The sequence below is a fragment of the Pyxidicoccus caerfyrddinensis genome, assembly GCF_010894405.1.
In the GTDB taxonomy this organism is placed as follows: domain Bacteria; phylum Myxococcota; class Myxococcia; order Myxococcales; family Myxococcaceae; genus Myxococcus; species Myxococcus caerfyrddinensis.
In genome coordinates, this window is the sequence record NZ_JAAIYA010000036.1 from 1 (window position 1) to 57,671 (window position 57,671).

Annotated in this window: 39 protein-coding genes (1 of these 39 running past the window's edge); 10 read left to right on the plus strand and 29 right to left on the minus strand. The window is 68.6% G+C overall.

Features of this window, described 5'->3' with window-relative positions; all coding sequences use genetic code 11:
- Positions 1 to 49: 49 nt before the first annotated feature.
- A complete protein-coding gene (locus G4D86_RS47270; protein WP_164002137.1) occupies positions 50 to 415 on the minus strand; it encodes a hypothetical protein in 366 nt (121 codons plus the stop codon).
- Between the two features lie 263 nt (positions 416 to 678).
- Between G4D86_RS47270 and G4D86_RS47275 the strand changes: the two genes are divergently transcribed.
- The gene (locus tag G4D86_RS47275; RefSeq protein WP_164002138.1) at positions 679 to 999 is read left to right on the plus strand and encodes a DDE-type integrase/transposase/recombinase; all 321 of its coding nucleotides are present in this window, start codon (positions 679 to 681) and stop codon (positions 997 to 999) included.
- A 51-nt stretch (positions 1,000 to 1,050) separates the two neighbouring features.
- Here the strand turns inward: G4D86_RS47275 and G4D86_RS47280 are convergent, their stop codons facing one another.
- From G4D86_RS47280 to G4D86_RS47295, 4 genes are read right to left on the minus strand one after another with little or no spacing between them, the layout of a single operon-like run.
- Entirely contained in the window at positions 1,051 to 4,461 is a 3,411-nt protein-coding gene (locus G4D86_RS47280) for a DEAD/DEAH box helicase (RefSeq protein ID WP_164002139.1), read from the minus strand.
- A 3-nt stretch (positions 4,462 to 4,464) separates the two neighbouring features.
- Positions 4,465 to 7,917 (minus strand): DUF1156 domain-containing protein, encoded by a 3,453-nt coding sequence (locus tag G4D86_RS47285; protein WP_164002140.1) that lies wholly within the window; start codon positions 7,915 to 7,917, stop codon positions 4,465 to 4,467.
- Between the two features lie 7 nt (positions 7,918 to 7,924).
- Positions 7,925 to 8,527, minus strand: coding sequence for a DUF7680 family protein (locus G4D86_RS47290; RefSeq protein WP_164002141.1), 603 nt, complete (start codon positions 8,525 to 8,527; stop codon positions 7,925 to 7,927).
- On the minus strand, positions 8,527 to 12,345 hold the full coding sequence (locus G4D86_RS47295) for a DUF499 domain-containing protein (RefSeq protein WP_164002142.1): 3,819 nt from the start codon (positions 12,343 to 12,345) through the stop codon (positions 8,527 to 8,529). The genes G4D86_RS47290 and G4D86_RS47295 overlap by 1 nt, the downstream gene beginning before the upstream one ends.
- 448 nt (positions 12,346 to 12,793) lie before the next feature.
- On the opposite strand from G4D86_RS47295, the gene G4D86_RS54430 reads away from it, so the two are divergent.
- On the plus strand, positions 12,794 to 13,300 hold the full coding sequence (locus tag G4D86_RS54430; protein WP_420821893.1) for a helix-turn-helix domain-containing protein: 507 nt from the start codon (positions 12,794 to 12,796) through the stop codon (positions 13,298 to 13,300).
- Here the strand turns inward: G4D86_RS54430 and G4D86_RS47300 are convergent.
- From G4D86_RS47300 to G4D86_RS47310, 3 genes are all read right to left on the minus strand, one after another.
- On the minus strand, positions 13,225 to 13,857 hold the full coding sequence (locus tag G4D86_RS47300) for a hypothetical protein (RefSeq protein WP_164002143.1): 633 nt from the start codon (positions 13,855 to 13,857) through the stop codon (positions 13,225 to 13,227). The genes G4D86_RS54430 and G4D86_RS47300 overlap by 76 nt on opposite strands.
- A gap of 186 nt (positions 13,858 to 14,043) precedes the next feature.
- Positions 14,044 to 15,351, minus strand: a complete 1,308-nt coding sequence (locus G4D86_RS47305; RefSeq protein WP_164002144.1) for a hypothetical protein — start codon at positions 15,349 to 15,351, stop codon at positions 14,044 to 14,046.
- A 2-nt stretch (positions 15,352 to 15,353) separates the two neighbouring features.
- A complete protein-coding gene (locus tag G4D86_RS47310) occupies positions 15,354 to 16,535 on the minus strand; it encodes a hypothetical protein (RefSeq protein ID WP_164002145.1) in 1,182 nt (393 codons plus the stop codon).
- A gap of 20 nt (positions 16,536 to 16,555) precedes the next feature.
- Between G4D86_RS47310 and G4D86_RS47315 the strand changes: the two genes are divergently transcribed.
- Entirely contained in the window at positions 16,556 to 17,032 is a 477-nt protein-coding gene (locus G4D86_RS47315) for a transposase (protein WP_240360876.1), read from the plus strand.
- A gap of 316 nt (positions 17,033 to 17,348) precedes the next feature.
- On the opposite strand, the gene G4D86_RS47320 is transcribed toward G4D86_RS47315, so the two are convergent.
- Together G4D86_RS47320 and G4D86_RS47325 are read right to left on the minus strand one after the other, a co-directional pair.
- A complete protein-coding gene (locus G4D86_RS47320; RefSeq protein ID WP_164002146.1) occupies positions 17,349 to 19,547 on the minus strand; it encodes a phospholipase D-like domain-containing protein in 2,199 nt (732 codons plus the stop codon).
- A complete protein-coding gene (locus G4D86_RS47325; RefSeq protein ID WP_164002147.1) occupies positions 19,547 to 23,077 on the minus strand; it encodes an AAA domain-containing protein in 3,531 nt (1,176 codons plus the stop codon). The genes G4D86_RS47320 and G4D86_RS47325 overlap by 1 nt, the downstream gene beginning before the upstream one ends.
- Positions 23,078 to 23,505: 428 nt before the next feature.
- On the opposite strand from G4D86_RS47325, the gene G4D86_RS47330 reads away from it, so the two are divergent.
- The gene (locus G4D86_RS47330) at positions 23,506 to 23,712 is read left to right on the plus strand and encodes a hypothetical protein (RefSeq protein WP_164002148.1); all 207 of its coding nucleotides are present in this window, start codon (positions 23,506 to 23,508) and stop codon (positions 23,710 to 23,712) included.
- A 233-nt stretch (positions 23,713 to 23,945) separates the two neighbouring features.
- On the opposite strand, the gene G4D86_RS47335 is transcribed toward G4D86_RS47330, so the two are convergent.
- Positions 23,946 to 24,548 (minus strand): helix-turn-helix domain-containing protein, encoded by a 603-nt coding sequence (locus G4D86_RS47335; protein ID WP_338050653.1) that lies wholly within the window; start codon positions 24,546 to 24,548, stop codon positions 23,946 to 23,948.
- Here G4D86_RS47335 and G4D86_RS47340 point away from each other — a divergent pair.
- Both G4D86_RS47340 and G4D86_RS47345 read left to right on the plus strand, forming a co-directional pair.
- Positions 24,512 to 26,530: a serine/threonine protein kinase gene (locus G4D86_RS47340; RefSeq protein ID WP_164002150.1), complete on the plus strand. Its 2,019-nt coding sequence runs from the start codon at positions 24,512 to 24,514 to the stop codon at positions 26,528 to 26,530. The two genes, G4D86_RS47335 and G4D86_RS47340, sit on opposite strands and share 37 nt — an antisense overlap.
- 79 nt (positions 26,531 to 26,609) lie before the next feature.
- Positions 26,610 to 27,539: a DUF2381 family protein gene (locus G4D86_RS47345; RefSeq protein WP_164002151.1), complete on the plus strand. Its 930-nt coding sequence runs from the start codon at positions 26,610 to 26,612 to the stop codon at positions 27,537 to 27,539.
- A gap of 113 nt (positions 27,540 to 27,652) precedes the next feature.
- Here the strand turns inward: G4D86_RS47345 and G4D86_RS47350 are convergent, their stop codons facing one another.
- Positions 27,653 to 28,540 carry a sulfotransferase domain-containing protein gene (locus G4D86_RS47350; protein ID WP_164002152.1) on the minus strand — a complete coding sequence of 296 codons (888 nt, stop codon included), beginning with the start codon at positions 28,538 to 28,540 and terminating at the stop codon, positions 27,653 to 27,655.
- Between the two features lie 389 nt (positions 28,541 to 28,929).
- Here G4D86_RS47350 and G4D86_RS47355 point away from each other — a divergent pair, with 389 nt between their 5' ends.
- Positions 28,930 to 29,736 carry a siderophore-interacting protein gene (locus G4D86_RS47355; RefSeq protein ID WP_240360877.1) on the plus strand — a complete coding sequence of 269 codons (807 nt, stop codon included), beginning with the start codon at positions 28,930 to 28,932 and terminating at the stop codon, positions 29,734 to 29,736.
- Between the two features lie 46 nt (positions 29,737 to 29,782).
- On the opposite strand, the gene mxcL is transcribed toward G4D86_RS47355, so the two are convergent.
- The 15 genes from mxcL to G4D86_RS47430 all read right to left on the minus strand — a co-directional run bounded on the left by mxcL (position 29,783) and on the right by G4D86_RS47430 (position 51,467).
- Complete coding sequence (gene mxcL, locus G4D86_RS47360; protein WP_164002154.1) at positions 29,783 to 31,069, minus strand: myxochelin B biosynthesis transaminase MxcL; 1,287 nt, start codon at positions 31,067 to 31,069, stop codon at positions 29,783 to 29,785.
- A 103-nt stretch (positions 31,070 to 31,172) separates the two neighbouring features.
- Positions 31,173 to 32,396 (minus strand): myxochelin export MFS transporter MxcK, encoded by a 1,224-nt coding sequence (gene mxcK / locus G4D86_RS47365; RefSeq protein ID WP_164002155.1) that lies wholly within the window; start codon positions 32,394 to 32,396, stop codon positions 31,173 to 31,175.
- Between the two features lie 25 nt (positions 32,397 to 32,421).
- Positions 32,422 to 33,258, minus strand: coding sequence for a TonB family protein (locus G4D86_RS47370; protein WP_164002156.1), 837 nt, complete (start codon positions 33,256 to 33,258; stop codon positions 32,422 to 32,424).
- Entirely contained in the window at positions 33,245 to 33,691 is a 447-nt protein-coding gene (locus G4D86_RS47375; RefSeq protein ID WP_164002157.1) for an ExbD/TolR family protein, read from the minus strand. The genes G4D86_RS47370 and G4D86_RS47375 overlap by 14 nt, the downstream gene beginning before the upstream one ends.
- Positions 33,692 to 33,693: 2 nt before the next feature.
- Complete coding sequence (locus tag G4D86_RS47380; RefSeq protein ID WP_164002158.1) at positions 33,694 to 34,383, minus strand: MotA/TolQ/ExbB proton channel family protein; 690 nt, start codon at positions 34,381 to 34,383, stop codon at positions 33,694 to 33,696.
- Positions 34,384 to 34,477: 94 nt separating this feature from the next.
- Positions 34,478 to 35,707, minus strand: coding sequence for a hypothetical protein (locus tag G4D86_RS47385; protein WP_164002159.1), 1,230 nt, complete (start codon positions 35,705 to 35,707; stop codon positions 34,478 to 34,480).
- 50 nt (positions 35,708 to 35,757) lie between these two features.
- Entirely contained in the window at positions 35,758 to 38,280 is a 2,523-nt protein-coding gene (gene mxcH, locus G4D86_RS47390) for a TonB-dependent siderophore myxochelin receptor MxcH (protein WP_240360878.1), read from the minus strand.
- A 128-nt stretch (positions 38,281 to 38,408) separates the two neighbouring features.
- A complete protein-coding gene (locus G4D86_RS47395; RefSeq protein ID WP_164002171.1) occupies positions 38,409 to 39,773 on the minus strand; it encodes a class II 3-deoxy-7-phosphoheptulonate synthase in 1,365 nt (454 codons plus the stop codon).
- The gene (gene mxcG / locus G4D86_RS47400; RefSeq protein WP_164002161.1) at positions 39,773 to 44,125 is read right to left on the minus strand and encodes a myxochelin non-ribosomal peptide synthetase MxcG; all 4,353 of its coding nucleotides are present in this window, start codon (positions 44,123 to 44,125) and stop codon (positions 39,773 to 39,775) included. Before mxcG ends, G4D86_RS47395 begins: the two co-directional genes overlap by 1 nt.
- 23 nt (positions 44,126 to 44,148) lie before the next feature.
- Complete coding sequence (locus tag G4D86_RS47405) at positions 44,149 to 45,045, minus strand: isochorismatase family protein (protein ID WP_164002162.1); 897 nt, start codon at positions 45,043 to 45,045, stop codon at positions 44,149 to 44,151.
- A gap of 13 nt (positions 45,046 to 45,058) precedes the next feature.
- Positions 45,059 to 46,708 carry a (2,3-dihydroxybenzoyl)adenylate synthase gene (locus tag G4D86_RS47410; protein ID WP_164002163.1) on the minus strand — a complete coding sequence of 550 codons (1,650 nt, stop codon included), beginning with the start codon at positions 46,706 to 46,708 and terminating at the stop codon, positions 45,059 to 45,061.
- The gene (dhbC, locus tag G4D86_RS47415) at positions 46,705 to 47,934 is read right to left on the minus strand and encodes an isochorismate synthase DhbC (protein ID WP_164002164.1); all 1,230 of its coding nucleotides are present in this window, start codon (positions 47,932 to 47,934) and stop codon (positions 46,705 to 46,707) included. Before dhbC ends, G4D86_RS47410 begins: the two co-directional genes overlap by 4 nt.
- 54 nt (positions 47,935 to 47,988) lie before the next feature.
- Positions 47,989 to 48,762 (minus strand): 2,3-dihydro-2,3-dihydroxybenzoate dehydrogenase, encoded by a 774-nt coding sequence (locus G4D86_RS47420; RefSeq protein ID WP_164002165.1) that lies wholly within the window; start codon positions 48,760 to 48,762, stop codon positions 47,989 to 47,991.
- 132 nt (positions 48,763 to 48,894) lie between these two features.
- Positions 48,895 to 50,493: an adenylate/guanylate cyclase domain-containing protein gene (locus G4D86_RS47425; protein WP_164002172.1), complete on the minus strand. Its 1,599-nt coding sequence runs from the start codon at positions 50,491 to 50,493 to the stop codon at positions 48,895 to 48,897.
- 83 nt (positions 50,494 to 50,576) lie between these two features.
- On the minus strand, positions 50,577 to 51,467 hold the full coding sequence (locus G4D86_RS47430) for a cyclic nucleotide-binding domain-containing protein (protein ID WP_164002166.1): 891 nt from the start codon (positions 51,465 to 51,467) through the stop codon (positions 50,577 to 50,579).
- Positions 51,468 to 51,663: 196 nt separating this feature from the next.
- On the opposite strand from G4D86_RS47430, the gene G4D86_RS47435 reads away from it, so the two are divergent.
- Together G4D86_RS47435 and G4D86_RS47440 are read left to right on the plus strand one after the other, a co-directional pair.
- Entirely contained in the window at positions 51,664 to 52,344 is a 681-nt protein-coding gene (locus tag G4D86_RS47435) for a Crp/Fnr family transcriptional regulator (RefSeq protein ID WP_164002167.1), read from the plus strand.
- 94 nt (positions 52,345 to 52,438) lie between these two features.
- Complete coding sequence (locus G4D86_RS47440) at positions 52,439 to 53,335, plus strand: cyclic nucleotide-binding domain-containing protein (RefSeq protein ID WP_240360879.1); 897 nt, start codon at positions 52,439 to 52,441, stop codon at positions 53,333 to 53,335.
- A 51-nt stretch (positions 53,336 to 53,386) separates the two neighbouring features.
- Here G4D86_RS47440 and G4D86_RS47445 read toward each other — a convergent pair whose 3' ends face one another.
- A complete protein-coding gene (locus G4D86_RS47445) occupies positions 53,387 to 54,580 on the minus strand; it encodes an OmpP1/FadL family transporter (RefSeq protein WP_164002168.1) in 1,194 nt (397 codons plus the stop codon).
- Between the two features lie 165 nt (positions 54,581 to 54,745).
- On the minus strand, positions 54,746 to 56,398 hold the full coding sequence (locus G4D86_RS47450; protein WP_164002169.1) for a cyclic peptide export ABC transporter: 1,653 nt from the start codon (positions 56,396 to 56,398) through the stop codon (positions 54,746 to 54,748).
- A 108-nt stretch (positions 56,399 to 56,506) separates the two neighbouring features.
- Between G4D86_RS47450 and G4D86_RS47455 the strand changes: the two genes are divergently transcribed.
- Positions 56,507 to 57,671, plus strand: partial view of a non-ribosomal peptide synthase/polyketide synthase gene (locus tag G4D86_RS47455; protein WP_164002170.1) — the 5' end (the start) only. 16,025 nt of this gene lie beyond the right edge of the window; 1,165 of the gene's 17,190 nt are visible here — the first part of the coding sequence; the start codon lies at positions 56,507 to 56,509; its stop codon lies off the right edge, out of view.

A 57,671-nucleotide genomic window follows, 5' to 3' on the forward strand; every position in this document is an offset into this window, starting at 1 on the left:
AGCCGGCTTCCAGCGTTCCATGCGCCACCTCCGTGAGGTGGCGACCTGATCACGCGGCGACAGCCCGCGTCGATCGCTCTCGCAAGTGTTCGACTTTCCTCGGGCCGAAACCTGATCGGTGCTCTAGAAGCAGCTCCGGGCTGATGGCGTTGTACGGCGCCCACAGGTGCCGTGTATCTGCTTCACCTCGGATGACCCGGCGGAGCTGCTGGAGTCGTGAATCCGCCAGGGCCAGGATCGCGACGATGGAACGGGGCGCCTGACGGTCGGCATCCTCTGTCGGCATGTCGTTGTTGGCGAGAAGTTCGGCCAGGAGGTGGGCCCCGCGCAGGGCATGCTCCAGGTTGGCCAGCTCCAGGTTGAGGCTCACCACCTTCTCGTAAAGGTGGGCCGGGGTGTCGTCCTCGTCCTTCATGGTGTCCTCCAGGACGCACGCGCACGGCAGGTCCGGAGGGGCCTCGTGGCGCGCATCGTGAGCGCGCCCACAGGGCGCAGGTTGATGGGTGAAGTACTGCAACGGTGTGGTCCGTCACTGCTCTTATGCCGCTTATCGGGACGGACTTACTGTCTGCGCACCGCGGTATCACGTCCGAGAGAGCGGCCTCTGCGTCCCCCGTATTTCATCCTGCCGGATGGGAATGTGTGACTCGTCACCGGTGAGCTGCAGCTGTCGACGTTGTGGACGAGAAGACGGGCGAGCACCGCAAGGAAAAGCTCTTCCTGGCGGTGCTGGGCGCCAGCAACTACACCTACGCGGAGCCGATGCTGAACGCGGACCTGCCCACCTGGGTGGCGTGTCATGTCAACGCGCTGGAGTACATGGGCGGAGTGACGCAGGTATGGGTGCCGGACAATCTGAAGAGCGCGGTCACGCGTCCGCACAGCGACGAACCGGACCTCAACCCCACTTACGCAGAGCTGGCGCGGCAATACGGGGTGGCGGTGATTCCGGCTCGGGTACGCAAGAAGCGTGGCTGCCCGTGTGGGTTGTTCCAGTGAATCCGGTCAAACGCTTTAGGAGGGAAAGTTTGAGCACTTCCGCTGGCTTGATTATCGGGAGAAATTCACCTCTGCACTCAAACCCGCCGCTTGGTAGTCCGCCTCGCTCAACGGCTCGCCGCGCACCGCTTCCAGCCACGCCGTCAAGTAGGGGTCGCCCCAGGTCAAAAGCCGCACGCCCTCCTTGCCGGGGTGCTCGACGCCCGCCGCGTCAGTGATCGGGCCGGTAGGCGGGTGCCGGTCGGCCACCTCGCCGCTGAACGTCGCGAGCACCTCCTCCGTGCTGCCGATTCCCAGGTGCGGCGGCGCGTAGGGCCAAATGATGGCCAGACAGCCGTTAGTGCCGTCCGTCGCCAAGCGGTCGGTGCCGGGCTCGGGGCCGGTGCGGATCTGCATACCGGGGGCGGGGTGCTGGAGGCACCAGTATGCCAGTTCGGCCTGCGTGGCGGGCGGGTTGGTCGCCTGGGGCGTCCCGGCCCCGTCCAGGTCCGGCGTCAGACCCTCGATGGCCGTGGCGACCGCCGGGGCCTGGCGCTGCCGCGCTGCCTCTAGCTGCCGCAACGCCTCGGCACGCTCGATCTCACCTTGAGCCAGCTTGCGGAAGATGCGGGGCATCTCGGCAAGGATCGGCTGGAGCGGGCCGACGACGTTCTCGAACACGCCGATGCGGTCCTTGAGCGTCCAGTAGGTGTCCTCCTCGATGGTGCCGGTCAGGTACAGGTTCGACACCAGCACCACCCTGGCCTGCTGGCCGATGCGGTCGATGCGGCCGATCCGTTGCTCGACCCGCATCGGGTTCCACGGCAGGTCATAGTTCACCAGCGCCGAGAACTCTTGCAGGTTCAGTCCCTCTGAGGCGGCGTCAGTGCCGAGCAGAATGTCGATGGAACGGGCGTGACTTCGCTTGCAGCGGGCCTTCACCTCTGCCTTATCCACGACGCGCCAGGTGTTCGCGCCGGCGTCCCAGACTTCGCCCCCTCGCCCCGAGTAGCAGGCGATGCGGGAGCCGTAGCGAGCGATGAGCTGGTCGCGGATGAAGTCGAGCGTGTCCAGGTACTGCGTGAATACGATCACCCGGTGGCCCCGGTCGAGCAGGTCGCACAGCCGCGCGGCGAACTCGCGGAACTTGCTGTCCTGGTCGATCTGGCCCAGTTCGGTGATGTAGTCCTGCAAGTAGAGTCGCTCCTCCTCCAGCTTCTGGCGGCGCTGCGGGTCGGCCCGCAGCCGCAGGAGCCGCTGGCGCTCGCGGTCGAGGGCAGACGCGGCATCGACCTCGTCGTCGTCCTCTTCGCCCTCGCTCATCGTCTGCTGGAACTGCGCCGCCTCGTCCATGACGGCCAGATCGCGTTGCACAGCGGCGATCAGGTCGCGGCGGCGTTCCAGACTCTTGCGGAAGGCGGCGAACGAGCTGGCCAGCCGCTTGCGGAAGACCGCCATCAGGAAGCCGACGCCGCTCCGCTCGTCGGGTTCCACCTCGGCCAGCCGGTAGAACCGGCTGCACAGCTCGTCGATGCGACGGTACAGGGCTTCCTCGGCGGCGGACTGGAAGGAGACCGGCACGTCCTCGGGGTGCCGATCTGCCAGCCCCGCATTGAGCAGGCCGCGCTCGCGGTAGGCCCGCAGGGTCTGCCGCGTGTGCCGAAACATGTGGACCGCCAGCGGCGTCTGCCGGGCCAGGTATGGCGTCATCCCCTCGGCCTGCTGCGGCAGCAACCCCTGCAAACTGAGCGACAGCCCCGCGCCGTTGCCGACGATCCGCTGCACCAGGGTGCGCCATTGCAGCTCGGTCCAGTGCGTCGGGACTTCGGTCGGTGACAGGTCCGGCGCGCCGATCTCGACCGCCCGGCGCGTCATCGCGACGACCTCGGCCCGATCGTTCTTCATCGTGGCGAAGGCCCGTAGCCGCTCGAAGAACCGCTCGAACTCCCGCAGGGTGCTCCACGGCCCCCAGCGGGGGTCGTCCACATCGGCGAGCAGCAGCAGGTCATGCACCTCATGGGCCGCTAGCTGCATCGGGGTCGCGGTCAAGAGCCACAGGCAGCGGAACAGCCGGCGCTGCTTCATCTCTTGCAACAGCCGTAGCAGCAGGTTGGGCTCCTCGGCCCCGAACACCCGGCGGCGGGCCGCGTGCGCCTCATCGACCACCATGGCATCCCACGGCCTGGCGGCCAGTACCCCGCCCATTCGTTCCTGGCGGGCGATCAGGTGCCGGCTGACGATGACGATGCCTTCCTCGGCCCATGGGTCGTCCGACCGCCGCACGCGACCGCCCACGTCGTGGAGCATGTGGCCGTCGTAGAACCAGGCCGTCAGGGCGAACTTCTCGCGCAGTTCCTCCATCCACTGCCGGACCAAGTTGCGCGGCGCGACGATCAGCACACGGCGCAGCTCACCTTTCAAGATCAGCGCGCGCAGCACCAGACCAGCCTCGATCGTTTTGCCCAGGCCGACCTCGTCGCAGAGCAGGTACGAACGCGGGAATGTGTCCACCGCCTGCCGGGCGATCCGCGCCTGGTGCGGGAACGGCTCGAACGGCTTGCCATCGACCCAAATCGGGGCCAGCACCAGCGACTCGCCCCCCGGCTTCGTCGGCGCGTCCAGCAGACACTGCGCGGCGATGCGGTCGCGCAGGTCTCCGGCCTGTTCCCACTCAACGCGCTGCATCGGGTCGCGGCGGGGCGGGCCGTCCGGCGGGGTGAACGCCTGGAGGTGGTCGCGCACCGCCTGCGGCAGCGGCAGCACCAGCAGGCCAGGGTCGCGGCCCTGCCAGATCATCTCGAACCGCGCCGCCGCCATCTGGATGTCCTCGGCGTCTAGCGGGTTGAACCAGCTCCGCTTGACGTCGAACTCCTCGCGGTTGCGCGTCCATGCGGCGCTGGTCTCGTTGACCGACCCGTTGAAGACGATGACGTTACCAGCGCCGTTGTAGAGGATGCCGACCTTGGGGTGGAACAGCGCGCCGCCCTGGCCGGGGTAGAGCGGCTGGCCGGAGTGGTCCAGCGGCAGGGCGATCTTCACCTCCAGCAGTCCGGCCGCCACCATCCAGGCCAGCGCCCCCAGACGGTCGCGGGCGATCTGGTCGGCCTCCGGCTTCCAGCCCGCCGGCAGCCCCAGGCGGTGGCACTCGGCCTCGGTCGGCTCCAGGCGGCGCAGGGCCGTCCGCTCCAGGCTGCCGCGCAGCAGTTCGACGCCCCGGCGGTACGCCTCGATGTCCTCGGAGCTCCAGGTCGTGCCGGTGATGAGCCGCATCGGCGGTCGCTCGAAGGGCGCGTGCTTCTGCGCGTTGGCGACGAACGCCGACAGCCCGGCGGCCACCTGCACCAGCACCGACGAGTCGAAGTAGCCCGCCTGCCGGTCGTAGCGGGTCGCTTGGCTCAGGACCGGGACGTAAAAGTCGTTGACGAGCTGCCCGGCCTGGCCCGCGTAGTGGCGCTTCAACTGAGTGAGGTCGCGGAAGCCCATGCGTCACCCCCGCCAGTCGCGCAGGACCAAGTCCCAGCCTCGCCGGGCCTCGGTCGTCGCCCTTTTCCAGGGGTCGTCGTCCTTCCGCCGACCAAACGCCTGCTCCAGCAAGTAGAGCGTGACGGCGTAAGCACCCCGGAAGTCGGGCGTGTCGCCGTAGCTGCTGGCCCGCAGCCACTGCTTGAACGACTCGACGCCCCGGTGCAACTCGTCGCCACCAGCTAGGAGCGAGATGGCGTTCCACACCGCCGCGCCCAAGAAGTTGGGGAACTTTCGCTCCTCCCAGATGTCCCCTTCGCGGGCCTCCCGGCCCCGCGCCACCTTCTCGCCAGCCTGTTGCCGGGCCAGCAGCGCGAGGTCCACGTCCTGCGGCGGCTTGAGGTAGAACAGGTCTGACTCTGACTCGATCAGCTTGAGCTTCTTGAAGGTGTCCGGCTCGATGTCGAGCGACTTGGCCAGCTTGCGGACGTCGTCGCTGTCTGACACGTCACCCTGAAAAGTGTCGAGCCACAGCCACAGCGCCTGGGTGTTGCGGTCGGCGGTGTTGGCGGCGAAGCCCTCGACCATCTTGCCGACCTTTTCGGGCAGCTCTTGGGTGAGGATCTGTTCCAACCGGAACTGGCCGACCGCCTGATATGCCCGGTCGAGAGCGTCGGTGAGATCGACCGCCCGGCCCGCCATGTCGGTGATGGGCCAGTGCCGCCCGACCTCGCCGAGCGCCGGGCCGAGCGCGGACAGGTACAGGTCCGTGCCCGCGATGCCCTGTTTCTGGAAGTGCCCGGCGGCGCTGCGGGCGACCGTGGCGATGCGCTCCTGAACCCGGCCCCAATTCCCGGTCACCTGTCCGGTTTCCTGGCGCGGCAGGCAGAGCAGCAGCACGGTGCTGCGCGCTGCATCGAGGCCGCGAATGTTCAGGCTGCTCTCGGCCTCGGTGTGGATGGGGATTGACGTGCGGATCTCGAAGCCGGCTTCGATGAGCGCCTTACCCAGCGCCCGCCAGGCTTTGGTCATCTTGTGGTTGAACATGACGACCATGCGGCCCGCCGGGTGGAGCAGTTGCCGGGCGCGGCGGAAGACGGCGGCCATCTTTGCCTCGTAGAACTGCTCGGCCCGTTCGGCGGCGGTCAGTGGAACCGGCCCGGCGCTCTCGGCGGCCCGGCGGCGGCGTTCGGCAACGGCGAGTTTGCGCCCGGTGTCCCCGCGCGTCTCAGCCAGGGACTCGAAGGCCCGGTCGAACTTCTCCTGCCAGACGGCCTGCTCCTTCTCGGTCTCGGCCTTCCAGCGGGCCGCGTTGGCGACCGCCTCCCGATTGGTTTCAGCAAGCTCTTCGCGGAAGAGGTGCTCCAGACCCGGCCAGTCGCCCAGTGTCCGCTTGAGCCAGACGTAGAAGAAGTTCGACAACTCGGCGTACTGGACGTTGTTGTAATATGGCGGATCGACGCAGATGAGGTGGACCGTGCCGGGGACAGGGGTCTCCAGCGCGGCGGCGTCGTTGTTGGTCACAGTAGGGACGATCACCTCGGGGCGGAGATGCACCTCCCCGTTCGTGGGGAGAACGCTGTCCAATGGCGCACCGTCGTCCGTGTCGTCGTTCACAGCGGCTTCGTTGTCTACGTCTTCGTCGCCGCCCTCCTCGTCCCCACCCTCCAGGGAGACGGCTTCGCCGTGGATCAGACCGGCCAGCTGGGTGTAGGCGTTGATGACCTGGGATGCGCCCCACATCACCGTCTCACGGGCACCCTCGAACTCGCAGAACGCCGGACGGAAGGCGAAGTCATGCCTGGAGAAGGTTTGCGTGACAGTTCTGCGGCCATAATGCCAGAAGGTGTTGACGCTGTTGTAGTTCACCACCTTGCTGGCGATAAAGGCGAGGTAGACCGCCACGGCCTCGGCCTCTTCCTTCGGCAGTTCAGTCCGTGCCTTCGCCGATGCTTGCCGTACCTCATCAAGCACCGTCAGTACTGTGAGCAACTGCCGGGGCATGAAGAGATCGCGCCATCGAGTCAGCCCCATGTTGATTGGCTCGCGTGTCTTCGCCCCTTCCTCGATCCGCTCGGTCGGAATCAGGTGTGCCCAGCGGCTCTCGTTCGCCCGCAGTTCAGCCTCCGCAGAAGCAACGGCGGCGCGGTCGGCGTCGGTCGGGGCGCGGAATCGCCACAGGTAGCGGACCTTGGTCGAGCCGTCGCGGTAGGACAGCTTCACTGGCACCTGCGAGCAGACAGCATACATCTGGCTCGGCAGCCCGCCGGGGCGAGATTGAGCTGCTTTCTTTGCGTCCGCTTCGTCGATGACATTCCCGCAGCGCGGACAGACTGCGTGCCCATCCTTGAACGTCGGCGTGTCGCGCGGATGCCAAGGAGCGGAGCCGAGCCGGGGCCAGCGGCAGTTCTTCCACTGGGCCGCGCCAACGATGCGGAAGGTACAGTCGTTGCCGTGTGCCGGCACCTCGGGGAACGCCGCCTTATGAGTGTCCGGCTTTCCCTTCGTGTCGAGGGTAAAGTTCGTTGAAAGCGGGATGCTCAGCTCGCACTTCGGGCAACGGATCGTGCGACACCAGAGGTAGCTGTTCTTGATCTGCTTTGCTGAGTCCCCCGGCTCTCGACTCACAATGTCTTTCGCGGAGAACCTCGCACGGGCCGCTGGTTCGATGTCCGGCCACCACTCGGAAGCAGGCGGAAACGGAAAGAACCGCTCCAGTCGAGCACGCACCTTCGCAGCGACATCCAGGGCCAAACGGCGGATCATAGGAGCCAGTCGGGCTCCGAACCGTGCCGAGTATTCGAGCGTGGCTTTCAGCACCAGCGCCGCCACTGGGTTCAAGTCGTTGGCGTAGACCTTTAGCCCGTACCGCACTCCTTCCAGGGGAATCGCGCCACCGCCCGCCATGAAGTCCAACAGAACCGGAGCTTTTCCATCGGACAGGCCGAAGGTCTTGGCCCAGACCTTGCGAAGGTCAACGAGCATCTCTTCGGGAATGCGCGTGTCCCGGTTGCTGGAGAGGTACTTGCTGAACGCTCGGGGCAGCGGGATGCCCAACGCTTGGGCAGCCACCCGGTGTTCTGCGAAGCGGGCAGGGTCACCGAAAGCCCTCAAAAGCAGCATGAGTTGCTTGTGTTTGTCGGTCAGGGCATTGGGCGGGATGTCTTCCAGCAACTTGCGGTAGACCTCCAGGTGCTCCCGCTCTTTCGAGGAAAGCGCTTCAAGATCCGTTTCCGCCACTGGCGGATCGAACTCTCGCGTTCCGTCAGTCGTTAGGTCGGCGTCGTGTGGTAACAGGGCAGTCAGAATCGCTACGCGACAGATGGTCGGGGGCCGACGTGCCCACCAGATGTGCAAGCGATTCTGTGGCGGCCTCTGGCGGGCGTCGTTGTCTGACTGACACTCGGCGGACAGTGACGCGCACGGCAGCCCGGCTTCCAGCAACGAGGGCTTGGTCTTGATGAACGTCTGGGTCATGGCGTTCTCACCGGCTCGATGTGGTTCGCTTCTTCGCCCGCGGCTTGATCTTGCCTTCTGTCGGCTCCGAATCCGCCCAGTTGGTGTCGAACAGGGTCGGTCCGGCAGACTCCTTACTGCTCTTGCGGCCCCGAACTGATTTGGCCTTTGGCTTGTCCTCGGCCTGCTCGTAGGTCAAGAGGGTCCGCAGCGCCGCGCGCCCAGCCTGCTGCCGGTAGCCGTAGAAGCAGAGCGTGAACCAGTACAGCACTACCTCGGCGGGCAGTTCGAGCAGCCCGGAGCGGAACATGATGCGCTGGGCTGGCTTGGTCAGGTAGCGGGCTGAGGCGAAGGCCAGCGCCAGCCGCATGCCGTCCGCGCGCCGCAGCCACCGCGGTGATGTGCTGGGGCGGAAGTCGCTGGCCTTGATGAGGCCGGGCTCCTCGGCCTGTTGCAGGAACGGGTCAGACAGCTCCCGCAGCCACTGGATCGTCTCCGGGGACGCTGACGAGCCCATGATCTTGGCGTCTGCCTCCTTGGGCAGGCGTCCGGCCACATTCGGGAACAGGTGCAGCTCCCAGATCTGTCCGCGCTTCGCTTCCTGCCGCACGCGCAGCCGGAATCGCTCCATCACGCACTCCCTGTCTTGCGCGGACGCACCGGCACGAGCCGGACCTCGACGCGCCCCTGCCCGGCGTTCATCAGCGCGGTGCGGAACGTACCCAGCGCCGCGTCATCGACCGCCGGTGGCTCGGCGAATTTGAGCGCCACGGTGATCGTTACCTGCAACTCCCCCTGGCCGCTGCGGAACGGCCACAGCGGTGCGAGCAGGTCCTTCAACGTCTCGAAACGGCCCTCATAGGTCACGTTGACTGCCTCGGTCTTCCCCTCGAACACCCGCTGCCCGTTGGCGACCAAGGTCGCGTGGACCTGCGCCACCTTTGGGCGGTCGGCCCAGGCCACACGTAGGGTGTTGTCGAAGCTCTCACGGTCCTCGACGCTCAGGCCCAGCTCGGCGATGCGCACGTTTCGTGCGGTCGCTAGGGCATCCCAGGCGGCGGTGAGCGCCTCGCGCGGCGTGCCGACCTGCACCACCGGCTGCGGCCCCCGACCAGGGCGCAGTTCGTCCAGTTCGCGGGCCAGCGCCGAGGACAAATCAACCAGCGCCCACGCCGGGCCGACGAGCACTTGAGGGGCGGGGCTGTCGTCGCGCGTAAAGAAGGTCTCCTCGTCCCCCTGGCGGTATGCCGCCCAGGTGCCGTCGCGGACGCCGTCGCGCAGCACCGTCTCCAGCCCGGGCCGGCTCAAGTCGGCCCAGACGTTGCGGGCGTAGCGCTCCAGGTCTTCCGTCGCAAGCTGGGCGGTGTTCGCCGGCCAGCAGCGGGCCTTCACGTTCGCGGGCGTTAGCGGCAGCTCCTTGGCCCCGGTCCCGCCCCCCTCTGTCTTCTTCTTGCGCGGGTAGATGCCCTGGTCGAGCGCGGCCTGGTAGGTCCAGAACTCGACGGAATCCTCGAACCGCGGTGTGCTCGGCCACTCGTTCATCTCCTGCGCGCCGATGGCCAAGTTCGGGCCGCGCTGGTACAGCACCCAGCGGTTCTCGCGGGTGCCCTCCTGCAGCGCCTGCCACAGGACCGTCCGGTCGGGCAGGACAGGGTAGTGGGCGCTGGCCTTCGCCGCCTCAAGGAAGCGCGGGGTCGGTACAGTTGCCGCCGGGGCGGTGCCGTCCTTCGGCCAGAGGTGGTCCCACAGCTCCTGCGGGCGGACCTCCTTGACCGGCAGGATGCGGTCCGCCGCCGCAGCAGCGATGTCGTATAGCAGGTGCTGGGGGCTGAAGACCGGCGAGAGGTCCGCGGCGTTGGCGCGGGTGTAGACCTTCTTGGCCACCCGGTCGTAGTAGACCCACAGCGCGTCGGGTGAGACCGTCAACCCGGCCCGCAGCGAGGGCAGCAGGTCAGTCTGCTTGAGGACCATCGGCAGCTCGGGCTCCCGCCGCAGCCGTTCCCAGGCCTCCTCGGTGGACAGGCAGCGCTCGCCCTCCTGCCACAGGGGCGGTTGGCGGATCAGGCTGGGGGCGAGCACCACTGGGTCGCTGGCCGTCGCCTCCGGCACCAGCTTGTGGTTCTGCCGCAGGCACTGGAGGATCGGCCCTTCGGCGACGGCCCGCCGTTCGCTCTTACGCCCACCCTTCTCCGGAGTCTCGCCGAAATCGACCCGGAAGCACTCCAGCATGGACGCCGAGGTGTTGGCGGCGAAGAGGTCGCCGGAGTCGGCCTCGCCGCCACGGGGGAAGGCGAGGACGCGGTAGGCTTCGAGCAACTTCGTGCGGACGTTCAGCTCCTGCGGGCCGAGCTGCTCGCGGACGCGGCCCAAGTCGTCCTCCAGCGCCATGAACTCCGCCGGGACGCCGGTCGCGCCGGCGCTGGCCCGCCGCTTCATCTCCGAGTAAGTCGAGCCCCCGGCCTGGGCGAGGTTGGTCTGCTCCTGCTCAATGTCCTTCTGGACCCGCTCCCAGGCCATGAGTGACTTGACCGCGTCCTTGAGACCCTGCACCCGTGTGCCCTCGGCCAGCAGGAAGACGAGGTTGTTGCGGTAGGTGCGCGGGCCGGCGTTGACGCCGGTCTTGGAGAACAGCATCTTAACGAAGTTGAGCCGCTCGCCCGCATCGGGGCCGACGTAGCCAACCTCCTTGTCGTAATGGATCAGGGCCAGCCGGATGCGGTCGGGGTTGTCGTTGATGGCCGTGTGGTCGGTGGGGAACGGGATCAGCTGGAAGGCGCTGAACCCGGAGTAGACCTCCTTGCTCCAGTCGTCGAGCACTCGCTTCACCTCGCCCGGCTGCTGCTGCAACTCGGCCAGCCGTTCCTGGTAGCGCTTGTTGATCGAGGCGCGGGTGCGGAACAGATAGTGATCCCCCTCACGCCGCATGTACCAGGCCCGCCGCTCCGTCTCCTCCAGGGCCTTCGGGACGTAGGCCAGATCGACGCCGGGGCGTCCCAATGCCAGCGCCACCTCGGGCGCGGTGCCGCCCTTGGAGCCGTCCGGCAGGCTGTGCAGGAAGGTGACCAGCGCCGCCTCGGTGGCGGCCTTCCAGGGCCAGCCGACCTCGACCTGACTGGCGTGCGTACTGCCCTCAAGGCGGACGACGTCGGCCTCCAACCCACGGGCAAAGGCGGTGCGGCCCAGCCGGCCCAGGATCTCGTCCTGCATCTCGCCACGGGCCAAGTCGATGTGGAACGGCTGGAGCAGCAGCGTGTCGCCCAGCTCAGCCTTGCGGTCCCACACCGCGCGGATGGTGCGGGCGACTAGGCGGAGCGCGCCGCGGGTCGCCTGGAAGTCGGGGATGTCGGCCAGCCGCTCCGCGAACAGGCGGATCAGCTCGGGGTGGAACGGGTAGCCGGCGCGAATCTGCTCGGCGTAGTCCGGCTCGAACGCCCGCCCGTCGAGTGCCATGCCGGCCTTGCGCTGGGCCTCGTAGTGAGCGACGAAGGCGGCGGCGATGTCACCGGCCTTGTCGGTCTTGACCCGCTCGAACAGCCGGCGGCCCAGCACGGCGGCCCGCTCATTGGACTGGGTCGGCGTCAGGTTCTTCGCCTGGCGGCCGGCGGTGTCGCTGACCTCGTCCACTGTCTCCAGCACCGTCGGGATGTGCTGCTTCAACTCGCCAGTGAGCTTGCGGTTGGCGTCCTGCTCGGACGGCAGCGTGAGAATGACAACCGTGCGCGGTCGCTGGGATGCCAGCTTGAAGAGCGTTTGCAGGAAGGTCGGCCACTGGCTGTTGACGCGCGACCGAGGCTGGTCCTCCTTGAGCGCGAACGCACGGGCCATGTAGAGGACCAGCTCGTCGATGACGATCAGCACCGGATGGTCGCCGAAGGCCCGCTCCAGCGCCTCGCGGGCCGGGGCCACGCCCTGCTCGTCGTTGGCCTGCACCTCCTTGTAGCCGGCGGGGCCGCCAACCAGTGCGGCGATCTGGCCCCACGGCGTGTAGGTGCGGATCTTCTTGCTGTCCACGACCTGCTCGTTGCCGCTGAGCGGGTCAGACTCCTCGCCGACGAAGGCCGCAACCTTGACGGTGTCGGGGGCCGGGAACTTGCTGATGCGGAAGTCGTGCAACCGGTCGGCGAGGCGCTCGCCCTCGCGGGCGGCGTGGACGGTGGCGATGAGACTGTGAGTCTTGCCGCCGCCGAAGCCGGTTTCCAGGCGATAAACGGGCGTGCCGCCGGGAACGCCGGCGAGGCGCTCGGTGACGTCCTTGACGAGAAGCTTGAGGTTCTCGGTCGGGTGAGTGCTGGCGAAGAAGCGGTTCGGGTCGAGGTAGTCAGGGTGTGTGCCGGGCTTGCGGCAGACGACGTCCCAGAGATCGGCGGCGAAGAGCGAGTCGGGCAGCTCACCGGCCAGCACCTCGGGGCGCGGGGAGCACTGCAGGAAGACGTTTGGCAAGCTGGGCATGGTTAACCTCGCTCAGGATCGGCTCCGCGTTTTCTTCTTCGCCGCGGCGGCGTTGCCCTCGCGCACCCAGGCGTCAATCTCCCGGCCTGGAACTTCTAGAGGCGGCCCACAAAGTGGGCAGGCATACGCCCGCAATTTGGACCGCTTGTACACCGTTTCGCGCATGATTCCCAGGTAAGCAGCGGCCTCATCGACCGACAACCAGCGGCGTTCTATGGTGCAATCCCTGGTTTGGGCCGGACGAGCCTCTTCTCAGCGTGCGCACACCTTTGCTGTCGGTGAATCGCCCATGCTGGTACTCGTTAGTCTCTATTGGTAAAGAACGACCCGCTCTGCGGGCAGGTCGAGGATACGAGTTCCCCCAGGCGGTGGGGCCCCAGCCCTCTACCGCTGCACGTCCTGGCGCCTCTGGGGGCTGCTCACCGCGGACGCCACGCGCAGCTATTCTGTGCCGACGCTGGAGAGGTGGTACTACGCCTTCCGCAAGCGAGGTTTGGCCGGGCTGACGCCTGCGCCCCGGCGCGACCAGGGCCGGGAGCAGGATGTCTCGCCCCAGCTGCGAGAGCTGCTGTGCGACATCCGCTTGGAGCCCCCCTCCGCTTCCGCCGCTCTCATCCTGCGCACGCTGGTTGCCGGCCGAGTCGCGCAGCGCCACCTGGTCCAGATCCTCCTGCCGGAAAAGGCGGCGCACGGTGGAGGCGGAAACGGCGCACTGCTGCATGCGCCCATAGGCAGCCGCCCCCGGCTCAGGTGGCAGGCGGCGCGGCCCATGGCGCTGTGGCAGGGACGTCTGCCACGGCCCGGCGCTGCCGCGCGCCTCCGGCGATGGCCATCAACCAGCCGGATCACCCGACCATCAACAAAGGTGCGCGGCAACAGTTACCAGCCACCGACTCCATGCCAGGTTTCCTCTGCCGCATCGTCGAGCCAATCGTGGTGGTGCTCGTCGAGATAATCTAGGACGGTGGAACCAATCTGCTCCTGCGCGTCGATGACCTCCTTGGCGATCCGTAATGCGTCAGGGCCACACTGCGTTGCGCCGCTGACTTCCGAACTCCACTGGTGCAGTTCCGTCAGGGCGTCCTGCAGCGGCCGGCAGGCCCAATAGACGCGTTCGCGGACGACATCGCATTCCGCAGGCGTCAGGCACTCCGCCGCGCCTCTTGCCACGGCCTCATAGAGCAAGGGCAGCGGCAACCGGAACGGCTCGATGATCATGATGCCCCACTGGACCGCGAAATAGCGGCACTCGTCACGTACGCTTGCTCCTGACAGAAGAAATCGCAGCATCGGTGTGCGCGCTGTCAGTGGCCGGCTCCCCTGGAGAAAGTCCAGCCCCTTGCCGTTGAAGATCAGCAGTTCGTTCTTCGGCACCTGGGCACTGAGATGCTTCAGCTCCCAATGAGTGATGTACGCCGCCGCGCGCGTTACACCATCCACCTCGTGCCGGAAACCCGATGCGGCTCGGTTCTCAGCGATCGTTCGGGCACCCGCGCGCTCGCACAGTCGCACGCCGCGTTGGTCGCAGAGATCGTAGAACAGCTGCTCGAAGTTTCGTCCGCGTTGAGCGCCGCATCCAGTCAGTCCCCCGACCTCGACAACTGCGTACGCCCTTGCGACGAGGTCTAGTAGGCTCGCGGGGAGGAGCGGAGGGAAACCTCGTTGCAGCGGTCGGTGCCACCACATGAAGGCACCCAATCAAGCGAGGCGATCATCTTCGCCCATGCCGGCATCGGTATCGGCCTGCGCTTCGGAGACCAGTCTCTCAAGCTTCGGCTCAACGAACCCATCATCGAGAACATCCTGGCGCTCATCCTTGCCGAGCTGGAGGATGTCGTGAAGGACGCGGAGGAAGTACCGCGGCCGGGGCTTCGTGGCCTCCCAGACCCGCTTAAGCGCGGACTCCGTAAATGGGGCAATGCCGCCCATCCTGGAGGGGAGCGCAACGGATGGGTCGTTCATGCAACGCTCGGCCAGAAGTCGAGCCGAGTCGAAGGTCTCCAGCCCTGTCAGAACAATCACGACCGAGGCGTTCAACGGGTCATCGGGATCGAGGGAGCGGAGGTCTTCGTGCTTCCAGGCATCTCGAAGGCGGCCCCAAGCAGCCGGGTGCAGTTGGAAGACGAAGGAAGCGCGAGACGCGAACGGCTCCGTTTCAAGGAGCGCGTCGCGAATGATCTTGACATTCTTATGGATTTTGGCTGTTCCTGACTGCGACGTGAAGTCCTCGACCTGATCGATGAAGAACGTCACGTGCTCGATACCAGCCAACTCGGCGAATACGACGAAGATCTGCAGGTACTTCAGCCCGTTCCGGTCGTGGTGCCAAGTTCCGACTTCATCAGCGAGGAAGCGTTCCAGCGCCCCCGTGTCAGGCGATGCCAGATGAAAGAGGTAGTCTGCCAGGAGGTTCCGGATGTCGATGGACACGGCCAAATTCCTGAACCTCTCGCGCACTGCATCGACAATCGCGTCGCTCTCGTGTCCCGTGGTTGCCTTGCCCGCATCGACGAGCCTCGCAGCGGCGAGTTCACGCAAGCGGCGGTGGGTAGTCTCGCCGGAGGTGTCGATACTCCGAAGGATGAAGCGGACGAGATGAAATGCGGCGGCGTCCATGTTCGCGATGCCGCCCTGTGCCTTAGTGTTGAAGGACACGTACCCGGCAAGGATGGGATTCGCGCGTGCGTCATCCTCAGAGACACCGAGTGTCTTGAGCGTACCGAGGCCAAGGTCGCGGTTAATGAGCTTCGCCTCCTCGCCCATCAGGGTGGATTTTCCGAAGCCGCGAGCCTCTGGATCACCCGGCACGATCGACCAAACCGCTCCGATCAGTGGTTGGCCGTTCTCCAGCGGAGCTCGAACGAACTTGTGGAGAAACTCGGTCCTCTGCGATCCGAACATCTCGGGCACGTAGACCCGCTGACTGTCTTCGCCGTAGGTTCCCTTGCCCGGGAAAGGGTTTGAGCGGAGGCCGTACTTGGTCTCGTAGTAGGACTTGAGCGCCATGTTCACTCCCCATTCGCTGCGACTACGACTTTGATCAAACCGATCCGTCGATTGCCAATCTCAACGTAGGACTCCCCCGGCGGCGGCGGTGCGAAGGGGAGTTCTGTGAAAATCACCATCCCGCTCGATTGGCCCGCGCGGATGATCTCATCCAGGCAATGAGCGAAGACGATTGGCTGGATGCCGAGCTGCACGCAGACCAGGGCGCGAAGGGCATAGGCATCGACGTAGGCCCCTTGGCTGTCGGCGAGCCGCTGGTGTGCCGCGCGTAGCGCCTCTTTGAAGAGCGGGGCCGCGTAGGTCCTGCCATGGTGAACGACGCCTTCTGCCCTGGTCCCCCCGTGAAGCGCCGGTCGGAACTCACAGGTGGCGAAGACGACGCGCCCCTCGAATACGGGGTAGGACGACGTCCACGCTGCGGATAGGAAGTCCTGCGAAATGCGGATGAGGTGCTGAAACGTTACGGCATCGAAGGGGAGTTCCTCCGCGAGCAGGAACGCGGGGATGACGATGAGATCCTCGATCGCGTCGATCAACTTCTTCGCGTTGAGGTCGCTCAGCGAGGCCCGGCTCTCCACCTGCATCACCCTCTCATGAATGGCGGCCGCGAATCTCTCAAGCTTCGCTTCCGGATAGACCGTGGCAGCAAGGCGCGTAGAGCAACTCGCGATGACGCGCTCTGCAAGAGAGGCGTCCGCGGTCGGCGAGCCGACCTGCTTCACTGTCGTGACATCAGGAATGTAGAGAGGTCCCGACAGCAGCCTAGCCATGAACTGGCGGAAGTACGGGTGCTCATTCATCCACACAACGAGCAGTTGATCGAAGGCGCGGCCACGCCCTTGCCTCTCAGCCAGTAGTCCTGCAAGTGCCCGGCCTGTCGCGGTCAATTCGCAGGGCGATTCACGAAGGCGTTCGACCTCGGATCGCTTGCGCGGCAGGGCGCCGACAGTCGCGTATCCGAGGCGCTGGAGATCGGAGAGCACGTCGCGCGCGACGGTCCACATGGCTTCACGCGAGGCTGGCGCACTTCGGGCCGAGCGAAGATGGAGCAATTGCCGAACATCGTCGAACGTCGACGTTCCCTTGGAGTCGAGCAAGGTGACTACGTGGAGGATCTGCTCGACGGCTGCTCGCGGGATCGAGTCGGTGCCCCGTGCGCCGGATGTCTGGTCGCCGCGCTCCATGCTTGATGGGATATCGAAAAGTGGGAGCGTTTGTCAAAAGCGTTTTTTTGAAAAGCGGTGGCCATTGTCGGCAATATGTTGAATTTACAACACAATTGCTGAATGCCTGCACCGGGAAGCTGGCGTGGGTCGAGGGCAAGTCCAAGGCCAGCGCCCTCTTCATCCAACTGCTCTGGCATCTGGCGGGCGAATACCGGAGGGCCCACCGCATTCACTTCATCTTGGACAACGCCTCGGTCCACAGCAGCAAGAAGACGCTCAAGGCCCTCGCGCAGCCTGGGGGCGCTTCGTGGCTCCACTTCCTGCCGCCGTGCTGCCCGGAGGGCAACCGCATCGAGCGCGTGTGGCTAGACCTGCACGCCAACGTCACCCGCAATCACCGCTGCCGCACCATGGCCCGGCTCATGGACCGGGTGCATGCCTACCTCGCGGCACGCAATGCTCAACGCTCTGCCAGTCCATCCCTGCGCCGAGCCGACCTCAGGCGTACCGCCTGAGGCCGTGCGAGAATCACGATCGCCCGTTTAGCCGTTCCACGACCTTCCGGACGGTCAGCAGCAGGCCGGGCCCCGAGGCCACGAGCGTCACCAGGGCGGAGCCCAGCAGCAAACTAGCAGCAAAAATCTTGGGGCCCTGGGGTACTGGGTGGGACGGCCGGACAACCCCGGCCGAAGAAAACCGAGTATTTACGATGGGTTGTGAATGGCTGGTAACCGCTGGACGGCTCCTGGGTTCCTTTGTGCTCAACACCCTGCGAGCTTTGGTGGCGCTGCGCTGGTCCTGCCTCGCAGGCCGCGAGAGCAACCCAAAGTTTCATGGGGGAGGCGCGGATTCGAGAGAGTCGATGAGGGCGTCGCACAGCGCCGGGTCGAAAATCCGGAACCCGAACTCGTGTCGGGCGACACGCTGGCTGTCGTAGTAGCCCTCGAAGGAGAGGAAGTTGAAGCTCGTTACCACGGCCCAGTCATCGCACACGAGGACCTTGGAGTGGACACGTCGCCGGAGGAAGCGGACTCCGGCGCGGGCCAGCGCCTCCCGCCTGGTGGCGAGTTCCTCCTGCACCTCGCCCTCATCATGGAAGAAGATGGTCACCGAAACGTTGCGTCGGACAGCCTCTTCGAGAACCGAGGCGGGGGCTACGCCGAGCACGCCGATGCCCAGGGCCCGTGAGGAGATGACGACTCGTCGTGTCGCGAGCCGGAGTGCGTCGAGCAACAGCTTCCGGTGTTGGACGTCGGCCACGGGCATGACGAGCGTGCCGGCTCCCTGAATTCGTGATTGGAGCAGGCGCGCACGCCTCTGCCACTCGCCTTTCCAGATGTTGATGGATAGCGCGCTTGCCTCCGGGGCGTGGAGATTGACGCCAAAGTCCACCGGGGCAATGAGCTGGCGCTGCCCCTCAAGGGCAGGGTCATCCATGATGATGCGCTGCAGGCGGTAGTCCTGAATGAGGGATCGCGCCCACTGGACGGTGCTGCGCAGCGCGCGGATCACGGGAGGGCGAGCATCCGTCGGGCTCCAGGTGGTGCCCGTCTGGGGCGCAAGGGCCTCGCCGCTGCCAGGAGCCTCGACGCGCACGCCGATCTCGTGCTCGCTTCGTTCGGCGCTGCTGTTGAGGAAGTTGGCGCTGGAGGCAAGCGCCCACCGAAGGTCGCAGACAACCAGCTTGGCATGTACGGCGCAGGGCTCCTGCGCCACGAAGAGGCCACCCGTCTTCTGCTCGCGCGGGGCGAGCACCTCAAGCAGCTTACGAGCCTGGGGGCCGAATTCATCCTCGAACCGGGCTTGACGGCTCACACCCCAGAGAAGGTGGACGCGGACGCCGCGTGTCACCGCACCGAGCAAGGCGTTACGCAATGACTCGTTGTGCTCGAGCTGTCGCACCCATGGGTTGACGAGGAGGACCTGGTGCTCGGCCGTGTCGAGCGCCGAGAGCACTGCCTCGTGGTGGGCCCTGGCGCCGACCACAAGTTGCGCGTGCGCCGCATGGGTGATGGCCTCGTCGACTTGGTCGCTCGCGTCGCGCTCAAGCTCTGCGAGACGCTCATGAGCTGCCCGGAGAGCCTCCGGCTCGGCGGGCAGCGTCTCGAGCCCGCTGGCCGCGGAGACGAGCTGGTGGACGGTAGCCACGGGGTCCGCAGTGGCCAGTTCCGGCGCGTTGTCCTCCTCAAGATCCCGGAATCGCTCCATCAGAATGGGGAAGAACTGGCCCCGCTCCCTCGCGAGCCCCTGATGCCAGAGCGCGACCAGACCTCGCGAGATGCTCTGCCGGATGGAGCTGGGCAGGGTGGAGGGGCCGATGATGCGCAGAGCCGGTGCATCTGAGTCGTCCTCCGCACCGCCCTTCCGGGACATCTCCACGGCGATCAACTCGCGCCCCACGTTGACGCCTCCCATGCTGGCCGACGGCCCATTGCCGACGACCTTCACGTCGATGACACGCTGGCGCTGGAGGCTCATTCGCACGTTTTGCTCCGCCGACGAGCCACCATCCTCCTGCATCAGCCGGTTTCGAACCGCCCGCGCCACGGCATGCATGAGCTGTGGCTTCTGGATGTCCTGGACCAGAGGCAGGCGCTCGTTCTCCGGGGCGCGCAGTCTCGCCTGGCCCCTGCCGAGCTCGCGAGAGGCAGGGAACACCGCACCGCTGACGAGCTCCTGGAGCAGTGCGTATTCTCGTGGCTCGGACGGCCGGGTCGAGGCGAGCTTCTGTGCCCAGTCTGGAGAAGGGTTCACCGGGTCGCCCATCTCCTCGCGAACGGTGGGCGCCAACTCGAGGCGGCCAGTGAGCCGGTCCACGAAGAGAAAGCCTCCCCGCAGCAGGTCCACGCAGAGGTCCAACGCCACCCGTTCGTCGAGCCTCAACACATCACGCAGTTGCGGCATGCTGTCGGCGCCGGCGGCGACGGCCCTCAGCGTGAACTGCTCGACGGGGCTGAGCCCCTCCTGAGGCCCGAATTGCACCTGCACTGTGAAGCGACGGCAGGGGAGCAACACGCCATAGGTGTTCATCAGAACCTCCTCGTCGCGGGCGCGAACGACAGCGGGGATTCCCGTGGGTCGATGATGAAACGCGCTTCCGAGCGCACATACCGGGCCACTTCGGCCCAGTGGGTGTCGCGGAAGCGCTCGAAGTGGGTGAGGCTGCCGAGGACCACGAGGAGTCGCCGCGCCCGGCTGAACATGACGTTGGCCCGTTCTGGCGACTGCAGGAAGCCGAGGCCCTTCGTCGGTGCCTCGTACGAGTTGTTGCGCACGAGGCTGACGAAAACCACTTCGGCCTGTCGCCCCTGCACCTCATCTACCGACTGGAAAACCTCCTGGGGAAGCTGCTTGAACTTCTCGCGCAGGCGCTTGAGTTGCTCGCGGTAGGGCGAGAGCACGGCGACAGGGGGAATCTCCACGTCGTGCTGGGGGAAGTGCGGGAGTTCCCTCAAGAGCGCGCCCAGCAGGTCCAGCTCGAGGAAGTTCATTCGCCCCTGTTCATGGGCGCGCTCGTTGAAGACGCTCGTGTCCACCCAAACCAGAGCGGTCTGCTTCAGGAAGGGAAGCTGCCGCAGGGTGTGTGGCCGGTTGGCACTCGAATGGGTGCGGAGCTGGCCGTCGTAGTAGGCTTGGCTCACCAGGTTGCCGATGTCCGGGTGCATCCGCCGTTGCTCTTCGATGCGGTCTCTCGGCACCGTCCAGTACCCGCCGGGGACCTCGACGGTCATGAGGTGCTGGAAGTGGCCCAGCAGGGGGCGCATGTTCTCGGAGGGGATCTGCCCGGTGGCCTCCGCAGTGATTCGGTCCGAGATGTCTCGCGCCAGGAGTCGCTCCCCCACCTCACGCTGGTAGGCTGGAAGCTGCTTGTGGTCGCCGATAAGCAACCATCGGTCACCCTGGACGAGCGGCACGAGGATTTCGCAGAGCCACGCCCTGGCCGCCTCCTCGACAATCACCCAGTCGAAGCCGCTTCCGGCCCGGAGTGATTCGGCGTCGGCTCCCGCCCCCGCGCAGGTGGCGAAGACCACGTTCGAGGCGCGCTGCACGCGCGAGTACATCTCCACATCGAAGTCCTGCCCCTTCGCCTTTTGCGCCCACTCCTTCTGGATGCGCCCGAGCCCCCCGCTCGCACCGGAAGCCAGCCCCATGCGCTCCCGGGTCCTGGTGAGGACATTCGTGAGGAGGAAGGGGCGAGCCTTTGTACTCACCCGCTGCTCGGTTTCCGCGCTGGCATGACGCAGCAGGAGAGGGCCCCCGGCCGAGGGATTGGCCAGGATGCCGAGCAGGTGGGCCACGTTCTCCAGCAGGTTATCGAGGGCGGCGTTGGACTGGGCGCTGATGAGCAGCCGGCCGAACGGGTCCAACCGGAGAACATCCTTGACGATGTGGGAGGCGATGAATGTCTTGCCCGTTCCTGGCGGGCCCTGCACGACGAAGAAGGGTTCCTCGTCGATGATGCGGCGCACGAGCTTCGCCGCCTCCGGGGAGGAGCGATGCAGGTCCGCCGCGACGGTGTTGAGAATCTCGGGTGGAGCGAGCGGCAGTCCTCGGGGCTCTCGGAGCTGGGCGAGCAGTTGGTGGTGGGTGCGCAAGCGTTGGGAGGCGCGGCGCTGCCTTGAGAGGACAATCCGCGCGGCCTTGTCGTCCGGACGCACCGTGCCGCGCTCCGGCAGGAGGAACTCCTTCTCGTTGGGCTTGAAGCGGACTGTGTAGGGGTCGAGCGCCGCGTCGAGCTCGAGCTTGATGGGTACGTCCTCTCCGCGCTCGTTGCGGACGAGGAATTGGATGGTCTCGCCTTCATCGAAGGCCTGCTCCGCCCGTTGCTCAAAGTGGGCGCCCATCAACGGGACGAGCTGCTCGCGGAAGAACAGCTCGGCGAAGGCCGCCACCTCGCGTCTCGCGTCGTACTCAAGAGGGCGACCAGCGGCACGCAGGATGATGGGGCGAGGAGAGTTATCATCCGGGGGGCGGGGAGCGCCTTCGTTCTGCCGCTCGTAGCGGTACTCCTGTACCGTGAGCTGCGCCTCCTGGTAGCGGACGAGCCAGTCGGCCGTGGCCGCCACGATGGAGTTCTGCTCTGCCTGCTCGTCGAACCGCACCACCTGAACGATGGACGTCCACGCGGGGGTCTCCGCTGGCACCGGGCGCTGGAGGCCCAGCCGATTGGTGGGGAGGAAGTAGGAGGCCTGGATGGGTGGCATCACCCGGCGGTGCGACTGCTGGCGGAGCTCGCGAACCTTGTCCGCCTGGCAGGCGTACTTCACGAGCAGAATCTTCTTGTTTTCGTCCTGCCGCCCTTCGTTGAGGTACTGGCAGAAGTACGCGTAGCGCTGTCCCATGAGGACCATCTTCGCCAGCCGCGCCTTCTCCGGTTCCTTGTCCTCCCAGGGGGCGAAGCCGCGGGGAGACCACGTGACGACGCCGCCGTAGAGGTCCCTCTCGACGAACTCCGCATACTCACGGATGTCGGGGCTCGTCGGGGGACTCCGCGTCATCCCGTCCTTGAAGATGCGGTCGACCGTCTCGCGGAGGAAATAGAGCTGATGGGGCTTGGAGGAGGTGGCGCCCTGCGCCGATTCGAACTGCGCGAGCAGCCCCGGGTAGAGGCGGCCGAGGGTGTCCGCCACCTCCAGCCCCGAAGGAATGCGGTTGCTCGGCGCGGGAGCGGTCATCTGGACGAGCAGCCTGCGTAACTCATCCGGCACCTGCGCGGCGCGCAGCCGCTCCTGCGCCAGACGAATCAACTGCTCGTGGGTAGACGGGACGTAGCGCGCGTTGGTGACAATCCCCTGGCACTCCTGTGCGGGCAGCCCGGCGAACCAGTCGATGCCGATCATCCCGAGCCCGAACACATCACAGGCGAAGCTCTCGATGTGCCGGGCGGTGTTGCCGAAGAGGGGAGAGAGCCGCTCCGGTGCCATGCACGCAAGCGAGCAGGGCTGGGGCGGAAGGAAGCCGGACGAGTGGGGCTCGGCGACGGCGCCCTGTCCCCGCAGCCACGCGGTCACGAACGCACTCAACTGGAAGCCGTCGAGGTAGACGGCGGGGTCCTCCTCTGAGTCCAAGGCCCTGACGGTATGCGGCGTCAACGAGCGGTGCATCATGCCCTCGCCGTGGAGGACGGCCAGGGCGTCACAGAGGGTGGAGAAGCAACGAAGGGCGGTGACGCGATCCGCGCGAAGACGGGCGAGGGTGGGGTGGTCACCTTCGAGAGGCAAGCCGGAGTCCTCAAGGAGCAGGTAGCCGAGCTCCATCTCGGGGACGAGCCCAGCCCCCGTCAGGCGAGGGAGCGCCGACTGCTTCCGGCCCGACAGCCGGTGCAGCGCGCGCGTCTCGTTTCGCCAGAAGTGGGCCAGCAGCGGGTTGGAGCCCGAGAGCGAGTAGACGCGGAGGATGTGGGGACTGACGCTCTTCTCGGGCCAGACGAACGTCTGCCACGCGCTGCCTGGTACCAGTACGTCGAGCTGCACGCCCTCCGGCGGGGTGAACCGGCCGTGCAGCCTGCCTCCAGGGCTGAAGAGCCTGGAGAGCTTCTCAAGGATCTCGGCTTCGGTCATCTGATCTCCGATGGCGCCTGCTTCGGCCGGAGTTGCCAGTGACCACTCACTGGGAGAGCTTCCCTATCACAACGGACGGTCTAAGCCATCCGGAGAAAGTCCGTTCAGAGGGGAGTCCGCAGCATGAGGTTGCGGACTGTCCCCGGTCGCTGCAGGCGCGGAGGAGTCGGACGGCGTCAGGATAGAACGCCTCCCGCTCTGTCGTCAGCATGCGGCTGAAGTAGGTGTCCTTCAGCTTCCGTTTGGCTCCTCAGGACGCGCAGGAGTCCCTTCCGCTCCGCCTGCGTCAGCGTCAGACTGCGCCTTGCCTGGGCTATCGCGCCGCTCCTCCGCACTCCCGCGGATGAGCGGCGATGCTACCCCTGAAAAACTTAGTTCGGATGGCTTAGCGTCTACTTAAACCCCGAAGCCCAGAGGAAGAAACTGACATGAACGACGAAGACATTGACATGATGGAGCGCTTGGTGGCCGTTGCGAAGGCACGCTTCGACGGACACCTGACGATCATGAGATTCACGACCAACTGGCGGGTTGGCTTCTACCAGGCCCAGGACCGCGAGCAGATCGAAGAGATGGCATGCGGGACGACGCTGGCCGAGGCGGCAGACGCAGCACTGCGCGCGGTCAACGCCTAACCCTCCCAATCCCCTGCTCCCTGCCGGTTCGTGGCCGCGGGCTGTGAATGAGGGAGTTTGGCTCCTCAGGACGCGCAGGAGTCCCTTCCGCTCCGCCTGCGTCAGCGTCAGACTGCGCCTTGCCTGGGCCATCGCGCCGCTCCTCCGCACTCCTGCGGATGAGCGGCGGTGCTACCCCTGAAAAAACTTAGTTCGGATGGCTTAGGTGCAGTCCGCGCCACATCTAGCCTGCCTCATTCTGTGTGCGCGCGAAGGAACTGTTCCAAGGCTTCTGCATTGACCCGAACCGCATTGGAGATGCGGACGTGGGGTAATGTGCCCTGTTCGCACAGCCGGTACACGGTGGCCCGGCAGACCCCCAGCCGCTGCGCGACCTCCCGGACGGTCAGCAGTCGGCCGAAACCCGAGGCCACGGGCGTCACCGGGGCGGAGCCCAGCAGCAAACTAGCAGCAAAAATCTTGGTGTCCTGGGGGACAGGATGGGACGGCTGGACAACCCCGGCCGAAGAAACCCGAGTATTTACGAAGAGTTGCGAAGGACTGGTAACCGCTGGACGGCTCCTGGAGTTCCTTGGGGTGCAAGTGGTCGCAGGTTCAAATCCTGTCGCCCCGACCAACTGAAGGCTCTGGAGTTTCCGGTGAAAGCCGGTGACTCCAGGGCCTTCGACTTTGCGGGCTACGGATGTTCCCATCGGCTGTCGTGAAGCGAATCCTCCGCCATCCGAGAATCCGTGCTGCCAGGTGTGAAGAGGCCCGCACAACCTGCTAGGTTCTGCACCGACTCGTGGCGAGGCGGGGCATGTCCGGACCGGCGGAAGACAGCAGGGCGTATCCATCGGCACTGAAGCCCGGCTCACAGGTGAACCGCTGGCGCGTCCTGGAGTCTCTGGGGACAGGCAGCTACGGCGCCGTGTACCGGGTGGAAGCCGCAGGCGCCCCCGGGGAGACGTACGCGCTCAAGCTCGCTCTACGTCCTTCGGACCCACGGGCCGAGCGCGAGGTGGCGCTGCTGGCCCGGACGGAGCACCCGAACGTGGTGCGCGTCCACGACTGGGGCACCTGGGAGGGCGTGGCCGGCAACCACCTGTTCTTCGTCATGGACTGGGTCCAGGGGCTGCCGCTGCACTCCTGGGCGGAGACCACGAACCCGCCATTGCGCGAACTGGCTCAGATCTCGTGCACCCTGGCCCAGACACTCGAATGGCTGCACGCGCGGGGCGTGCGCCACCGGGACCTCAAGCCCGAGCACATCCTCATCCGTGCGAGTGACTCGCAGCCCATCCTCATCGACTTCGGCGTGGGACGGCAGGAGGGTGCCAGCACGCTCACCTCGACGGTGGTGCCTCCGGGCACCGTGCACCTGCGCAGCCCCGAGGCCCTCGACTTCCATCGCCTGCACTTCCGCGAGGCGGAAGCGCGCTACGCGTTCCAGCCCACCGACGACCTGTATGCGCTGGGCGTATGTCTCTTCCGCGCCCTGACGGGGCACTACCCGTTTCCGCCCGATCTTCCAGCCGACCTGCTGTTGCTGGCCATCCTCGCGCACGTCCCGCCGCCCGTGGCCGCCATCAACCACCGGGTACCGCATGCGTTCAGCGCGGTCGTGGCTCAGTTGCTCGAGAAGAATCCCCAGGCACGCCCCGGCTCCGGGCGCGAGCTGCTCCGGGCGCTGGAGATGGCGATGGCGCTCGGCCCGGCACGGACCTGGGAAGCGCGGGTGTTCGACTGGGAAGAAGGGGCGGAGGGCGCAGACCCCTCCGCGCGACGCACGGTACGACCGGAGTGGCCCCTGGCATCGGCCATGGCCCCACCGGAGCAGGACGCGCCGGCCACGCGGAGCTCCACGACCGGGCGGAAGGTCGTCGGGGTCATGTTGCTTCCACCCTCGGCCCCGGCGGCCACGTCCGCGCACGGACAGCCACTGCTTCGCGCGGGCAGTGGCAGGCCACTTCGAGAGCGGGCCTCACATGGGACGCGAGGCCGGCGTTTCCCTCGCATGAGGCTGGCGGTTGCCCTGGGGATGCTGGCGCTGCTCGGCCTCGCGGCTGTGCTGTTCACCTGTCGCGGGGGGCGGGCCACGTCACCATCCGAGGGACACGAGGCTGCCTCCACTCAAGCTCGCCCCGGGGAAGGTGCGTACGCGCGGCCTGGAGTGCCTCCAGGGCCGGAGGCGGCCGAGCCGCCAGCCTTGGTGGAGAGCCCGGCCAGAGCCGATGCTGCGCCCATGACCCAGCCCAAGGACACTCCCGACGTGAAGACCTCCACACCTGTCACGCCACTCGCGAAGAAGCGCGTGAAGACACCGGATGCCGTGCGCGGTGCGCTCGGTGTGGCCGCCGCCGCGTGCGTGGGCGCGGCGTGCTCCGGTCCCCCAAAGGCCGAGCCGGCGAATGCCCTCGCGTCACTGCGGAAGGATCGGCCTCCGCCCGAGGAATGTCCGCAGGACGCGCTGGACGCGATGAAGGCGCTCCAGTTCAGCAAGGTCGGCGCCTCAGTACCGGACGGAAGCATCGTTCCCTACGAAACGGGGCTGGCGCCCCTTCGGGAAGGGCCCGCGGTGTTCTCGCTCGACGAGGAGCTGGGGACTTTGCCTCGGTTCGGGACCACCGTGGCCGGGCGGCTGTTCTTTGCCGACGGCCGTATCCATGGCTGGTTCACCGAGGCTCGCACGAAGGATGGCCGGCACTTCCCCGTCTGCATGGTGTTGCTGGATGAGGATCGGGCCCTGGGCTTGGAGCCGAAAGGGGCGGGAGATGAACCCGGCACGGTGCTCGCGCGGCCGGTGGCAAAGCTCAGGCGGGTGAACCACTTCAAGTAACCCGCTGTGGACGCCACCCGAGCCGTATGGCGCCACTCGTAAGGGCGCCAGGCTCGTGACCTCCAGGAGCTTCCGCCTCGTGCGCCTACTCTCTGTCTCCCTGCTGGTGGTCGCCCTCGTGACGAGCCTGGGCGCCACCGCAGCCGCTCAGCCTGCCTTGCCCGAGACAGGTCTTCGCCGCATCGAGCTGCATGTCGGAGCATCCGGTGCGGAGCCAGAGATCCACATCCGTCCGGGTGTCTCCACCGTGCTCACATTCGACGTGAAGCTCGCGCGTGAGCCGGCGGGACGGCTTCAGATGGAGCTGGAGCGGCCCGCCGCCTTCACGCAGATCGACGCCGGGGACTCCGTCCTCCGGCTGGTGCCTTCGGCTGAGCTGAAGCCGGGCGACCGCCTGCGGCTGACCGTACACTTCAACGACGGCATGGCTCCGCCGGAGGCCACCGTCATCCTTGTGGTGATTGGGGACCGGGCAGACCGCCTGGTGGAGGTGTTCCGAGCTCCGCGCCCGGTGGAGTCATTCCCGCCGGAGATGCGAGCGGCCTGGGCTGCTGTGCGCCAATGCCAGGATGCGCTGGCAAGGGCTCAGGCTGCGACCGCGGGCCTGACGGCGCTGCGAAACTTCAACGTGCTGGCGGACAGCGGGGTCGTGACGAGGAACCTCGCGGACGTGGCCACCCGGTGGCAACACGGTGCGTTCACCGCGAAGCAGCTGCGCACCTACCGCGCGGAGCGCAGGGTGCTCGTGGAGCTTTCATTGCGAGCCCGCGAGCCAGGCGCGCTCTGGACGGCACGGAATGCGTCGCTTGCCGGGCCCGGGGGCGAGCTCCTGAAGATCCTATCCGTCTGGCAGGATTCGCCTGTCACCACTGATGCACCGAGCCGCGTCCTGGTGGAGGCCGAGTCCGACGAAACGCTGTCCCCTGAATCGTGGACGCTGTGGCTGTCCGAGGATGGCGGTGGGCGGGCGCTGGTCCTGGGAGGCATCGCCTTTGCCCCCATGGAGTAGCGCGGGACGGGCCCCGTCAGCCTGTGGCGCGTCTCCGAGGCGACGGGCAACTCGCTCGTCGATGCCTGCAGGCGACCTGAGCCCGGTGACGGACCCCGGTCGCCCGCGGGTCCTCACATCTCCGTCTCGCCCGCGCCGAGCTTCTTCCGGAGGCGTCCCATCCGTTCTCCCAGCATGGCCTGAACCTCGGGCGTCAGTGCCGTGCGGCTGTCACCCACCACGCCCTTGCGGATGAAGCCCATCTTGGCGGCGCCCGCATGGAAGACGCGCAGCCGCGTGTCGAAGCGCTCATGGTGCTTCTTCATGTAGGCGAAGCTGCACTTCTCCAGGATGTCACCCATGCGCTCCTCCTCGAGGGTGACGCCCAGGAAGCTCGCCACCTTCCGGATGCTGCCCTCCAGGTCGGCGCTCATGTCCTCGTAGCGGATGTGGAGGACGTTGGGATCCGCGCGGTGCGGCCACCAGGTCTCCAGGTGCTTGAGCCACTGAGTCACCATGCCGGAGTGGCGAATGAAGCTGGCGTCGAGGCGGGTCCAGTAGCCATTGACCAGGCCGAGGTGGTGGTGGAGCGACACCATCGCGTCCGCCGCGTTACGGGTGACGTAGATGACGCGGCTGTCCGGAGGTGGAGCCACCATCCAGTAGTACAGGTGCGTCTTCAGGATGCGGGGGGAGGGCATCGTGTCCAGCACCTCCCGGGCGAAGCCCTTGAACGCGAGGGCATCCAGATCGGGAGCCACCTGGTAGAGGTGCTCGAACTCACCCCGGCCGCCCGTGAGGACCTGGTAGACGATCTGCTGCATCCACGTCGTGCCCGTCTTGGGCGCGCTGGCCACATAGATGTCCCCGGGCCGTGGCTTGAGCAGGATGTAGCGCATCCGGAACACCAGCAGTCCCTGGTGCGCCAGGCCCGTGACTCTGCTGAAGGGCAGCAGGACCACGTTGAAGAAGGCCAGCACCCCCAGAAGGGCGCGCTGCTTGAGTGTCAGGCCAGTCGTCATGGGAGGAGTCTCGAACTTCGCTGGATGTCAGGAGTCAGTGGCGCCTGGAACAAGCCACAGGCGTCGCCGAATACGCCGGTGGTATTGCCTGCCCGCACTCGTCGTAACGCTTCGCAAGCATGCAGAAGCATTGAAGATCTTAAAAAAGCGAAGAGCAAGAAACAGGAGCCGGAGTCACTATGTGCGGTGGACCTGTTCGCGCGCAAGCGCCCCGGCGGAGCTCCGTGGGCCGACACGATGACGCACGTGGCTCGCGACCTGGGGCGGTGTGGCGAGGCCGTCCGGGTAAAGAGGGCGCTGCGCGTCGCGATGATTCACGCCACGATGATAATGAAAAGCAGTATCATATTCAGATGCATCCAGGTTCCCACCGCGCACAGGAGCAGGTCGTGGCAGAGCGAGTCTTCCGTCGAGGTCCCTTCCCGGTGAAGTTCCGGCTCCTCCAGGTCCGCCGGGTCACCCGGCTCACGCCGCACATGCTGCGCGTCACGCTTGGTGGGGAGGACCTCGTGGGCTTCCACAGCGCCAGCGCCGACGACCACGTGAAGCTGCTCATCCCCAATCCGGGAGAGCTCAAGCCCGCGCTGCCGACCATGGGTCCGCACGGCGTCGTCTTCCCGGAGGGCGTCACGCGGCCCGCGACGCGCGACTACACGCCCCGTCGCCATGACCCCGTCGCCGGTGAGCTGGACCTCGACTTCGTGCTGCACGGCACCGGGCCCGGCTCCACCTGGGCCGCCCAGGCGAAGGAGGGAGACTTCATCGGCGTCGCGGGGCCTCGGGGCTCGCTCATGGTGGCCGACGACTTCGACTGGTACCTGTTCGCGGGGGACGCGAGCGGGCTGCCGTCCATCAGCCGCAGGCTGGAGGAGCTTCCCGCCAGCGCCCGCGCCATCGTCTTCCTCGAAGCCGCCGACGCCTCCGAGGTGGTTCCGCTCGACACCCGTGCCCGCATGGAGCTGACCTGGCTGCACCGCGACGGCGCGGCGCCGGGAACCACGGACCTCCTGGAGCAGGCCATCCGCAACCTGACGCTCCCTCCAGGGGACGGCTTCGTCTGGGCGGCGGGTGAGGCCTCCTCGATGCGGAACATCCGCGAGTTCCTGGTCAACGAGCGCGGCCTGAACAAGAGCTGGGTGCGCGTGATTGGCTACTGGAAGCGCGACACCGCGGACCACGAAGAGCCCCACGACTGAACGACGGCCGGGAGCGTGAAGCCCCCGGCCGCCGTGTCATCCGCACTCAGGCCGCGCTGGCGGCCGGGGAGGGCGCGAGCAGGGACTGCATCACCTCTCCCGCCATCTCAATCGTGTACTCAATCTGCTCCGCCGTGTGCGCGGCGCAGATGAAGTTGACGTCGCGGCGCAGCAGCACCCCCCGGCGGGCCATGCCGGCCTGGAACGGCTGCATCCGCTTCGCGTGCTCCGCGGGGTTCCTGTCGAAGAGGAAGAACGGAATCGCGTCGTAGCCCACCAGCCGCAGCGGCGAGCCGAGCTTCTCTGCCCGCTCGTTGATGCCGGTGCGCAGCCTCTTGCCCAGGGTGGCGATGTGCTCGACGTAGCCGCTCTGGCGGTACCCCTTGAGCACGGACTCGCACACCACCAGCGACAGCAGCTCGCCGCCGAACGTGGTCGACACCTGCAGGTCCGCCAGCTTGCTCAGGTGCCGCTCCGGGCCGGCAATCGCCGACAGGGGCATGCCCGCCGCGATGCTCTTCGACAGGCACACGAAGTCCGCCTGCACTCCGAAGAACTGCTGGGCGCCGCCTCGCGCGAGGCGGAACCCGGTGACCACCTCGTCCAGCACCAGCAGCACGCCATGGGCGGTACAGGCGGCGCGCACGGCCTGGAGGAACTCTCGGCTCAGCACGCGGTTGTAGGGCACCGACAGGAGCACCAGCGCGAGCTGCTTCCCGTTCTCCGCGATGCTGGCCAGCAGGGCCGCCTCGTCCGGCTCGGTGAAGAGCGGCATCCGCAGGGTGAGCCCGGCCAGCGCGGCGGGCACGCCCGGTGTGTCGAACATGAAGTGGTCGTGCCAGCCGTTGTAGCCCACCGTCATGATGCGCTCCCTGCCGGTGATGTAGCGGGCCAGCCGCACCGCGGCGGACGTCGCATCCGCGCCCGTCTTGAAGAAGCGCACCATCTCCGCGCCGGGAATCATGTCCACCAGCACCTGCGCCGCGCTGACCTCCACCGGCGTGGGCAGCGAGTGAAGGACGCCTTCCTCCAGGTGCTTGCGGATGGGCTCCACCACGTCCGGATGATTGTGGCCCAGCATGTTGGCGCCCAGGCCGCTGATGAAGTCGATGAACTGCTGGCCATCGACGTCCTCCACCAGCGCGCCCTGGCCCCGGGTCACGAAGACAGGGAAGGCGCCGGGCGCGAACATCTCGGGCTTCTTCATCATCGACTGGGTGAGGCCGGGCACCAGCCGCTTCGCTTCGGCCAGCAGGCGGTGGGAGCCGTCGAGCTTCAGGTCTCCAGTGATGGGGCGGGGGAGTGATGGGTGGTTTCTCGTGGCGGGGTCCATGAGTCTTCCTTTGTGGGTGGGACTGCGGGGCACGAACAGGCAATGAGCCGCCGTTCAGGGCGCCGGGGGCGTCCTGTCGGGGAGAAGCACGAAGGGGACGCGCTCAGGTCGCCGCAGCGGTCGCGGGAACGGCGCTACGTCCGAACGTCCAGAGGATGCACAACGACAAGGCCGTCACTCCCACCGCCATCCATCCGACCTGGCCAAAGCCCACCAACGCGCCCTGGGGCGCCGTCGCAATCCACAGTCCGCTCATCCAGGCGGAGAGCCCGGACGCGGCGTCGCTCGCCGCCATGTTGACCGCGAGGTAGCGCCCGCGCAGTGACGGCGGCACTCGCGCGGTGACCAGGGCGAGGGTGGGGATGGCCCGGCAGGAAGTCATCGCCATGAACACGATGAAGACCCCCATCACCACCGGGAGCGGCGAGGGCGACAGGTGGGTGAACACCACGTGGGGCACCATCGTCCCCACCAGCAGCGCTCCGAGCACGCGCGCGGGGCCGTGGCGGTCCGCGAGTTGTCCCACCAGGCGCGCGCTGAACAGCGTCGCCAGGCCTCCGCACAGGTACACCCAGGACAGGTCCTCGAGGCGCAGGCCCAGGTTGCCGACCATGTACGCGCCCAGATACGGAATCAGCAGGAAGCTGGAGAACACCACGCTGAACGTGAGCAGCCAGCCCAGCGCGAGCCCGGGGGCCGCGAGGAGCGCCAGTGGATTGCGGCGCTCGCCCACGGCCGGCCCGGCGAGGTGCTGGCGTACCGGAGGCATGCGCCACAGCAGGCACAGCCACACGCAGGCCGCGAGCGCGCCGATGCACCAGAAGGGCCCGCGCCAGCCCAGGCGGCTGGCAATGCCCAGCCCCAGCGGCACGCCCGCCACCGCGGACAGTCCGAGCGAGGCCATCACCGTCCCGATGGCTCGCCCCCGGCGCTCCGCCGGTACCAGGTCGCCGATGATGGCCATGACTCCAGCGCCCATCAGTCCCGCGCAGGCGCCCGCGAGCATCCGCGCCACCAGCAGCTCCGTGGGGCTTCGCGCCAGGCCACAGGCCAGCGTCGCGGCGATGAAGACGCCGTAGAGCGTGAGCAGCGCCCGCTTCCGGTCGAAGCGGTCCAGCCAGAACAGGCCCGACACCCCCATCACCGCCGACGCCAGGGTGTAGGCGGAGACCAGCGCTCCGAACCGGGCCGTCGAGATGTCGAACACCCGCATGAGCTCGGGCCCCAGGGGCATCACGAGCATGAAGTCCATGAGGTGGGTGAACTGCACGGCGGCCAGCAGCCAGAGCAGTGGACGTTCCTGCCTCGGCGTGACGGGAGCACTCATGGGAAGTTCCTGACGGGCCGGCGGCCTAGCGCCGGGTGAAGCGCACCCGGATGGGTGGCGAAGTGGATAGGTACCGTTGACCGTTCCGGTCGACCGCGGCCTCGAAGCGCGCGCGCTTCGCACAGGTGAGCGCCGCCTGCCCGAAGCCATGCCCCGGGTCGGACAGCAGCTCGGCCGACGTCACGCCACCCTCCGACGTGACGACGACTCGCAGCACCACGGTCTGCTCATCGAGCCGGAGCGCATCCGCTTCCCTCGGCCAGGGACAGCTCCAGTTGCGCGCCGGGAGCTGGACGGGACGGGCGGCGTTGCTTCCGGCACCATCGCCCTCGGCGCTACCTCCCGCTCCGGGTGCAACCGCCGTGGTGGAGCGCCCCGAGGACGCCGTCACGCCACCGGCGTAGCGCGGAGCCTGTCCGCTCGCGATGTCGAAGCCCGTGAAGTCGAGGGGCGCCTGCGCCTCCTTCGCGGCAACCACCGCGCCGGCCTGCGCGGGCTCGGAGGGCGGTGAGGTTGGCGTGTCCTTCGCCGCCGGCCTGGAGGGTTTCACGCGGCTCCGTGGCGCCTCCGCGCGGGCGGGCGGCGAGGGCTCCGCTGGTGGAGGCTTTGCTGGCGCGGGGGGCAATTCCACCACGTGGTCGATGCGAAGCGCGGGCTCGGGCGCCGCCGCCGGAGGCGCACGCGTGGCTCCCTCCCGCCAGGCGTGCCACGCGAGTGCCCCGGCTGCTCCATGCAGGGACACCGTCGCGAGCACGGCCCACACGAGCCCCCTGGGCCGCTTCGGCTCCTCGGGCCCGAGGATGAGCTCTGCGATGCTCTCCGTGCCGGGCTCGCGTCGCGGCGAGGGCTCAGGGGGCTTCACGCGGGGCTCCCGTGGGCGTGGCGCTGTCGGGCTCCGGGCGCACGGTGCCGAAGGCCACCCGGGTGAGCCCCGCCTCCTTCAAGCCGTCGAGCACCGCGATGACGCGGCGGTGGGGCACGGCGCCATCCGCCTGGATGACGGCGCGCAGCTCGGCGTCCCTTGCCAGGGCCTCGCGTGCCCGGGCCTTCAGGGCCTCCACGTCCGTGGCCACTCCATCCAGCAGGAGCGCCCCATCGGCGGTGATGGAGACGGCGAAGAGGGTCTGCACGTCTTCGCTCTTCGAGGCCTGGGGCAGGTCCAGCGGGACGGCGGGGCTGTCGACGAGCCTCGCGGTCACCATGAAGATGATGAGCAGCACCAGCATGATGTCGACGAGCGGCGTGACGTTGATGCCTTCAATCAACCCGCCGCGGGGCTGCGTTCCACCGGCCATGGCTAGCGCCCTCCCAGCGAGGGGCCTGGAGTGCTCCGCTCCCGCGCGGACAGGTAGGCCAGCACGAGGTTGGAGAGGGCCTCGGTGTCCGAGAGAATCTGTGCAATGCGCCGCTGGAAGTAGTTGTACGCGGCGACGGCGGGCAGGGCGACGCCGATGCCGATGGCGGTGGCCACCAGCGCCTCCGCGATGCTGCCCATCACCGCGTTCGACGCGACCTGGCTCGTGCGGCTGCCTCCCACCGCGCCCGCGCTCTGGCTGAGCTGCTCGAAGGCCAGGAGCACGCCGATGACGGTTCCAAACAGGCCGATGAACGGCGCGTTGTTCCCCAGCGTGCCCAGGAAGGCCAGCCGGTTCTCCAGCGTCGAGCGCTCGAGGGCGAGCGCACCCTGCATGCTTTTCTCCGCCGCGGTCATCCCCTGGGGCGCGAGCCGCAGCCCCGCGCGGGCCACCATGGCACCCACGGAGGTGCGCTTCTCCAGCTGCGCCAGCGCGCGCGCGAAGTCGCCGGTGGCGAGCGTCTCCTCCAGCGACAGGGACAGCTCGCGGATGACGTCCTGCTTGCTGCGGAAGACGAGCCAGCGCTCGACGATGATGCCGAGGCTCACCAGCGAGAGGGCGAACAGGAGCCACAGCACCCAGTTGGCCCCCCACTGCACGAAGACATTCTTGATGACATCCACGATGGGCATCGACGTGTTCCTCTCAGTGGTGAGCGGGCTCTTTGCGGGCCGTGATGGTGGCGGGCGGCATGGCACCCGCCACGGAGTGCGGCTCGCGCCGTCTCTAGCGGAGCTGGAGGAAGGAGAAGACGAGGCCCTGCGTGCTCATGGCCACCGTGCCGTTCTGGCTCGACAGGTCGCGGAGGTTCGTCTGGCTCGAGCTGTTGGTGAACTCGGTGAACAGGGCCCGGTTGTCCGCGACGTTGAAGATGAAGGAGCTACCGGTGCTGGCCGGAAGTCCCGCCACCTTCGTGGCGACCAGCGTGTCGAACCGGAGCTGCCACCAGGTCCAGGCCTGGGCGCTCGCCACCACGCGGGGGGCCGTGCCCGGGGCGACGGTGTAGACACTCTCATCGAGGACGCGCAGGTACGCCGTCCCCGAGGGGCCGGGGAGCAGCGAGCCGGTGGCCGCGCCGCCCGTAAACGAGCTCAGCTCCCGGTAGAAGGTGCTGTCGAAGGACTGCGTCGCCGGGTCGAACTTCAGCAGGCAGGGCACGGGCGTTTCGCCGCCAACGACGCGGTACACCGCCGTGGCAAAGGCCTCGGTCGCCAGATACACCTTGCCGTCCGGAGCGAGGATGCCATCGCGCACGTAGCCGCAGTGGGTGTCGGTCACCAGCTTCACCGCGTCCGTCTTCGTGTCGACCACGATGACTCCGGCCTGCTTGACGACGCTGGTCGGGCCCGTGCGCCAGCCCACGGGCATGAGGACCAGGTCCCCGCTGCGCACCGGGTGCGTGGCGAAGGTCGTCGTCGCGCCCTCGATGGAGAGAGCCTCGACGGGCACCGCCTTGGTCAACGTCATGTCGGAGGGGTTCCAGACGATGACCTGCGAGGTGCGGCCGTCGAAGTAGTAGGCCTTGGTGCTGGAGATGAACTGGAACTGGTTCTGGTACTCGCCAATGGTGGCGACGCCCTTTCCCGCGAAGCTCACGGTGGTCTTCTGCTCCAGCTTCCCGTTGCTGTTCAGGTCATAGCGGGTGACGTTGGCGCCCTCGCTGCTGCTGACGTACAGCGAGCCCGACTTCGCAATCCCGGAGCCGAGCGCGCGGCCGGGAATCTCGATGGCGTTCTCCAGCGACAGCGGCGCGGTGAGGTCCACCGTGTCCGTCACGACGATGTAGCTCTGCGACTCGTTGTCGGCGGAGACCTGCGCGACGACGGCGTACAGCGGCTTCGTCTCCGGAATCTCGTCCGGCGGGTCGACCGGGTCGTCGCCACACGCGGCGAGCAGGGAGAGGGCGAGGGCCGTGGCCGTCAGGCGGGCGATGCGGAAGGGCGAGGCAGGCTTCATTCGGGAGGTTCCTTTTTCAGGTGGGGGACTGCGTGGGGTGATGAGAGGGCTCAGAGCTCCGCGACCAGCTTGGCGGCGACGGTGCGTCCGGGACGCTGCACGCCCAGGAAGTCGAAGGCGGAGGCGTTGGTGAGGTTCTGCACGTCCACCGTCCAGCTCAGCGTGGCGCGCGAGGTGCGGGTGACGTAGGTGAGCGCGAGGGAGTGCAGGAGCTGGGCGTCGATGGACTGCTTCGAACCGCCCTGGCCCAGCCGCTCCCACGCGCGGAAGAAGGAGTGGATGTAGCGCGTGTGCCAGCTCAGCGAGAGCTCGTCGCGGGGGCTGGCCACCTCCGTCCACTGGAGGCGCGCGCTGCCGTTGGCGAGCAGGTGCGGGCGGTTGGGGAGGCGCTGGCCCTCGAACTCCGCGAAGGGGCCCTCGGTGGAGGTGTTGCGGAAGTCCTGGAAGGTGGCGTTGCCGTCGAGCGCGAGCCACTGCCCCGGCGACGTCCACCCTGCCGCGCCGGAGACACCCAGGCTGCGGGCCTCGATGACGTTCTGGTACGTGAAGTAACCCTCGCGGCCCACCGGCTGGATGAAGTCGTCCACGAGGCGCGCGAAGCCGAGCACGCTGCCTCGGAACGTACCGGCCTTCGTCTCCGGCAGGAGGGCCGCCAGCTCCACGTTGACGTTGTGGCTGCGCTCGGGCCTGAGGAGGAGGTTGTCCCCGTAGAGGATGCCGTCTCCGAAGAGCTCATCCGGGCGGGGCAGGCGCGTGGCCCACTCGTAGGAGGCCTTCGCGGTGAGCACGTCGGAGACGCGGAACCGGAGGCTGTCTCCCACGCCGAGGTGATGGAGGTTCTGGTTCGCGGGTTGGAAGACCTTGCTCGGAAGCAGCAGGTCGGCGCGGGAGCGCTGGAGGTAGTCCTTGAGGAACGCGATGTTCTCCAGGCGTCCTTCGAGCGCGTCGTGCTCGTACTCGAGCCCGGTGACGAGCGAGAAGATGCTCCGGTCTCCGGTGAGCGGGTCGATTTCACCGCGCGCGCGCAGGGCCCGGTCCTCGCCGGAGCGGCCCACCCACGTGGGGGCGACGGCGAGGCGGAGCGCGTGGTTGGCGGCAGGCGTCCAGCCGGCGTTGAGGCGGGCGAAGCCGGTGTACTGCCGGACGTTGCGCTCGACGGCGCGGGATTCGATTTCCCCCGGCTGGGGAAGCTGCTGGACGCAGCGCCCGAACCAGTCGTACGCGCAGGTTCCGACGTCCGTGAACTGGCTGCGGCGGAAGACATAGCCGCCCACCGCGTCGGTGGTGACTCCCGAGCCGTGGACCTGCTCGTAGCGGAGCGTGGCGCCCGCGGAGTTGCTGCCGGAGTCCACGTCACCGTAGGGCGTGTCCATGGTGACGCCGTGCTGGAGCTCCTTGACCGTGGTGCTGGCGAAGGCGCGCAGTAGCAGGCGCCGGGCCCACGGGCGGTCCGCGAAGCCGGCCTCCACGGAGCCGCCGCCGGCACGGTACGCATCGTGGAAGCGGGGGAGTGTCTTCGGAACGAGCCGGCCCAGCTCGTCGGGGACCTCGACGTCGACGCGGTAGTCGTTGGGCGTGGAGTCGTAGAAGCCCGTGGCGCGGACGAACAGCCCGCTCGGCTCATGCAGGTGCGAGCCGCTGAGCGTCAGCCGGTGGGTGTCGAAGGAGCCCAGCTCATAGGAGGCCGACGCCCGCGTCCCACGGACCTTCTCGCTGGTGACGAACTGGACCGCTCCGCCCAGCGCGTCCGCTCCGAAGCGGACGGGGACGACGCCCTGGTAGACTTCAATTCGCTGGACGAAGTTGACCGGGACGTTGGCGAACTCCGGGCCATAGCCGGCCAGCTCCAGCGGTACGCCGTCGATGAAGAAGCGGATCTGCTCGTTGGTGAAGCCCGCGAGCGAGAAGCGGGCACTGCTTCCGAGCCCGCCCACGCGACGCACGCCGATGCCTTCCGTGCGCGCCAGCACCTGGCCCAGGTCGGCGGCCTCGCGCTGGACCTGTCCCGTCTCGATGACCCGCACGGACTCGGCGGAGTTGCGCAGGCGCTGCGCCTCGGACTCGCCTTCGACGGTGACCTCGATGGCCTCAACGCTCGCGGTGTCCGGAGCGGGCGCTGGCGTGGCGGGACTGCCGGCCGGCGAACGCTCGTCCACGGAGCCCTCGACAGGCGTGGCAACCGGCGCGGGCTCGCGCGGCGATACGGAGCCCTCACCCGGTGCGCCAGGCTCGGCCGCAGGCGGCAGGCGAAACTCGTAGCTGTAGGCGATGCGTGAGGGCGTGGGCACGCCGTTGCGCTTCGCGGGCTCGAAGCGGAAGCGGAGCGCTGCGTCGCGGGCCGCCTCGTCGAAGCCGTGTCCCACGGGCTCCAGCACCTCCGCCTCGGTGACGGTGCCCTGCTCGTCGAGCGTGAGCCGCAGGTGCACCGTGGCCTCCAGGTGATCCTGCTCCGCCTGCTCGGGGTAGGGCGCCTCGACGAACTCCAGGAGCTTCGGCGCTTCGATGGCGGGCGCTTGCGGCGCGGACGCGTCCGCCTGGGGCGCACCCGCGAGGACCGGGCTGGCAACGAGCAACCCTCCCAGCAACACGGTGGATGCAAGCCCGTGCCGTGGCGCCCGGGCTCTCGCTCCCTTCGCTGACTCGAATGTGAAAATGGCTCTCATTCTCAACTTGAAGGCGTGAAGGGACGTGGTGTGGAAGCTCAAGCGGCGCGGGCGTGATGGGTGCGAGGAGCCTGGAGGGCCTCGGCCACCATGAAGCCGAGCTGGAGGGCCTGGGCTGCGTTGAGCCTCGGGTCGCAGTGCGTGTGGTAGCGGCTGGAGAGGTCGTCCTCCGTCACCGGCAGCGAGCCGCCGAGGCACTCGGTGACGTGCTGCCCGGTCATCTCCAAGTGCAGGCCGCCCGGGTGCACGCCCTCGGCGGCGGCGACCTCGAGGAAGGAGTGCACCTCCGAGAGAATGCGGTCGAAGGAGCGCGTCTTGTAGCCGTTGCCCGCCTTGTGCGTGTTGCCGTGCATCGGGTCGATGGACCAGATGACGGGCCGGCCGGCGCGGCGAGTGGCGGCCATCAGCCGGGGCAGGCAGTCAGCGACCTTGTCCGCGCCGAAGCGGCCGATGAGCGTGAGGCGTCCGGGGATGCCCTTGGGGTCGAGGACATCGATCATCCGCAGCAGGTCGTCCGGCTCCATCGTCGGGCCGCACTTGAGGCCGATGGGGTTCTGGATGCCGCGCATGAACTCCACGTGGCCGCCGTCGAGCTGGCGGGTGCGCTCGCCAATCCAGAGCATGTGCGCGGACGTGTCGAACCACTCACCCGAGCCGGGCTCGGCGCGAGTCAGCGCTTCCTCGTAGTTGAGGAGCAGGGCCTCGTGGCTGGTGAAGAAGTCCACCGGGCCCGACGCGGGCGGGTTCGCGTCGAGCGCGCTCATGAAGCACAGGGACTCGAAGATCTTGTCCGCCAGTCCCCGGTAGCGGTCGCCGTGGGGGTTGTTGGCGACGAAGTCGAGCGTCCACCGGTGCAGGTTGCACAGGTCCGTGTAGCCGCCCTGGGCGAAGGCGCGCACGAGGTTCAGCGTCGCGGAGGACTGGTGGTAGGCCATGACCAGGCGCCGGGGATCGGGCATCCGCTCCCGGGCGTCGAAGTCCATGCCGTTGATGATGTCGCCGCGGTAGCTGGGCAGGGTGACGCCGTCCCGCGTCTCCACGGGGCTGGAGCGCGGCTTGGCGAACTGCCCGGCGATGCGGCCCACCTTCACCACCGGCCGGCCTCCCGCGAAGGTGAGCACCACCGCCATCTGGAGGATGAGCCGGAAGGTGTCGCGGATGTTGTCGGTGGTGAACTCCTTGAAGCTCTCCGCGCAGTCCCCGCCTTGCAGCAGGAAGGCCTTGCCCTCCGCGACGCGGGCCAGTTGCGTGGTGAGGCGGCGTGTGTCGGCCGCGAAGACGAGCGGCGGCAGGTGCGCGAGCTGCTCCTCGACGCGGGCGAGCGCGCGCAGGTCCGGATAGTCATCCGGAATGCACGTCACGGGCTTGCTCCGCCAGGAGCGTGGTGTCCAATCTCGGGTCATCACGGGAGGGCCGTTTCGGGTGAGGGCGGCGGAGGCAGGAGTCCCTGCGCGACGCAGAATTCGAGGTAGCGGTACAGCAGGGCGCGGTCCGCCGGAGGGCAGGTGATGTCGGTGCCGGCCAGCCCCTGGAGCACGCGCTCGCAGCGGATGGGGCCGAGACCGAAGGCGGGCTCGGATGAGCCCGAGCGCAGGTCGAAGAACGCCAGCGTGGCGCCATGTTCCGAGCTCCCCGCCCGCTCCGCGACGCGTGCGCGCCACGCCCCGACGGGGAGCAGCTCCACCGGGTAGCCGAAGTCGCGGACCCATTGGAACAGCTCGCCCAGCCGTACCTCCGCCGTGGGCGTGAGGTTGAACACCTCGCCGGACCGGGCCACGCCCAACAGGTGCACGAGCGCGCGCGCGACGTAGTCCACCGGCGTCCACGTCTCGCCCACGTCCAGGAGGGGCAGCGCCCCCGCGGGGATGCCGGCCAGGAGGATGCGCCAGACCAGGTCCTGCGGATTCACCATGCCGCTGTCCGGTGCGCCCACGACGCGGCCCAGACGGTAGACAGCCACGGGCAGGCCGCGGGCTCCCGCCTGCTGGACCAGCCTCTCCGCCACCCACTTGCTCTGCTGGTAGCCATCGCGCAGGCCGGAGTGTGCGGGCACGAACTCCTCGGGGACTTCGGGAAGGAGATTCGCTGAAGGCGCCACGGCGAGCGTGGACACGTAGTGGAAGGGCTTGGGCCGGACGGCGGCGGCGAGGCGGAGCAGCTCGCGCGTGCCCCGCACGTTGACGGCCTGGAGGCTGCCGTACTCGCGCACGACGCTGACGACGGCGGCGTTGTGGAGGATGGCGTCGCACTCGGAGGCCAGGGCGTGGAACCGCGCCTCGCCGAGCCCCAGCCACGGCTGGGACAGGTCGGCCGGCAGCGCCAGCACCCGCTCGGTGAGGCCCGTCGTGGGAAGCCGCTGGGACGTGAGGGCGTCGCGAAGCCGCTCCATCGCCTGCGCCTCGTCGCGCGCTCGCACCAGGCAGACCACCCGGGCGTCCGTCCGCCGCAGGAGCTGCCCGAGCAGGTGGGCACCGACGAAGCCCGTTGCTCCGGTCAGGACCATCTGCCGCAGCCGTGCCGGCACCGCCACGCGAGGAGCGAGCACGGGGACGATGTCCTCCGGCAGCGTCGCATCCGCGAGCATCGCGGCGGTGAGTCCTCCCGCGTCGGAGGCCACGTCGGCGCCGTGCTCCAGTGCACGTGCCAGTCCCTCGGCGGTGGGGTGCCGGAACACCGTGGCCACGGGCACCTCACGCCCCAGCTCGACGCTGAGCCGGTTGGCCACCTGGATGCTCTGGAGCGACTGGCCACCCAGGTCGAAGAAGTCGTCCTTCGCGGACACACCGCTCACGCCCAGGACTTCCGCCCAGACTCGCAGCACCAGCTGCTCCAGTCCGGTGCCCGTCGAAGAAGTGGGAACCCGCTCCTCGGTGACGGGTGCGCGGCGCAGCTCCGCGCGGTCGATCTTCCCCGTGCTCGTCCTGGGCAGTCGCTCCAGGTGCACGAATGCTCCGGGCACCATGGGCGCGGGCAGCGCGGCCTGCACGTGCTGGCGAAGCTCCGATGGGGTGGGCGCGGGTGGCTCGGTGACGAGGAACGCGCACAGCCGCCGCGAGCCCGAGGGCAGCACCTGGCCGACGACGGCCGCCTCTCGCACCCGGGGGTGGCTGAGGAGGGCGCTCTCGACTTCGGCCGGGTCGATCCGGTGCCCGCTGATCTTGAGCTCGTCGTCCACGCGGCCGACGAACACCAGGTGGCCGTCTTCCCGGAGCCGGGCCCGGTCGCCGGTGCGATAGGCGCGGGGACTGTCGGGCAGGGTGTCGAGCACGGTGAAGCGCGCGGCGGTCAGCTCCGCGCGCCCCAGGTAGCCTCGGGCCAGCCCGCCACCGAGCAGGTACAGCTCGCCTTCATCGCCTGGAGCGACGGGCTGCCCTCGCGAGTCGAGGAGCACCGCGCTCACGCCCGGGAGGGGACGGCCGATGGGGACCTCGTCGCTGGTGGAGCCCACCGCGTCCGTGCCGCTGAGCGTGGCGACGGTGGCCACCACCGTGGCCTCCGTGGGGCCGTAGGTGTTGAGCAGCTGCACCGCAGGACTGACGGTGGTGCGCCAGCGGGCGACGCGCTCGGGCAGCGCGGCCTCGCCGCCGATGATGACGGTGCGCAGGGAGGAGGGCAGCCGTGCCGAGCCCGTCGACACGCTGTAGGCCAGCTCGTGCCAGAAGGCGGTGGGCAGGTCGAGCACGGTGATGCCGTGCTCGGCGCATGCGTCGAGCAGCCTCGGCACCGACTGGAGCATCTCGTCCGTGCGCAGCACCAGCTTCGCGCCGGCGCACAGCGTGAGGAACAGCTCCTCGATGCTGGCGTCGAAGTGCAGCGGAGCGAACTGCAGCACGCGGTCGTCGGAGCGCAGCCCGTAGCGGTGCGTCGCTCCCGCCACGAAGTGCGCCAGCGCGTCCCTGTCTATCTGCACGCCATTGGGCTGGCCCGTCGAGCCGGACGTGTAGATGACGTAGGCCAGCCGCGCCTCCTCGGCCCGCGCGCTCGAAGCAGGAGCGCCAGTCCGTCGGGTCACGACCCACTGGCCCGCGGCCAGCGGTCCGGCGCCGGGGACCAGGTCCTGACCGGCGGTGACCATCAGCTCGGGCGCGGCGTCGGCGAGGATGGCGGCGGTCCGCGAAGGAGGACCGAATGGGTCCACGGGCAGGTAGCCCGCGCCCGAGAGGAGCACGCCCCAGGCGGCGACCACCGCGTCCAGCCCGCGCGGCAGCACCACCGCCACGGGCGAGTCCGGACGGACGCCTTCGGAGACGAGCCGGTCCGCCAGGACGCGCGCGGCCTGGAGCAGCTCGCGGTAGGTCATCCGGTAAGGGCCGTGCTCCACGGCCACCGCCTCGGGCTGTTCGAGGGCGTGCTGCGTGAACAACTCCACCACCGGGCGCGCCGGACCTTGGAGGGGCCCTCCGTCGAGCACGGTGGTGGTTGAAGCCGGACGCGCATCCGAGCCCCCGCTCCGCGTCGCCGTCTTCTCGCCCACGGGACGCTCGGGCTCGGCGGTCAGCGACTCCAGGAGCTGGAGGAAGGACCGCTGGTGGGCCCGCAGCTCATTGGGGCGATAGCAGGCGGGGTTGGCGTCGAAGTCCACCCGCATGCCGCTGCCGTCGGAGCGGGCGTACATGCCAATGGAGAGGTCCTCGACAGGGCCCGCGGAGAGGTTGTGCGCGACGGCCGGCATCCCCGCGAAGCGCAGGCCGTAGTCGAACGGCATGAGGTTGACCACCGGGCCGAACAGCCGGCGCTGGCCACCCACCCGCCGCAAATCACGGCGGAGCTGCTCGTAGCGGTAGCGCAGGTGCGGCCGCATGGCGCGAAGCTCCGCGGCCACGTCGCGGGCCAGCGAGAACAGCCCCGCCTCCGGACGCACCGTCACCCGCAGCGGCACGATGTTCATCGCCATGCACGGCACCCGCAGCGCCGCCGAGCCCAGGCGCGTCATCACCGGCAGGCCCAGCACCAGCTCTGAAGCGTCCGTCAGCCGGTGCAGCCAGACGGCGGTGGTGGCCAGCACCAGGTCCGGCCAGCCCAGGCCCGACTGGCGCGCGGTGGCTTGCAGGCGCTCGACCTCGTTCGCGGAGAGGTGCTGCATCTGCCGCACGAACTGGGGGGACATGGGCGCGGGCGCGGCGATGCTGACGGGCGTGGGGCCATTCTCGAAGCGCTCGACCCAGAAGGCGCGGTCCGCCTGCACCTGCGGCCCCGCCTGGTAGGCCGCGTCCTCGTCCAGCACGGGACGCAGCGGGCCGAAGCCTCCCGTCGCGGCGCGGCCCGTGACGCGGGCCGTGTAGAGGTCCGCCACCCGCCGCGCCACCAGGGAGAAGCCAAAGCCATCCAGCGCGATGTGGTGGACCCGCTGGAACCAGAAGAAGCGGTCCGGAGCGGCCTTGAACAGCGCCTCCGCGAACAGGGGCCCCTGGCCCAGGTCCACGGTCCGGGTCAGGTCCTCCCGCATCCACGCGTGGGCCGCGGCCCACGGGTCCGGCGTCCCGCTGACGTCCACGAAGTGCAGGGGCCAGTCGGCACGGGGCTCGACGTACTGCACGGGCCCCGTGGCCCCAGACACGAAGCGCGAGTGCAGGGCCTCGGCCTCGCTGACGGCCTGTCGCAGCGCGGACTCGAAGTGCGCCACGTCGACGGCACCGCGAATCTCGATGCACTCGCCGGCGTTGTACACCGGGCTCGTGCGGTCGAACTGTTGTCCCACCCAGATTCCGTGCTGGGCCGCGGACAGCGGCCAGCCCGCGGGCTGTGAGTCGCGCATTGGCGTGGTCCCCTGCAGGCGGGTCAGGAGGGTTGGTGGGCGGAGGCCCGGGACAGCAGCGCGTCCCAGTCCGTGAGGGTCGGATGCTCGGCCAGCTCGACGAAGGTGACTTCCGTGCCGACGCTTCGCCACCGCTCGATGAGGCTCATCAGCCGGATGGAGTCGAGCCCCCGCTCAAGCAGGTTCTCGTCATCTCCCAGCTCCGAGGGCGACAGTTGCAACACCTCGGCGACGTCCGCGCGAACCTTCCAGCGGTTCAGCGGCCGGGCCTCCTCCGCGGGGCGCGCACCCAGCGCATCGACGACCTGCTGGGTGGTGAGGGTGACGGCGCACAACTGCGCCGCGTAGCTCAGGGCGAGCTGGTGATGGGCGAGCGAGAAGTCGCCCAGGGCATCCGCCACCAGGAAGGGCCGCACGTCGCTCATGAAGGCATCACTGGCCGTCTGCAGGCAGCCGATGTGGGCGTAGATGCCGCAGATGAGGAGCTGATCTCGCCCGCGCTCGCGCAGCAGCTCCAGCAGCTCCGTCTTGCGGAACGCGCTGTAGCGCCACTTGGTGAGGAGGATGTCGTCGTCGCTCGGCGCCAGCGCGTCGATGATCTTCCTCTGCTCCGGGTTCGTGGTGACGCCCGGCCCCCAGAAGTCCTGCAAGAGCCCGCGCTGCTCGGGCGTCTGTCCACCCGGCTGGGCCGAGTACACGACGGGGATGCCGAGCGAAGCGCAGTGCTGCCGCAGCCGCTGGATGTTCGCCACCAGCTCCGACACGGGGGACTGGCCCGCGGCGAAGGCGTCGACGAAGTAGCGCTGCATGTCGTGAATCAGCAGCGCGGTGCGCCGGGGCTCGAGCGTCCAGGTGACCTTGTTCCTGGGCAGGTCGGCCGTGGCGGGCATGGGGTAGGGGGCAATGGCGGGGAGCGCCATGGGGGAGGTCCTTTCAGCGCGGAGAGAGGGGGGCGACGTTTGTGGAGACGGAGCGGGAGAGCGCCTCTCGCAGCGACTTCTTGCTGACCTTGCCGACGCCGGTCTGCGGGAAGGCGGTGATGAACTCGACCCGGTCGGGAATCTTGAAGGCGGCCAGTCCCCGCTCGCGCAGGAACGCGGTGAGCACCGTCGCGGCCGGCGGCGTGCCACGCGCAATCACGAACGCGCAGGTGCGCTCGCCCAGGAAGGCATCGGGAATGGCCACCACGGCGGCGTCGTGGACGGCGGGGTGGGCCAGCAGGTGGTTCTCCACCTCCTCGGCCGCGACCTTCTCTCCGCCGCGGTTGATCTGGTCCTTCACGCGGCCGTCCACCACGAGGTAGCCCTCGGGCGTGCGCCGGACCAGGTCTCCGGTGCGGTAGAAGCCGTCGGACGTGAAGGCCCGGGCGTTGTGCGCCTCCGCCTTGTAGTAGCCGCGGATGGTGTACGGGCCGCGCGTCAGGAGCTGCCCGAGCACACCCGGGGCGACTTCGCGGTCGTCCTCGTCGACGATGCGCAGCTCGTCGTCCGGGGAGATGGGCCGCCCCTGGGTGGTGACGATGAGCTCCTCGGGGTCGTCCAGGCGCGTGTAGTTGACCAGGCCCTCGGCCATGCCGAAGACCTGCTGCAGCGTGCAGCCCAGCGTGGGCTGCACGCGCCGCGCGGCCTCGTTGCTCATCCGGGCGCCACCCACCTGGAGCACGCGCAGGCTGGACAAATCGTGACGGCGCGCCTTCGCGGCCTCCAGCCAGATCATCGCCAGCGGCGGCACGAGCGCGGTGAGGGTGACGCGCTCGCGCTCGATGAGCGGGAAGGCCACGTCGGGGCTGGGGTGGAGCGCCATGACGACGGTGCCACCCGCGTGGAGGGTCCCCAGCACTCCCGGCGAGCTGAGCGGGAAGTTGTGCGCGGCGGGTAGCGCGCACAGGTAGACGCTGGACGCGTCCAGCCCGCAGATGTCCGCGCTCGCGCGCACGCTGTAGAGGTAGTCATCGTGGGTGCGGGGGATGAGCTTGGAGACGCCGGTGCTGCCCCCCGAGAGCTGGAAGAAGGCCACGTCACCGGCCTGGGGCTCGGGCAGCGCGACGGGAGTCGTGGGCAGGCTGCTCAGCGCGGTGAAGGGGCCCGCCTCGCCAGCGACGATGACGTGCCGCAGGGTCGGCACCTTCTCGCGAACCTGGGCCGCCAGCGTGCGGTAGTCGAACCCGCCGAGACGGTCGGGGATGACGTAGGCGACCGCCTCGGTGTGCTCGCAGAAGTAGCCAATCTCCGCGCCCCGGTGGGCCGGGAGCGCGAACACCGGCAGCGCGCCGATGCGGAACAGCGCGAAGCACACCTCGAAGAAGGCGGCGATGTTCGGGAGCTGCACCACCACGCGGTCCCTGGGCTGGAGGCCCAGCGCGAGGAACCCCGCGGCGAGCCGGTCGACGCGCGCGTCGAGCTCCTGGTAGCTCCAGCGCTGGTCCCCGGCGACGACGGCCGTGCGCTCGCCGTGGCGCAGCGCCCGCTCTCGCAGCAGCTGGCCGAACGTCTCTCCGCGCCAGTAGCCGGCCTCCCGGTAGCGGGCGGCGAAGGCCTCCGGCCACGTGGGGCAGCCCGGCAGGGGCTGGACAGGGGACGTCATCGCTGGACCTCGGCGCCCTGGCCCAGGCCCATCGCCTGGAGCATGGTCCGGAACTTCGCCTCGGTCTCCGCCAGCTCGGACTCGGGCCGGGAGCCGGCGACGATGCCCGCGCCCGCGAAGAGCCGCAGCGTGCGCGCGTCGGCCTCGGCGCAGCGGATGGTCACCGCCCACTGGCCGTCACCGCTCGCGTCACACCAGCCAACGGCGCCCGTGTAGTAGCCGCGCTCGAAAGGCTCGATGGAGCCGATGGCCTCGTGCGCCAGCCGCGTCGGGTAGCCGCACACCGCGGGCGTCGGGTGCAGCGCCGCGGCCAGCGTCAGCGAGGAGATGGACGGGTCGGCCAGCTCACCGGTGATGCGCGTGGACAGGTGCCACATCGTCGCGGTGCTGACGAGCGAGGGACCCGCCGGCACGTCCAGCGTCTTGCAGTACGGGCGCAGCGCCTCCGCGACGGCGTCGATGACCACCGCATGCTCGTGCAGGTCCTTGGGGGAAGTCAGCAGCGCCTGGGCCCGCTTCTGGTCCTCCACCAGGTCCGGGCTGCGCGCGGCCGAGCCCGCCAGCGGATTGGCGAGCACCTGGAACCCCGAGCGGGACACGAGCAGCTCCGGGCTCGCGCCAATCAGCGTGCGCGCGCCCGTGGTGCCGTCGGCCTCGGGAGGCAGGTCCACCGCGAACGTGTAGCCGGAGGGGTTGCGCCAGGCCAGGTTGCGCAGCAGCTGCGGCAGGTCGATGGGCGCCGCCGCGTGCAGGTGCAGCGAGCGGGACAGCACCACCTTCCGCAGCGGGCCGCTCTGCATCAGCGTCAGCGCCCGCTCCACGCCGTGGAGGTACGCGGCGGGCTCCGGCACCGGCTGCACCGTGTAGTGCGCGCCGAGCGGGCGGTGCACGGGCGACGCCGCGTCGAACACCAGCGGCCCCGCGCGTTGGATGGTCATCGGCACCACCAACTGCGCGGGGACGGTGCCGTCGAAGGGCACCGCGCCCACCACCACCGGGATGTCGTGGTCGGCCTGCCGGGCGGCGTCGAGCACGTTCCTCACGCTTCCCGGAAGGCGCTCCAGCGCGTCCTCGCCGCGCGTGTGCGGCACGGTGGCGAACGTGCCGCGCGCCAGCAGCGTCCGACGGGGACTCGCGAAGAAGAAGGACGACCCGGCCGCGTAGCTCTCCAGCAGCTGCGCGGGGAGGCTCTCCGTGGCGTTCTCGACAATGGATTTAGGAATCATTCTCAACTCCGAGAGGGAGGAGTGCCGGCTTCAGCTGCGAGGGGAGGGAAGAGACTAGGCGCCCAGAGTGGCGCCGCCGTCGACACAGAGGTCGTGCATGGTGATGTGGCGGGCCCCGTCGGAGACGAGGAAGCGCACCGCCTCTGCGATGTCGGCGGCGTCGGCCAGCCGGCGAAGGGGGATGCCCACGCGGAAGGCCTCGGGCGAGCCGGCGATGACGGCCTCGGCCCCGTGCTCATCCGCCCAGAGCGCGCGCTGCATGGCGGTGTCCGTGGAGCCGGGGGAGACCACGTTGCAGCGGATGCCGTGCTGGGCCAGCTCCAGCCCCAGGCAGCGGGTGAACATGCTCGACGCGGCCTTGGAGGCGGCGTACGCGGCCATCTGCATCCTCGGTACGTGGGACGCGTTGGAGCCCACGGTGACGATGACGCCCGTCCGGCGCGGCACCATGCGACGGGCGACGGCGCGCGAGACGTGGAACACGCCATGCGTGTTGACGGCGAAAGTCGCGGCCCAGTCCGCGTCGCTGAGGGACACGGCCGGGGCAACCCGCAGCACTCCGGCCACGTTGGCGAGGATGTCGATGGGGCCCTGCTCGCGCTCGATGCGCTCCACCACCGCTTCCACCGCGGCGCTGTCGCCCACGTCGGCACGGTACGCCGAGGCCTGGCACCCGCGGGCGCGGAGCTCCGCCACCAGGGCCTCGAGTCCCGCCTCATTCACGTCGAGCGCGGCGATGGAGGCGCTGTCCGCCAGCGCCCGTGCCACGGCTGCTCCGATGCCCTGCGCGGCACCTGTCACCAGCGCCACCCTGCGGTTCGTCCCCATCGCGGCTTCTCACCCGTTCTGCCGGAGACAACCGAACACTCGATTGTCACATAATGAGAATGGTTCTCATTATCGTTAGCGGGGTAGATGCCATGCAATGGCAGGAGTGTCAATGCTCCAGGTGCGTGAAGTTCAGCGCTTCGCGGTACTCGCCCGGAGCCAGTCGACCCGGTAGAGCGTCAGCGGCGCTTCCTTTCCCTTCACGGGAGTGGGGGGCAGTCGCTCCAACACCCAGTGCTTGTCCGCGAGCAGGTCATGCGTGCTCTGGGTGATGAGAATCTCCCCCGCGCTGGCCGCGCTGCACACTCGGCTGGCCACGTTGGTGGTGTCACCAATGGTGGCGTACTGGAGGAAGCGCTTGGAGCCGATGTTGCCCGCCGCCACCGGCCCGCTGTTCAGGCCGATGTGGATCTGGAGCTCCTCCTGCTTCCGTGCCCGCCGCTGCTCGTTGAGCTGAAGGAGCGCCTGCTGCATCCGCACCGCGGCACGCAGCGCGCGGTCGGCATCGTCCGGATGGGAGAAGGGCGCGCCCCAGGTCGCCATCAGCGCGTCGCCGATGTACTTCTCCAGCGTGCCCTCCTGCTCGAACACGATGTCCGCCATGATGGGGAAGTACGCGTTGAGCATGTCCACCACCTCGGTGGGACGCATCGTCGAGGACAGCTGCGTGAAGCCGCAGATGTCCGAGAAGAGCGTCGTGACGTCGGCCTCCCTCGCTCCCAGGTCCATGCCCGTGGACGAGTGCTCCAGTCGCTCCAGGGCGCTGGGTGGGAAGAAGCGCTGGTAGTTGTTGCGGCGGATGGCCTCCTGCTCGATGCGCCGGTACAGCATCGAGTTCTCCAGGGCGATGCCCACCTGGTTGGCGAAGGAGGACAGGAACTCGAGGTCCTCTTGCGAGAAGCGCTCCGGGCGCCGGAGGTTGTCCAGGTACAGCACCCCCAGCAGCTCCTCCCGGGCCTTCAGCGGGGCGCACATGGCCGCGTAGATGGACTGCTGGAGGACGGACTCGGCCGTGTCCAGGCGCGGGTCCAGCCGCGCATCCGCGAAGAGCGCCGCGACGCCGTGCTGCTGCACGTACGTGGTGATGTGCCGGCTGTAGACCTGCGACAGGTCCTTCGTGCCGTCCGACGTCCGGGCCACGTGCGGCCGCAGCGCCTTGGTGCCCTTGTCCACCAGGAGGATGACCGCGCGGTCCACCTCGAGCACCTGGAACACCAGCTCCAGCGAGCGCTCCATCAGGCTCTCGATGGTGCCCGGGGACGAGAGGAACTGACTCACCTTGAGGAGGATCTGCAGCTTGTCGCGATCTCTCTCCACCACCGGCGTGGTGCCCAGCTTGAGCGCGGAGGAGCGGGTGGGGTCCTGGGCTCCGAGCAGCTCCTGGAGGGAGACCTGGTACGGCGCGCGCGCCTCGTGGGTCAGCATGGGGCTGACCAGCGTCTCCTGACTGTCGGCGAGCAGGCGGAAGCTCACGGCGCCGCAGCTGAAGGTGTCGCCGGAGCGGAGCTCGTGGCGGGCAATCCTCGTGCCCGCCACGAAGGTGCCGTTCTTGCTCTGCAGGTCCGTCAGGACGACCTGGCCCCCGGACGTGTCCAGCCTCGCGTGCTGGCGGGACAGGCTGCGGTGGAGGACCGAGATCTGGTTCTCCACGTCGCGCCCGATGAACGTCACGCCCTCGCCGAGCGGGAAGACCTGCTCGTCGGGCAGCCCCGGGTTCATGACGATCTGCATGACCTGCACGAGACCTCTCCCACGATGATGGCCCCGCCGCAGCGGGACCACGCGAGCCATGTCTATCACAGGCGTGGGAGCGACTACCGGGGCCGCGTCAGCAGCAGTGCGGTGCGACACAGCCGCTCGGCCCCCATGCGCTGCAGCTCCTGGCGCAGCTCGGGCTCCGCCGCGACGAGCTGCTCGAAGGCCGCGCGGTCCAGCTTCAACAGCAGACACGCGGTGGCCGCCCGCACCGAGGCCGTCACCAGCTTGCTGCGCAGCAGGGCCACCTCGCCGAAGACATCTCCCTCGGCCAGGTCGGGATACGCCGTCTCGTGGCCGTCCACGTGCTGGTGGAACACCGTGCACCGCCCGCGCAGGAGCAGGTAGAGCGCCTGGGCCGGCTGGCCCCGGGTCAATATCTGCTCACCCGCGTCCGCCGTGCAGGGCTGGAAGGCTTCGCTGACCAGGCGAAGCAGCGGTGGCTCCAGCCTGGCGAAGAGCGGGCTGCCTCGCAGCAGGTGGGCCACCACGTCCGGGCGTGGGCCGGGGGCGGAGGGCGTCGCCAGGGCGCGGGCCTCGTGGGGCATCCCCGACTCGCTGTCGGGAGGGGGCAGCCCCCGGCGCGCGCGGAGGTCCGCCAGCAGCGCCCGGGTGCGCGAGTGCGCCGGGTCGAGCTGGAGGATGACCTTGCACAGCCCGATGGCGCGCAGCAGCCAGCCCTGCTGGTCCCAGAGCCGGGCGGCCGCCTCGTACCCGGCAATCGCCTCACGCGTCCGCCCCAGGCGCTGCAGGACTTCGGCGACCTTCTGTCGGCAGGAGGGCTCTTCCGGCGCCAGCGTCGCGGCCTCCAGGAACGCGGCGAGCGCGCCGTGCAGGTCGCCCGAGACGAGCAGCTCGGTGCCCCGGTTCCTCGCTTCCCGTGGCGAGGCACTGTCCGGCGAGGGCTCGGAAGAGGGAAGGAGAGACGCCGATGCATTCGAGGCGGGCATGGGAGGACAGTAGGCCCCTCGTGAAGTGCGGGCTGTGAAGCCGTTCACTCCCACGCGGTGAATCCGGATACAGGCATGAAAACGAGAGTCATTCGTTAATTCACTGGCATGCCCTGGCATGGAAATGTCCTGCCTGGATCAATGGTAGAAGCTGAGTCGCCACTGTTCTGACACGCGCGGTTCGAGGGGTGCTTCCGTGTCCTATTCCCAGCTGCTGGCCCAGGTCTCCATCTTCGAGCAGCTCGAGGGCGAGGACCTCGAGCAACTGTCCGCGCTCCTTCGCACCCGGCGCTATGCCAAGGGTGAGGTCATCTTCCACCAGGGCGACGTGGGCACCGCGCTCTACGTCATCCGGAAGGGAGAGGTGGCCATCCGCCTCAGCTCTCCGGATGGCAAGGAGGTCATCCTGGCGCTGCTCGACCGGGGGGACTTCTTCGGGGAGCTGGCGCTGCTGGACGGAGAGCCGCGCTCCACGGACGCCGTCGCGCGAGAGGAGACGGACCTGCTCTCCATCCAGCGCGAGGACTTCCGCGTCTTCCTCAATGCGCGTCCCAAGGTGGCCCTGGGGCTGCTCGCCAACCTGAGCCGGCTGGTGCGGCACGTGACGCAGCTCGTGCACGACACCACCTTCCTGGATGCGCGGGCGCGCCTGGTGCGCGTCCTTTTGGAGCTGGCGCGCAACCAGGGTCAGCAGGGCTCCGAGGGCGTCGTCATTCCCCAGAAGCTCACCCAGACAGAGCTCGCCAACCTGTGCGGCCTCACCCGCGAGAGCACCAACAAGTGGCTCCGCTTCTATGTCCGCGAGGGCCTGCTGGCGTACGAAGGTGGGCGCATCACCCTGGTCCATCCGGCGCGGCTCAGCCGCGAGGCGGAGTGATCTCTCCGTAGGCGGGTGTGAAGCGCTTCACTGCGCGGTATCCGGCTGAAGGCATACAGTTGCGGCGAAGCTCCACTCCTGCGTTGGAGGAGTCATGTCGCGTCTGGCCTTCCAGTTCATGTCTCTGTTTGGTGGTCCCGGCGCTTTCATTCCCCGTGGCCCCCGGGACGCGGAGACCCGGCCCCCCGCCCTGGTGACTGGCATTGCGGGCCATGCACCGCTGCCGGTGTGGATGCGCTTCTACTCCGCGGGACAGGTGGTGCTGCGCGAGGGGGAGCCGGGCGACTCGATGTTCGTCATCGTCGAGGGGCGGGTCGCGGTGATGCGCCAGCCCGAGGGCACCGCCCCGAGGACGGTGGGGTACCTGTCGGCGGGGGACTTCTTCGGCGAGCTGGCGCTGGTGACGGAGTGCCGCCGCACGGCCAGCATCATGGCGGTGGAGAAGACCGTCGTGCTGGAGCTGTCGCGCGCGGGGCTGGAGGCGGCGGGGGCGCGGTACGGGCTCGAGGCGGACGCGGTGCGGATGGCCTGCCGGGAGCGGCTGCTGGGGGATGCCTTGCGGAGCAGCTCATTGCTCGCCTCGCTGCCGCCGGAGCTGGGGATGCAGCTTGGCTCGGCCCTCGTCCCCCGCGCCGCCGTGGCCGGTGAGCCCCTCCTCACCCTGGGCACGCCCGGAGACGCGCTGTACTTCCTCCTGCGGGGTCGGTGCACCGCCTTCCACACGCATGAGGATGGGGAGATCACGCCCTATCCGGACCTGGAGGAAGGAGCCGTCTTCGGTGAGGTCTCCCTCCTGCGCGGCCGGCTCGCCACGGCCACCGTGGAGGCGGCGACGCCCTGCACGCTGCTGCGGCTGGAGCGTGACGTCTTCAAGAAGTTCTTCATGGGCCAGCCGGCATTGCGACGCGCATTGCTGAGGCTGGGCCTGGACCGGGTGCGCCGCACCGTGCGGCTGGTGGTGCGCACGGGGCCTGCCATCTCCAGCTACTGAGATGTCTGTCCATTCCCAGCTCCTCCAGACGCTGGAGCTCACCCACACCGTCTACAGCGAGTAACCCAGCGTCACGCCGAGCACGTGCGCCGTGCCGGAGTAGTTCCCCTCGATGCCAGGGGCCTTGCTCTCCGTCTTCGCGAGGAGGACGAGCTGGTACGCCGCGTCCGCGCGCAGCCGGCCCAGCTTGTAGCCGGCGCCCACGGTGACCTTGTAGCGGTCCGCGTCCGGCAGGTCCGGCGTCAGCGTCTCGGCGGGGCTGGGCGACAGGTCCACCACGAAGCCCGCGCGCAGCTGCAGGTCCGGCGTCAGGCCGTACTCCGCGCCCAGGTGGTACTTCGCCTTCGCCACCCACTGCTTGGCCACCGGGTTGTTCAGCGCGGGGTTGCCCGGGAACTGGATGGTCAGCTCCTGGAAGCTCGCCCAGTCCACCAACTGGATGTCCAGCGCCACCGTCAGCTGCTCCAGGGGCCGGGTCGCGAGGCCGAACGACAGCGTCGCCGGGAACTTCACGTCCGCCTCCACCGCCTGGTCCACCAGTCGGCTCTGGAACTCCAGCGGCACGTTCTGGAAGTCCGCGCTGCCCTTGAAGGTGCTGGACACCGCGCTGCGGTAGTGGACGCCCACCGTCAGCTCGTCCTTCAGGATTTCGGCCTGGAGGCCCGCGTTGAAGCCCACGCCCCAGGCGCCGCCGCCCAGGTGCACCGCGCCCTCGCTCTCCACGAAGTTCAGCGAGCGCTTCAGCTCCACCGTGCTGCGCACGATGTCCACGCCCACGCCGAGGCGGATGCTCTCGTGCACCTGATACGCGAAGGTGGGGTTGATGTAATAGGCCGCCAGGCTGGACTCGCGGCCCTTGAAGCGGCCCACGAAGTCATCCACCCAGCGGCTGCGCGCGCCATAGGGCGTGTACGCGCCCAGGCCGAACGCCGCCTTCTCGAAGGGGCGGTAGACGACGAACACGTGCGGCGGAGGCGACAGCGTCATCTTCTGGCCCTGCGCCGTGCCACCCGTCGGGGTGAACTCGATGCTGGGCAGGATGCCGGTGTCACCGATGCGGATGTCCAGCTTCTCCACGCCGAGGATGTTGGCGGCGTTCGAGTAGATGGCCGACGAGTCGTCCAGCACGGCCGTGGCCGCGTTGCCCATGCCCGTCGAGCGTGCGCTTTGGGTGTCGATCTGGAAACCCGCGGCCTGGCTGGCACCGGCGGCGAGCAGCGTCACTAGGGAGAGCGTCTTCTTCATGGTGTTGGGCAGGGCAGTCGCTGTGAGGAGGCGCGACTATAGGCGGAAGACCGCCCCGCTTGCAGCCGAGCACGCCACGCTCGGGGAAGTAGCCCCCGACCCGGTGGAGGGCCCCAGCGCCAGACGCACTCCCCGTGGGGGCTTCCGGGCGCGGGGGCAATCACCCTACGCGCCGGTGAGGCGCTGCGTTCCGGGCACGGGCTCCTCGGCGACGATGGCGCCGGACTCCAGCTTCACCAGCCGGTCCGCCAGGTCGAAGTACCGGTTGTCGTGGCTGATGACGACCACGGCCTTGCCGGCCGCCTTCAGGTCCGGCAGCAGCTGCCGGTAGAAGACCTCCTTGAAGGTGGGGTCCTGGTCCGCGGCCCACTCGTCGAAGAGGTACACGGGGCGGTCCTCCAGGTACGCCGTCAGCAGCGCCAGGCGCTTGCGCTGGCCCGCGGACAGCTCCGTGGTGGAGAGCGCGCCGCTCGCGTCGATGCGCACCTTGCGCTCCAGCTGGAGCCGCTGCAGGTATGCGCGGGCCCGCTCCGCCACCTCGCCGGGCGCCAGGCCCAGCAGCGTGTCGAAGAGGTGGAAGTCGGAGAACACCGTCGAGAAGAGCTGGCGGTAGTGCTCGCGGTCCGCCTCGCCCACGGGGCGCCCGTTGACGCGCAGCTCCCCGGACTCCGGCGAGTACAGGCCGGTGATGAGCTTGGCGAGCGTCGTCTTGCCGCTGCCGTTGCCGCCCACGATGAAGACGATTTCACCGGGCCGGAGCGTCAGGTCGATGGGGCCCAGCGTGAAGGGCATGTCCTCGCCCTCGCGCCGGTACGCGTGGGTGACGCCGACGAGCTCGATTCGGGAGGGGGCCGCGGGTGCCGCGACGGGGGCGAGCGGCGGGCCTGCCTGGGACGTTGGGGCCAGCGCCAGCCCATCGATGTGCTGGAGCGCGACGGTGCCCGCGCCCAGCATGGGCAGCAGCGTCATCGTCGAGTCCAGCGGCTGCTGGAGGTAGAGGACGGCGAGCGTGTAGCCCACCAGCGTCGCGGTGGACACCGGGGCCAGTCCCGGCAGCGCGAAGAGCAACAGCCCGATGAAGAAGAAGAACAGGCTCATGCCCCAGCTGGTGGTGAAGGTGTGGAGCGTGGAGGCCTTCGCCTGGAGGCGCTTCAGCTCCTGGGCCGTGGGGAACAGCTCCTGCGTGAGGAAGGCCGCTCGCCGCGCACCGTGGAGCTTCAGCTCCTTCAGCCCGCTCGTGAGCGAGCGCAGGTCGCGGAAGAAGCGGTCCTGCGTCTTCCGCGACTCGCCGAGCAGCCCGACGATGTGCCGGATGGGAAGCAGGTAGCTGGCCACTCCCAGCACGGCGAAGACGAGCAGCGCGAGGAACACCACGCGCGACATCACCGCCAGGTAGGTGAGGCAGCCCAGGATGATGCCGCTGTTGATGAGCAGCGGAGGGAGGCACAACAGCCCCTGTGTGACGGTCTGGACGTCATCCACCAGCGTGGCCAGCAGCCGGTGTGTGCCCAGCTCCTCCAGGCGGCGCAGCGGTGTCGCGAGGATGCGCTGGCTGAGTTGATCACGTAGTGCGAAGGTGGTGCTCGTCTGAAGCCGCGTCAGCAGCAGCTGCGAGCCGATGCGGGCGCTCAGCATCAGCACGCCCAGTGCCGCGAACCCGAGCACCGTGCCCCGGTCCGCCAGGGTACCGCCGCTCGACAGGACGGAGTTGATGTAGGCGATGAGTCCCGCGCTCGCGGCGCCCGTCAAGAGCCCGAAACACACGGCCAGTGCCACGGCACCGCGTGACCTGCGCAGGAGCAGGATGAGCAGGTTCACGCCGTTCGTTCCTTCCGCCAGAGCCAGAGCCGGATTTCAGGCACTCTTGGCCTATGTTGCGCATCGCTCCCCAGCGAAGATATCCAGTTCATCCCCCCTCTGGCGACCATGTCCCCTCCGCGCGCGCGAATCCCCTCGGCTGCGACCCTACTGGAGCTGCTTGAAACACGCGCTGAAACATTCGGCGAGCGGAAGCTCTACACCTTCCTGGAGGATGGCGGCGATGACGCCGTCCTGAGCTACGCGGGACTGCACCTGCGCGCCCGTCGAATTGGCGCGGCGCTCCAGACGCTGGCGAAAGCGGGCGAGCGCGCGGTGCTCCTCTACCCGCCGGGCCTGGAGTACGTCGCGGGCTTCTTCGGCTGCCTGTACGCCGGGCTGGTGGCCGTGCCCGCTTACCCGCCGGACCCCATGCGGCTGGAGCGGACGCTGCCCCGTCTGCGCGCCATCATCCGCGACGCGCGTGCGAGCGTCGTGCTCACCACGTCGTTCATCCAGGAGATGGGAGCGGGCCTCTTCGAGGGTGCGCCGGAGCTGGCCTCGCTTCGCTGGGTGGCGACGGATGCGCTGCCCGAGGGCACGGAGTCGGGGTGGATGCGCCCGGAGTCCGCGTGGGACACGCTGGCGTTCCTCCAGTACACGTCAGGCTCCACCGGTGATCCGAAGGGCGTGAAGCTCAGCCACGGCAACCTGCTGCACAACCTGGGGTTGATCTCCCACGCGTTCGAGGTGCGCGACGACAGCGTGGGCGTCATCTGGCTGCCGCCGTACCACGACATGGGGCTCATCGGCGGCATCCTCCAGCCGCTGTTCGCGGGCTTCCCGGTGGCGCTCATGTCGCCGCTCGCCTTCCTGCGGCGCCCGCGCTTCTGGCTGGAGGCGCTGACGCGCTTCGGTGGCAGCATCAGCGGCGGTCCGTGCTTCGCCTTCGACCTGTGCGTGCGCAAGGTTCCACCCGGTGAGCGCGAGGGGTTGGACCTGCGCCGCTGGGAGCTGGCCTTCTGCGGCGCCGAGCCCATCCGCCCGGAGGTGATGTCGCGCTTCACCGAGGCGTTCGCTCCAGCCGGGTTCCAGGGCGGCGCCCTCTATCCCTGCTACGGCCTCGCCGAGGGAACGCTGATCGCCTCGGGCGGGCACAAGGGCGAGGGCGTGCTCACGCGCACCTGGGACGCGGCGGCCCTGGAGCGGAACGAGGCCGTGGAGGTTGTCGAGAGTCACGGCGCGCGCCCGCTGGTCGGGTGCGGCGGGACGATGCCGGACCAGACGTTGCTCG

Excerpts from the sequence above, each read along its gene's own strand:
- G4D86_RS47270 (WP_164002137.1), bottom strand. The coding sequence starts at position 415 with ATGAAGGACGAGGACGACACCCCGGCCCACCTTTACGAGAAGGTGGTG.
- G4D86_RS47280 (WP_164002139.1), bottom strand. The coding sequence starts at position 4,461 with ATGGGCTTCCGCGACCTCACTCAGTTGAAGCGCCACTACGCGGGCCAG.
- G4D86_RS47285 (WP_164002140.1), bottom strand. The coding sequence starts at position 7,917 with ATGACCCAGACGTTCATCAAGACCAAGCCCTCGTTGCTGGAAGCCGGG.
- G4D86_RS47290 (WP_164002141.1), bottom strand. The coding sequence starts at position 8,527 with ATGGAGCGATTCCGGCTGCGCGTGCGGCAGGAAGCGAAGCGCGGACAG.
- G4D86_RS47295 (WP_164002142.1), bottom strand. The coding sequence starts at position 12,345 with ATGCCCAGCTTGCCAAACGTCTTCCTGCAGTGCTCCCCGCGCCCCGAG.
- G4D86_RS47305 (WP_164002144.1), bottom strand. The coding sequence starts at position 15,351 with ATGGCGCTCAAGTCCTACTACGAGACCAAGTACGGCCTCCGCTCAAAC.
- G4D86_RS47310 (WP_164002145.1), bottom strand. The coding sequence starts at position 16,535 with ATGGAGCGCGGCGACCAGACATCCGGCGCACGGGGCACCGACTCGATC.
- G4D86_RS47320 (WP_164002146.1), bottom strand. The coding sequence starts at position 19,547 with ATGAACACCTATGGCGTGTTGCTCCCCTGCCGTCGCTTCACAGTGCAG.
- G4D86_RS47325 (WP_164002147.1), bottom strand. The coding sequence starts at position 23,077 with ATGACCGAAGCCGAGATCCTTGAGAAGCTCTCCAGGCTCTTCAGCCCT.
- G4D86_RS47330 (WP_164002148.1), top strand. The coding sequence starts at position 23,506 with ATGAACGACGAAGACATTGACATGATGGAGCGCTTGGTGGCCGTTGCG.
- G4D86_RS47340 (WP_164002150.1), top strand. The coding sequence starts at position 24,512 with ATGTCCGGACCGGCGGAAGACAGCAGGGCGTATCCATCGGCACTGAAG.
- G4D86_RS47335 (WP_338050653.1), bottom strand. The coding sequence starts at position 24,548 with ATGGATACGCCCTGCTGTCTTCCGCCGGTCCGGACATGCCCCGCCTCG.
- G4D86_RS47350 (WP_164002152.1), bottom strand. The coding sequence starts at position 28,540 with ATGACGACTGGCCTGACACTCAAGCAGCGCGCCCTTCTGGGGGTGCTG.
- mxcL (WP_164002154.1), bottom strand. The coding sequence starts at position 31,069 with ATGGACCCCGCCACGAGAAACCACCCATCACTCCCCCGCCCCATCACT.
- mxcK (WP_164002155.1), bottom strand. The coding sequence starts at position 32,396 with ATGAGTGCTCCCGTCACGCCGAGGCAGGAACGTCCACTGCTCTGGCTG.
- G4D86_RS47375 (WP_164002157.1), bottom strand. The coding sequence starts at position 33,691 with ATGGCCGGTGGAACGCAGCCCCGCGGCGGGTTGATTGAAGGCATCAAC.
- G4D86_RS47380 (WP_164002158.1), bottom strand. The coding sequence starts at position 34,383 with ATGCCCATCGTGGATGTCATCAAGAATGTCTTCGTGCAGTGGGGGGCC.
- G4D86_RS47385 (WP_164002159.1), bottom strand. The coding sequence starts at position 35,707 with ATGAAGCCTGCCTCGCCCTTCCGCATCGCCCGCCTGACGGCCACGGCC.
- G4D86_RS47395 (WP_164002171.1), bottom strand. The coding sequence starts at position 39,773 with ATGACCCGAGATTGGACACCACGCTCCTGGCGGAGCAAGCCCGTGACG.
- mxcG (WP_164002161.1), bottom strand. The coding sequence starts at position 44,125 with ATGCGCGACTCACAGCCCGCGGGCTGGCCGCTGTCCGCGGCCCAGCAC.
- G4D86_RS47405 (WP_164002162.1), bottom strand. The coding sequence starts at position 45,045 with ATGGCGCTCCCCGCCATTGCCCCCTACCCCATGCCCGCCACGGCCGAC.
- G4D86_RS47410 (WP_164002163.1), bottom strand. The coding sequence starts at position 46,708 with ATGACGTCCCCTGTCCAGCCCCTGCCGGGCTGCCCCACGTGGCCGGAG.
- dhbC (WP_164002164.1), bottom strand. The coding sequence starts at position 47,934 with ATGATTCCTAAATCCATTGTCGAGAACGCCACGGAGAGCCTCCCCGCG.
- G4D86_RS47420 (WP_164002165.1), bottom strand. The coding sequence starts at position 48,762 with ATGGGGACGAACCGCAGGGTGGCGCTGGTGACAGGTGCCGCGCAGGGC.
- G4D86_RS47425 (WP_164002172.1), bottom strand. The coding sequence starts at position 50,493 with ATGCAGATCGTCATGAACCCGGGGCTGCCCGACGAGCAGGTCTTCCCG.
- G4D86_RS47430 (WP_164002166.1), bottom strand. The coding sequence starts at position 51,467 with ATGCCCGCCTCGAATGCATCGGCGTCTCTCCTTCCCTCTTCCGAGCCC.
- G4D86_RS47440 (WP_240360879.1), top strand. The coding sequence starts at position 52,439 with ATGTCGCGTCTGGCCTTCCAGTTCATGTCTCTGTTTGGTGGTCCCGGC.
- G4D86_RS47445 (WP_164002168.1), bottom strand. The coding sequence starts at position 54,580 with ATGAAGAAGACGCTCTCCCTAGTGACGCTGCTCGCCGCCGGTGCCAGC.